The organism is Vibrio sp. 1CM8B (assembly GCF_023161685.1).
Classification (GTDB): domain Bacteria; phylum Pseudomonadota; class Gammaproteobacteria; order Enterobacterales; family Vibrionaceae; genus Vibrio; species Vibrio coralliirubri.
In genome coordinates, this window is record NZ_JALNTU010000019.1 from 1 (window position 1) to 56,154 (window position 56,154).

Below are 56,154 nucleotides of genomic sequence, written 5' to 3' on the forward strand. Positions count from 1 at the left end.
GTATCTCGTATCTCGTATCTCGTATCTCGTATCTCGTATCTCGTATCTCGTATCTCGTATCTCGTATCTCGTATCTCAAATATCTTTTCTTCCACGCACAAAAAAGAGCACCGAAGTGCTCCTATCAGGTTTTACGCTAGCTATTAATAACTAACGCTTATTGCCAAATAGCTGCAAGCGAATCCATCAGGCCGCTCGTTGCACCTTGTGACTGCAGTGCTTGAAGAATGATTGGCGCAAATGTTGTAACCATTGATGGATCCATACCTAATCCCGAAAACGCACTTTCAACGGCACCTTGTGAGCTTAATAACGATGATAGACTTGTAGACTCAAGGCTCGACATACCCGGAATCAGCGTTGCGAGTTCTTTGTTGTCAGCTGTGCCAAGTGAGTTTTGTGCAAGGGCCAACATTGAACCAATACCGCCAACTGCTTGGTCGCTGGTAACAGAAGCTTGGTCAGCTACCGTATCCACAAGTGGTGTTGTTTCGTTCTGTTGAGACCACATATTCACTGCTGCCATTAGTGCAGTTTGTGATAGTTGGGAATAGTTGGTATCTGATGATGAACTGGTTTGTTCAGAGTCGCTCGTGCTAGCGCAAGAGACAACAGCAAGGCTGCTTAAAACTGTGATGAGTACTTTCTTCATTATTCGTCCTTAAGTAATAAAGTAATTTACTCTTTCACTATAAACGAAAAACGGCGATGTAGTGACATCGCCGTTGGATTATTTCAATTTTATTTGCCTATAGTATTTTGTTTTACTAAAGGTTTTTATAAAAATTAAAGAATTGCTAGAAGTTCTACTTCAAATACTAGAGCAGCAAATGGTGGGATTGCAGCACCTGCGCCACGCTCACCGTATGCTAGATCTTGAGGGATGTATAGCTTCCACTTAGAGCCAACAGGCATCATTTGTAGAGCTTGTACCCAACCTTGAATTACGCCAGTTACTGGGAATTCAGCAGGTTGACCGCGAGATACAGAGCTGTCGAAAACAGTACCGTCAGTTAGTTCGCCGTGGTAGTGAACACGTACTTGCTTGTCTGCAGTTGGGATTTCGCCAGTACCTTCAGTTAGTACTTCGTACTGAAGACCAGACTCAAGAACTGTTACTTCTGAACGAAGAGCGTTATCAGCTAGGAAAGCTTCGCCGTCAGCAGCAGCAGCTTTAGCTAGTTCTTGACGTGCAGCTTCACCACGAGTGTGTAGCTCTTGTAGTGCGTTGTTGATTTCGTCAACTTCGATAGCTGGCATGTCGCCAACTAGAGCTGTTGCGATACCAGCAGCGATTGCGTCAACGTTTAGGCCTTCAAGACCAGAACCAGCAAGTTGTTGGCCCATTTGTAGACCGATACCGTAGCTAGCTTTTTGCTCTACAGTTTCAAATTTTACTTCAGACATGAAAAGTCACTCTTTTTGTCAGTACGAAAAGGGTAAGAATACCAGTATTAGCAGCGTGAAGAAACGGCTAGTCCCTGATCACTTGCGCTTTACCGTGCCCAAATCACAGCCATGTCAATTTTCTCGCTTTGGGCCTTGTTGTGACGGAAAGATCTATACTGTTGGTACTTTGGTTTTTATACTGTAGTTATTCAATGTATAGGACGCAGTGGTATGAATCGTCGTCAAAAGAAAAAACAGAAAGTTGACCACTTAGCAGAATTCAAGGATCGACTGAATCAGGTCAAAGAGAAATTGAGTTCGATCGATGTGAAGAAAATGAAAACCTCGACAGCGCAAACTTGGGGCTCATTGCCGAAGTTACACCAAAGACTGTTGATGGTGATTTCTCCGATCGTACTGATATTACTTTTTGTGCCGCTACCAGAACCTAAAGTAGACACAGCTCCAACAACATCGCGCGTTGAGCTTGAAATAAACACCGTCGGCTTAAGCGAACAGCAAAATGCCAAGAGCAGTTCATCAGAACCGAGTAACAAAAATTGGCAGGAGTACCTTGTTAAGCAAGGGGATACGTTAGCGCAGGTTTTTCGAAACAACGATTTGCCATTGTCTGACTTGAATGCGTTAGTGCGTATTGAAGGTGCAGATAAGCCACTCAGTCAGATTCGTAAAGGCCAACTGGTTCGTTTCAAACTTGCTGAAACTGGGCAGTTGGACATTCTTCAGCTAGAGAAAGGCGACACTTCGGTGATGTTCTTCCGCTTATCCGATGGTGGCTTTGGTCGCAGTAAGTAGATGAATAGTGAGCCTGAGTTAAAGCGCTTCGCTAGACACAGATAAACGATAGAAAAGAGCTAAGCATTAGCTCTTTTTTTTGGTCGCTTGAAAGGGGCGAGTGGCAAGATGATAAGCATGATTCCGATAAAGGTTAATGTATCTGGAATCTCATCGAACCATATCGCACCTATTAACGCCACAAACACCAATCCTGAATACTCAGCCAAGGCAATTTGGCTAGAGTGTGCTTTTTGATAGGCTGCAACCGCAAGGCCGTTGTAGCTCAATATGAGTGTTGCACTCAGGGCTATGTATCCCAAGTGCTCCACAGACACCGGCTGCCAGTATAAGAAGCACAGTACTAATGAGGCTGGAATAGATAATAAGGTTGTCCACCACAGCGTAGTGACCACCGTTTGCTCACTAGGAAGCTTTCTTACCAATACATTGAATAGTGCGAGGGTGAGTGCTGTCCCCAAAGCAAACAGTGCTGCCCAATGAAATTGTGATGGCCTCAAGACAATCAATGCACCAATAAAACCTACTGTCGTGGCGATAACCTTGCCGAGTGCCGGTTGCTCTTTCAATAGCAGCATTGAGAGCGGCAACATCAGTAAAGGCGCGACATAAAATACTGCGTTGGCGGTTGCCAAAGATAAATGAGTGATTGCCACAACCATGCATCCACTGCCGATCAGAATTAACTGACCTCGAATGAAGGTTACCTTAGCCTGCTGTAAGCGCCGTTGTTCTTTTTTCTGTTGTAGCCACAAAGGGGTGATGATGAGCAGAGATATCAACTGTCGGAAAAAAATATACTGTAAGGGCGGTACTTCGCCATTTAACAGCTTTACCGCTATGTCGGAAAGCGAGGCAAACAAGTTACCTGCAACCAACAATAGAATACCGGCAGTGATATTCGTCATTATTTTTCTAATCTCATGTCTATATGAGGAATGTCATCTTCGAGGTACATATCCGAGATGGTCTTGAAGCCATGGCTCGCATAGAAGTTTTCTAGGTGTTGCTGCGCGCCAATATCAATGGCCGTATTTGGCCAAAGAGCCTCACAGCGTGTTAGTGCTTCTTTTATTAACTGATGCCCTAGGCCATCACCTCTTGCTGATTGCTTGGTTGCGACTCGGCCGATGCTGGTGTTGTCGTAAGACGTACCTGGTGGTAATAAACGTGCACACGCTACTAACTCTTCATCAGAATAGCCAAGTAGGTGCTCAACACCCACGAGTGTATCTTTTCCGTCGAGTTCTGGATAAGGACAAGTTTGCTCCACCACAAATACATCGACTCTTAATTTAAGTAGTTGATAAAGCTGTTGTGTTGAGAGTTCAGAAAAGGGAATTGAGTGCCAAGTGATCATGTTTACATCCAGAGATTATCGATGCTCTGAATGTACTATGCGCGATGATTGTTGGCATTAACTATTGTTAATTCGACCTTTAATTCTGCTCAGGCTGATTGCGGTTATTCCTAGGTATGCTGCAATTTGATTGTCGTTCAAGCGCTGCTCAAGGTCGGGATAGTGCTCGCAGAACAGCTGATAGCGTTGCTCCGGTGTATAGAGCAGCATGAAGCGTTCTTTGTTTTCCTTATGCATCAGTTGTGTTTCTAACAGCTTTAAATACAAAGGATTATTTGATGCACGCCACTCGATAACCGCATTCATTGGCAGCTCTAACATGGTGATGGGAGTCAGCGTTTCTAATAGGTAAGGGGACGCTTGGCTTTTTATCAGACTCTCAAAGCCGATGATCCAATCTTGTTCCCAATAGAACTCTTTACTGTATTGCTTACCGTCATTGGTCAAGTAGCAGGCATGGCACAAGCCTTCAAGTACAAAGTAGATTGAACTCGCCATCTCACCTTGATTGATCAAGATGTGTCTGGTTGGCAACTCAAGTGGCTTGGCGACAGCAACTAGAGATTCAATCTGGCTTTCAGAGAAGTCGAAGCTTTGTAGTTGTTCGATAAAAGAGGTGTGCATGAAAATAACCTAACCCAAATAAGTGCCGAAATCATCGCACTTATTTGGAGAGAGGTACAGAGCAGGATAAATCAGCGTCGTGCGTGTTGCTCTAGGTAATCTTGAGCAAGTTCTCTACCCATGTATTTACCCAGAGTCTTCAGTGGTACCTTTTTAAGGTTCACCACAATCAAGCCATCCAAGGCATCATTAAATGATGGGTCGACATTAAAACACACCAGTTTACCGTTCATCCCTAGATATTGGCGCAGCAGTACCGGCAGGCCTTTACCTTGCTCCATGCGTGCTAACACTTTAGAGAGCAGAGGCACACTTGCTAATGAAGAGAGTAGGTGATTCTGCCAGAACACATGACTGCTGGTATTGAGAGGTGATGAAGGTGAAACCAAATTCGCCTTTTCCTCGTCGTAGTGATGGATTGATAAGGTGGTCGCGATCAACAGACGCGCATTGTGGCTGTAATCATTACTGATACTGACAGGGCCGAACAGATGGGTGTATTGAGGGTGACGAGACACAAAGGTCGCGATGCCTTTCCACAATAGTAACAGTGAGTTCAGGCTCTTTTGGTAAGGCTTACTTACCACTGATCGCCCAAGCTCAATGCTGTTTTCTAACGTATCAATGAATTCTTGGTTGTAGTTAAACAGGCTACGAGAGTAGAGCTGATCAAGCCCGTGCTCTGCGATGAGTTTGTCGACCATACCGAGTCGATACGCGCCAACCAGTTCTGCCTTGGTTTTATTCCACACAAACAGTTGATGGTAGTAAAGGTCATACTCATCTAAATCACAGGCAAGCCCGCTGCCTTCTCCGACTTCTCTAAAGCTTTCTTCTCTTACTCGACCAATCTCGCGCATTAAGTTAGGAATAGATTGGCTTGGCGTGCAATAGACCTCGAAGTCCCCTTGCTCAAGTAACTTCATCTCTTCCGGAAGAGAGTCGACCTCTATTGCCAACACTTCTGGTGGAATAGGCGCAATCACTTGGGTATCAAAAGAGGGGGCGTGGATTGGCGTGTTCGGGCTGTCTTGTTGACTCATTAGGTAGGTATTGAGTCGTAGGTAGTTGACGATATCCATCTCTTTTTCAAACGATTTGATCTCTGAATACGGAATCGATGAGCTAATCGAGATAGAGATAGTCGTCGCCTGTTTATTAAGAAGTTCACGGCCGAGTAGAGCGGTTCTTAATAGTGGATGAACACGACCTGCTTGGTAGAACAGCTCGCTGTTTTTACCATTGATAAAGATAGGCACCGTGGTGGCTTGGTGACGTTTGACGAATTTCGCTACCGACTTGCTCCACTCGATGTCTGTCAGTGTTTTTGCCCCTTTACGGTAGCTCGATACTTCACCCGCAGGGAATACAATCAGCAGTCCGCCATCAGCCAAATGACGATTGGCGTCTCGAATGGCTTTGGCATTGGTGCGTTTTGATTCTTTACTATTAAAGACATCGACACCGATGAAAAGATCATCCAGCTCCGGCAGGCGCTTAAGTAACTCATTCGCCAACACTTTCACATCCTTCCTTACTGATCCTACGAGATCGGCAAGGATCACGCCTTCGATTGCGCCAAGCGGATGGTTGGCCACAATCACCACTGGCCCTTCTTCTGGGATATTTTCTGTGGTGCCAGATGAAACCGAGTAGTCGATATTGAGCGCCGACAGGGTGTGATGCATGAATTCAAAGCTAGATAACTCGTTTGGTCGATCTTGATAGAGTCGGTCTAGCTTAGATAGCCCAGTTGCCCACTCGACAACAGACTCACCTAAACCAAAAGGCGTGTAACGTGGTAAACGAAAAGGACTATCAATCATAATGAAGCTACCTTATTGACTAAAATTGTTTAGGAAACTGTCTTGATTCTTGAAATCTTTTACACTTAAAAACGCACCGCATAACCACACTAGGCATGCCATGCCAAACAATAATCCGCCGTCGTAACCGACAATTTCACCCGCTGCATTGAACTCAGGCATCTGAATACCGAGCGGCGTAAACAGGTGGAAAAATATCGCGCCGCTCATAATCCCCACGCTCATGATGGCACCCAGGCCATGCCAACGCGTGAACAGCAAAATGGCCGCTATCAATTCAGCGAATCCAATCAAGTAGCCGCCAAACGAGCCGAACCAACTGAGCCCTGACCATGTCGCGAGCGTGCCAAAGATATGCTCTGTCTCGTATGAGCCAGTGAACTTAAAGAACAGCGACTGAATAAACACAAACGCGATAAATGCCGCAGGGGTATGTTTGGCTGGAGTAAATGTCATCGTTATTCCCTTACTTAATCAGTTGCGGCCAAACTTTATCGGCTTGTTGAATATGCTGTGCTTGGTCTTGTTCCCAACGCTGCTTAATCTCTTGGTCGTAGTTGAGGTAAAGCTTGTTATCAACAATCGTCCATTGATGTGGATCACCCGGTGCAAAGTCACTCTTCGCTGATACTGCCCAAGCGCAATAGCCACCATATTGAGGGGCATATTTTTCAGGATTATTAACAAATAAAGTCAGATTCTTTTCAGAAGAGAAATACCAATCCGCGCCTTTGTACTCAGTGCTGAATTTTTTACTGCCTTCAATGGGCTTACCGGAAGTGAAATACGCGACGGTATCGTAGCCATCGAGCGCCTTACTGCTAAAGAAACCAGTGTAGATTTCATCGGCGGCAAATACGTACGGGCTAACAAGTAGCAGAACCATGGTTAATAGTTTTCTCATGATGGACTCCATCTATAGATTGATTGCGGGTGATAAATCAAAGGTAAAGCGTTGCTGATTTATCTGGCATGGTTTAATGGGTTCGCATGGTGAGCCGGGCGCATAAAACATAGAGGCTTGGCCATGCAGATTACGTAAGTGTGTAAAGCTCACGGTATGTGCGTCTTCGCGATGCATACAGGTCGCTAAATGAGGTTGCTCATTGTGATGGTGAGAGTGGAACATCAGTAAGTTCTGTTGATTCTTACCTGCCGCCATGAGCTGATCATATTTTGCTTGTCGGTAGGCTTGCACTCGCTCTAAATCAACACCGGATGAGAACAGTGGAGAATCAGTGTCGACTATTTGCTGTTGAATACCATCCCACATGTAGGCGATAACCAGACCATTGTGTTGGGTTAGATTGGGCGCGAAAGCCAGCAAGGTAAATGGGGCAAAAGAGTGTAGGTCTAGCTTGTGAAATGCTTCAGAGAGCTGACTGATATTACGACTCGATGATAGATTTTTAAGTAGCAAACCGCGGCTGACTAACGGCCCAACAGGTACTGTGCCTTGATAGTTATTGAGTAGGCACAGCGAAAGCCCGAACTCATTAATGCTTATCCAGCTACCGCCGCCAGTTGGGTCGAGTGGCATGATGATATCGACACCGTTGACTCGATATTGTCTGGGTGGCATTGCCAGTGCTCGCGTCTTTTGTTCATCACGATTAAAAAAGACCTGATAACCATTCTCTTCAAGCAGCCAAGATACTGAACACATGATTATTGCTCCCTCAGATAGCTGTTGGTGGTTGGGGCATAACCAAAGGTATTGCAGGTTTCAATATCTAAGAAGGTGGTGATCACCTTGATCATCGCGTAATGATGATTGGCATGCAGTGCGGCAAAGGTGACCTCTCTTTCGAGCGTTGAAGGCAGGCTTGCGAACACTTGAGCGTCCATCGAAACCTCAGTTTGGATCATGATAGGCGCTTCGAGATCTCGACGGTCTAATCGTTCAAGCCAGTTGATCACATAGTGGATCTCTTTGACTGCAATAGAGCGGTCGTATTCGACAGGATGACCACGACGACGAGTGTTGTAATCAACGGTCTCATCCTCTTTTAAAATCAAGGCGTGAAAAAGATCCAGTGTGTGACGAGTATGTTCACCGATAGAGCTTGTAACGTGTGGCTTTGCTCGTGTTAGGTAATCGCTGTCAGAAATCGCTAACAAAAACTCTAGACCCTGATTCAATATCTCTACCGCTCCCTTGATGCTAGGAGAGAAAGAAGTAAGGGCGCTCGGTTGGGCTATGGGGTTCATTCATGATCCTCGTGCAAAGTTAGTCGGTAGTCGGATATTGTTGAACAAGACGTCGCTCTTCTTGCCACGCCGCAAATAAGCTCTTGAAAGAAGGGGATTGGTGGCCTCGTTGTTTTTGCTGAGCGCCAATATCAAAAAGAATGCGGTATTGCAGGAGTAGCGTAGAAAATATCTCTCGTAATGGGGTGTTGCGATCCCAGATATGTCCAGCCTCACTGCTTGCGCCATTGACCTCAAGAATCGTGAAATCCTCACCGTTCATTAGGCTGTGCATGTCTTTAAACTTGACGTCGAGTCGACCAAAGTGAAAGCCATCGAAGTCGTCGAATATCTCGTCTAAGCGTTCTGTTAGAGCCTGAGTGATGTATTGATTACCGTCTCGGAAGATACAGCCACGGCTATGGCTGCCTGCAAACGCGAGTTGGAACTCTTCGCCCTCTGCGAGCACTTGATCCAATTTATCTTCATGCCTTGGCAAATAGAGGTGGCTGAGTTGCCCTGCGCGCGGGCTGTTTTCAATTAACTGTTTGAGTGTCGACTTGCCATCACCCATCACCATTGGCGCATATTTGAGTGTGATCGAGATGATCTCACCTTGCTTTTTGTTTGGATAACGAACATAGAAAACACCCGCTTCCGCTTGATAAGGCGCCTTTTTCTGCAGTAGAAAGCGAGCATTATTTGGGAAAGATTCGACATATTGCTCAAGTTGATCTTGGTTGTTGATCAGCTTTACTCCAACACCTCGACAGCCAAGATCCGGCTTTGCCACGATTGGGAAATCAAGATCCGACTGGATGAGTGCGCTGCGCGCATCTTCGGCTTGTTTTTTACTGCTAAGATCCGTTTTGGTTAGGGTAATAAACGGTGAGATCCAACGCTGACTTGAAGATCCGGCAAGGCTCAATATCTCGTGTTTTGATTCGCCTACCATGCCGCTTAACTTAATGCTTGGATTGGCGATGAGCGGAAGTGCCCAGTCAAAGTGCCGTAACCCTTGCATCAGGCTTTGAATGACCACTGGCGTGTAGAAAAACCAAGTCGGAAGAAACTCATAAGGAGAGACACTGCGCACGGTATCTTTTTCAAGTAGAGGCATGCCTGCATTAATTTGATGTGCGGGAATGATGCGAATATCTTGCGGTGAACTCATGATAGCCCTCTAGAGTAGGTTTTATTCATTAATCGATTGCCGATAAACAGCAAAACGATGGCACACGGGATGATGATCCATTGATATTCAGAGGCTTGCAGCCAGGCTGATGTCCCTAAATAGTAGATGGCAGAGAAGACAATGCCAGTCCAGAGCGCAGTTGCGCTGATGACGGCAAATAAGAAAGTAGGCATTGGGATGGCGAAAAAGCCACTCAGAGTAAAACCAACGGTGCGTAGTCCAGGAATAAAGCGGATAACAAAAAGGCTGCTGAATGCGTTTTGGCGTAATTTGGTACGAAGCGAACGAAAGTACTTATTGGTGAGGGCTTTATATCGAACGCCTCGGAAGTAACGTCCTGATTTTCCTAAGTAGTAGAGACCTAAGTCACCTGTAGCAATACCGATGAAAATGGCAAGCAGCGCATATTGAGGAAGAATGAGCCCTTGCGTGGCTAAACCGGCAGCGGTAACAATCGCAAGATCTTCAAGCAGGTAAGAAAGCGCAATAATGCCAAGCATCAGCCATAGCAACGACTCCTCCCCTGAATGTAACCATGCTTGAATGCTCTCGACCGTGCTCATCAAATGTCCTTTTCTATCCTATAGATGAATGGCTTAATGACCATTCATTGAGTGTAGTAAATTAAATAGACACGAGGAGCAGAGAAAAACTTACAGACAATTAGCGCTTTTTTGTGCTGATTGAATGCAATGAGTGGTTTGAGGTATGCGGTTTCGGTGCAGAATCAGAGGATGATAAAGGGTTAGAAACCTAAGGTTTTGGAGTGAATATTGAGAAGAAAAAAAGGCTGAGTCGTTAAACTCAGCCTTTAGAAGGTTAACTATGGATTACTTAAGCAATCTATTTAGTTAGGTCAATCTGGTAAACAGCGAAACCAACATCGTCAGTCGCAACACGTTTCATCGGGTATTGACCCTTCTCTTTGATGAACTCTGCTGCTTTCTCGCTTGGCGACGTTTCAAAGCGGATATCTAGTTTGTTATCTGTTTTGATTGGTGCAAATGACCAGTTGTTGTCAGCCGTTGGGCTTACTTGACCTTGCTCTTTGCTTACGCGAGAGATGTAGTTTGCAAGAACAGTGCGGTTCTCATCTGGTGCATCAAATGCGATGAAACCTTCACCTGTGCCTGGGAATTTAGCACTGTATGCACGGTAGTTGTTGGTTGCGATCAGGAAGTCTTGCTTCATGTCGATTGGCTTACCTTGGTAAGTTAGGCCAACAATACGCTGTGAATCAGGGTTAACCACTTTACAGTTTGCATCGTATTTAGCAGGTTGAGTTACGTCGATTTGGTAATCAACACCGTCGATAACATCGAAGTTGTAAGTACGGAAGTTATCCCACTCGATCAACTGTTGTGGTGCCGTTGAGTTAACATCCACTTGGTTGAACTGACCTGCAGAACACTCAAGCCACTCTTTTACTTCGTGACCTGTTACCTTCATTGCAACTAGCGTGTTCGGGTAAAGGTACAAGTCAGCTGCGTTACGGAATGTCAGTTGGCCAGATTCAACTTCAGTGAAGTTCGCTGGGTCATTCTTACGACCGCCCGCTTTGAATGGCGCAGCAGCAGAAAGTACTGGTGTACCGTCTAGGTCTGGGTCACCTTGGATGAACTGTTCAACGTAATCTTTCTGTGCAAGGTTAACAATCTGTACTGTTGGATCGTCTTGTACTAGAGACAGGAAGCTGTACATCACGTCGTCTGCTTTACCAATGGGTTGGTTAACAAACTCACGAGTACCTGCGTGGTCTTTTTCTAGTGCTGTTACGATGCCTTCATCAGCTGCAGCAAGCGATTTCTTCTCGATCTTGTCGTAGATAGGGCGCGCTTCTGATTGGCCTTTAACGACTTCCCACTTACCGTCTTTTTGTGCAAGTGTTAGGTCCATAACACCAACGTGGCTACCCCAACGACCTGGCATTACTGCCGCAACGCCGTTCATTGTGCCCGTTTCGTTGTCGATGCCTTGGATGTCATCAAAACCTTTACCTGGGAACACTGCGTGAGAGTGGCCGAACGCGATTGCATCAATGCCGTCTACTTCAGATAGGTAGAACGTTGAGTTCTCTTCGCCATTTTTGTATGGGTCCGTTGATACGCCTGAGTGAGGGATAGCGACGATAACTTCAGCGCCTTCCGCTTTCATTTGAGGTACTAACTCGTTAGCCGTCTCAATGATATCGCGAGCGATCACTTTTCCTTCAAGGTTCTTCTTATCCCACGTCATGATTTGTGGTGGAACGAAACCGATGTAGCCGACTTTTACTTCATGCTCTACGCCTGCAGTATCTTCAAACGTGTGCGTCTTGATGATGTAAGGCGTGAAGTAGTGTTCTTTGGTTTTTGCGTCGTAAACGTTAGCACTGATGTACGGGAAATCAGCGTCGTTGATTGACTCTTCTAGGAACTCAAGACCGTAGTTGAATTCGTGGTTACCTAGGTTTGCAGCGTCGTAGCTTAGCTGGTTCATAGCTTTGTATGCAGGGTGAACTTCACCCGCTTCGATGCCTTTGTCTGCCATGTAGTCACCCATTGGGCTACCTTGCAGCAAGTCACCGTTATCAACTAATACGCTGTTGGTTACTTCGTTTTGAGCTTCTTTTACTAGAGTTGCAGTACGTGCTAAGCCGATTTTTTTCGATGGCTTGTCTTTGTAGTAATCGTAATCCATTAGGTTGGTATGGATGTCCGTTGTCTCTACGACACGTAGTTTAATCACTTCATCGGTATCTGGTGTTGTTGTACAGCCTGCTAGAGTCAAACCAAGACCCGCAAGTACAGCCAATGACAAAGGTTTCATTGCAACTTTCATTTTGTAGCTCCAAAGTGGATAGTAGAAAATTCGTTGCGTAATGTAACAAAATGCAATGAAACAATGATTACAACGAATGTTAATTCGTGACTTAGATCGATTACTTTATGGTGTTCTGCAAGACGCCTCCCAAACCTGCTCAATCAATGCACAATTGATATCGATAAGATTAGTCCATTCATTTCACCTGCTTATCGATAAATCAAATTCCTTATCAGCTTTTCGAATAAAAAATGAAATTTTAGAATTTCCAGTAATATGAGAGGCTCGTCATAATGCCTATATCAAGGACGTATCAGGCAGAGGAATAGCAAGGATAGCTCAACACGAAGCTTCTGTTTTCTTCTAGTGCCAATACTCCCATTCACTCTAGTGGATGAGTTAAATCCCATGCTTGGCAAGACCAAGTAATGAATTGCTCGTAACGCGAGCCTTAAAGGAAGCACTGAAATGGACCAAGAACGTTTAACCCACCTAAAACAGCTCGAAGCGGAAAGTATTCATATTATCCGTGAAGTGGCGGCTGAGTTTGATAACCCAGTGATGATGTACTCCATCGGTAAAGATTCTTCTGTGATGCTTCATTTAGCTCGCAAAGCGTTTTACCCAGGCAAGATTCCATTCCCACTATTACACGTTGATACGGATTGGAAATTCCGCGAGATGATTGAGTTTCGTGACCGCACAGCAGAAAAGTACGGTTTTGACCTTTTGGTACATAAGAACCCTGAAGGTATCGAGATGGGTTGTAGCCCATTCGTACATGGTTCTTCGAAACACACAGACATCATGAAAACTCAGGGCCTTAAGCAGGCGTTAAACAAGTATGGGTTCGATGCGGCTTTCGGTGGTGCGCGTCGTGATGAAGAGAAATCTCGAGCGAAAGAGCGTGTTTACTCTTTCCGCGATAAGAACCACACATGGGATCCAAAAAACCAACGTCCAGAGCTGTGGCACACCTACAACGGTCAGGTGAATAAGGGCGAAAGCATTCGTGTATTCCCATTATCAAACTGGACTGAACTGGATATTTGGCAATACATCTATCTAGAGAGCATCGATATTGTTCCGCTTTACCTTTCTGATAAACGCCCAGTTGTTGAGCGTGATGGCATGCTGATCATGGTTGATGATGACCGTATGGAGCTGCAAGAAGGTGAAGTGATTGAAGAGAAAAGCGTTCGTTTTCGTACTTTAGGCTGTTACCCACTAACCGGAGCGGTTGAATCTGAGGCGAATACGCTAACAGGCATTATTGAAGAGATGCTGGTGGCGACGTCTAGTGAGCGTCAAGGTCGAGCGATTGACCATGATCAGTCGGGCTCTATGGAGCTGAAAAAGCGCCAAGGTTATTTCTAAGAATCTAAGGAAAGAAAAATGAATAGTGCAGTAGAAGCCGAATTGGCTGAACTAGGGATTGAAGGTTATCTAAGTCAGCATCAGCATAAATCTATGCTTAGATTTTTAACTTGTGGCTCGGTAGATGACGGTAAAAGTACTCTAATCGGTCGCTTGCTCCATGATACAAAACAGATTTATGAAGATCAGCTAGCAGCGGTTCACTCGGATAGCCAACGAGTGGGTACCACAGGTGAGAAGCCTGATTTGGCACTGCTTGTTGATGGTCTGCAGGCTGAGCGTGAGCAAGGGATTACGATCGATGTGGCTTACCGCTACTTCTCGACTCAAAAACGTAAGTTCATTATTGCTGATACTCCTGGGCATGAGCAGTACACGCGCAACATGGCAACAGGCGCTTCAACGTGTGATCTGGCGGTGATCTTGATTGATGCTCGTAAGGGCGTTCTGGATCAAACACGTCGTCACTCGTTTATCTCTAACCTGCTTGGTTTGAAGCATTTCATTGTTGCTGTAAACAAGATGGATCTGGTGGATTACGCGCAAGATCGTTTTGAAGAAATTCGCGATGAATACTTAGAGTTTGCTGAAAACCTAGAAGGTGAAACTAACATTCAGATCTTGCCAGTTTCGGCGCTTGAAGGCATCAACGTTGCTGCACCAAGTAAAGAGCTTGCATGGTTCGAAGGCCCATCTCTACTCGAAGTGTTAGAGAACGTCGACATTGACCAAAAGCGTTCTGCGGGTGAATTCCGATTCCCAGTTCAGTACGTCAATCGTCCTAACTTAGACTTCCGCGGTTTTGCTGGCACCGTTGCCTCTGGCCGTGTCAGTGTCGGTGATGAAATCAAGGCGCTGCCGTCGGGTAAAACCTCGAAAGTTGCACGCATTGTAACTTTTGATGGTGATTTGGAGTCTGCACAAGCGGGCTTGGCGGTAACACTGACCCTTGAAGATGAGATTGATATCAGCCGTGGTGATTTGATTGTGCTAGAAAACGCGCAGATTGAATCCACTAATCACGTTTTGGCTGATATCGTGTGGATGACAGAGCAACCATTGCAACCGGGCAAAGCTTACGACATCAAGATCGCAGGCAAGAAAACCGTTGGTCAGGTTGAAACAGTTCGTCACCAATACGACATCAACAACCTATCGACTCACGCTGTCGATGAGTTGCCACTGAATGGCATTGGCTTGTGTGAATGGTCACTGAACGAGACTGTCGCGCTGGATAAATACCGTGAGAGTGCCGATACCGGTGGTTTCATCGTTATCGACCGACTAACCAACGTGACGGTTGGTGCGGGTTTGATTCGAGACCGTTTGGACTCTGTTGAACAGCAAGTCGGTAACGTCTCTGCATTTGAACTTGAGTTCAACGCATTGGTTCGCAAACATTTCCCTCATTGGGATGCCAAAGATCTAAGCCAACTACTGAAGTCATAAACGACCAAGTAACAGCTTATTGAATCAGGCGGAAACCGATCGTTTCCGCCATAAAGGACGGGTATATGTGGCAACAAGGATTTGTATTAGCAATTTTGCTCGGCATCATTACTTGCCTGCTCGTTACCCGTATTAAGCCAAGCTTTATCTTTGCTGGCGCGGCGTTTATTGCTTTTATGGCTGGCATGATCGATTTGTCGAGCCTAGCCAATAACTTCACTAACTCCTCGTTACTGACTTTAATTCTTCTGATCCTCGCATCAAGTGCGTTGGAGAAAACTCGCTTAATTAGCTGGGTTAGCCGCAATATCTCTGAAGGTAGGCTAGGTACCGTGGTTGCGAAGTTGGGTATTTCCACAGCGTTACTTTCTTCTTTTACTAATAACACCGCGGTGGTTGTTTCTTTGATCGGGGCGATCAAACGTAATCAACAGCACGCGCCGTCTAAGTTACTTATCCCATTGTCATACGCTGCCATCTTAGGTGGCACCCTGACATTGATCGGCACCTCTACCAATTTGATCATCAATAGTTTTGTTGAAGATGCAGGTTTACCGAGCTTAAACTTTTTCACACCTACCTTGATCGGTTTAGCGGTTTTGGTCGGTGGCGTATTGATCCTTATCCCTCTTAGCTATTTTCTACCCAGCTATGATGATGGTTCTCAAGATGATCTGCCTTACTTTTTAGAAGCCAGAGTGGAGCCCGGTTCACCGTTAGTTGGTCGTAGTGTTAGCGAGAACAACCTAAGAGCTTTGAGAAAACTGTTCTTAGCGGAAGTGATTCGCGACGGTAAAACCACCGCGTCGATAGACCCTGACTTCATACTTCAAGCTCGTGACCGATTGCTATTTTGTGGCGATGTCGAAAGTGTGGCAACACTGCAAGAAATCCAAGGTTTAACCCTGTTTGGTCAGCATCATTTGAATGGCCAGAGCTTCGTTGAAGTGGTGGTGAGTTCGTCGGCAAGCTTCTGTAACAAAACCCTGAAAACCAGCCAATTTAGAGACCGTTTCGATGCGGTTGTGGTTGCTATTCGTCGTGGCCATGAACGCCTTGAAGGTGGCCTTGGAAACATCACATTAACCGCTGGTGATACCCTAATTTTGGTTCCCGGCAAACGCTTTGAAGAACAGCGCCAACAACACAACAAAGAGTTTGTGTTGATGAATGACTTAGATTCGAGTGCCAAGCTTGATGCCGATAAATCGACGTTTGTGTTGCTTGGTTTTGCCAGTGTGATTGGCCTCGCTCTTATCGATGCAGTACCGATTATCAAAGGCTTAGCTGGTTTTCTATTGTTGTTGGTGGCATTTGGCGTGGTGCAGCTGGGTGAGCTTCGTCGCCGTTTCCCAGTCGATATTGTGGTGATCGTGGGCTCTGCACTTTCTATTGCTCAACTGATGATTTCATCGGGTTTGTCTGAGCGCATGGGGCTGATGTTCATGGAGGCGTTTAATGGTTGGGGCGTATTCGGTGCGTTAGTTGCTACCTACTTTATGACCTTGGTTTTGACAGAGCTGGTGACCAATAATGCGGCCGCAGCACTCTCATTTCCGATTGGCTACAGTATGGCAGTAGGTTATGGCGTTGACCCTATGCCGTTCATCATGGCGGTACTGTTTGGTGCCAGTGCCAGTTTTATCTCTCCATACGGCTACCAAACCAACTTACTTGTTTATAGCGTAGGTAATTACCATTTAACGGATTATCTGCGTATTGGCATTCCAATCTCGATTGTTTATTCGGGTTTGGTATTGACCCTAATTCCTTATTTTTTCCCATTTTAATGCTGTTTATTTAAAGGACTAATTATGACCGCAGTACTCAAACCCAAAGATGAGAATGTTGTGTGGCATCAACACTCGATTGATAAAACATTTCGCGCGGATCTGAAATCACAAAAGCCAGCCGTGCTCTGGTTCACCGGATTGTCTGGTTCTGGTAAATCGACAGTCGCAGGAGCATTAGAAAATCGCTTGGCACAGCTTGGTTACCATACTTACTTATTGGATGGCGACAATGTGCGTCATGGATTATGTAGTGACCTTGGCTTCTCTGAGCAAGATCGTCGAGAGAACATCCGTCGTATTGGTGAGCTTGCTAAATTGATGGCAGATGCAGGCTTGATCGTGCTGTCAGCCTTTATTTCTCCGCACCAAGCTGAAAGGCAACTCGTGAGAGATTTATTGCCGGAAGGTGAGTTTCTTGAGGTGTTCGTCAATACGCCATTAGAGGTTTGCGAACAGCGTGATCCTAAAGGTCTGTATAAGAAAGCACGTGCCGGAGAGATCCCGAACTTCACAGGTATTAGTTCAGTGTACGAAGCGCCTCAGAACCCTGAGATTGATCTACCCGCAGGTGAGAAGACACTCGATGAATTGGTCGAACTGTGTATTGATGCGTTGGAGAAGCGTAATATTTTAGCCAATTGAGATCGTTGGTATGACTAAGGCTGTCCACTTACTTATCGACTTATTCATGACTGATAAGTAGTGCAGCCTTGGTTTACCGAGACAAGAAACCTATCCTCTAGATTCTCTTTATTCCTCTCAATTCACCTCACTTTTTACACCGTCTACTCTTTACACCGTCGAGTGTCTAGACGGTGTAATTCACACTGCTTTTCACTTCTGTCTGAACCGTGAATTTCTGGCTCAATAGTGCAATCAGTTGGTCGTAATACTGCGTGTTTGGCTTGTTGCCAAGCAAGGTACAAAGCTCATTGCCTGTAGGGCTGAATCGATAGTAAACCAGCTTCACGCCTTTTGATAACGGTGCCAGTGACATGCTCTTACCTTGATAGGTTAGGTGCAGGGCTGGATCGAAATCAATCTCTCCGGATTCCAATTCTGTACCCAGAATAATCCCGAGCTCTATCAAGTGGAGCAGGCTGGAGTAGGGCAGGTTGTGCCCACCAAGGTTGATGGTGTTGGTGGTATCCCTTTTGCCAAAGCTGAATAGCCCTGCATGAGATTTAAAACCGAGTAAGAGCTTTCTGCTGCTATCGCTACCAAAGCTACAACCCAGTGATGCCGCTCTTTGTAGAGTTAACGCTTCTTTTGGTGTCATGTCTTTTAAGATCTGCAGTGCCTTCATCGATGTCGAGCCTGGATTGGTGACTTCTCGTTTCAGTACTTGAGCCCATAGCCTTTGCATCGATGTATTGTGGATCTCTTGTGCCATGTCGAAGAAACGATATAGCCAGTCCTGATCCGGGTCTCCAGCCGCTTCATCCTTACACGAAGAGTGCGCCAACTTTAGAATCTGTTCTAGGTTCTTTTGGCGAAGCTCTCTACGCTTTTTCTCTCGCAATAGTGCCCGTTCGATAAGCGTACTCTCAGCTTTATCGTTTGGCTTGGCACTATGACTAATTAAGGAATCGAGGCCGAAGCTTTGTGCGATGTGCAGCATTCTGCTGGCACTGTCGGCAATATGAGGCTTTTTCTCATGCTTATGCTGTGTGTCGCTAGCATGCTCAATGATCACTGGCTGTTTAGTTTCTGACATAAGAGTACCGTTAGGAGATGACTCAAGACCAATCGTAGTAAATAATTGCTAAACCTAGCTTGTTAAAACGCTCGATAACTGAGCTACAATTTTTGATTGTAGAATAACTACTTATCAAAAAGCGCCGCCTTGCTCTTAAGCCTTTTTCCTACGCTATTCCTGAACACTTACTTATTGTGATTGGTATAACTGCCTAAAATGTAACTCTTTATCTTATTGGTGGCTAGATTTTGCGTGCAGAGTTGAAGGTTTCAACAAAATTTTACTTTTGCTAATGATAATAAAATGTTAAATTTGTTGTAGTTCTCAAGGAGGAGTTATGAATCAAGTCAATGATAACAAGCTGAAGAAACAGCTTAGTATAGGGTTATTACTCGCGACTTATGTCGCTGTTCTAGCTTACTTATCTAATTACATCGCGTAATTCAGAAGAAAATTATCGTTATTAAACTGTTATTGAATGATCGCACTCGTTCAGTGACGGCAGCTCATCCTTGAGCCACCCTTCTAATGACTACATGTCGTCATATTCTTCAATCGCAGTACCTTCAATAAGATAACCGGTTTGCGCTAAGTCATGGCTGATTGACTCAGTTTTCAGCGTTCCGACCAAATAGATCACATCCCATAACTGCTGTATTGGTGCACCTTTCGGGAACTTCACGTAGATGATTTGGTTCGGTGGTGGCGGTGGCACGTGGATACATGCGCCAAAGTACGGTACCAGCAGAAACTCAGTGATCATATTTTCATCACCTTCCAATGGAATCACAAAGCCAGGAATCTTTACTGTGCTGCCATTCAGCTCTGGGCGAACAGCACCAAGTGTTGATTGTTGAGGTTTATCCATACTATTGTGGTCAACCATCGGCATACCAAATGAATCTAGCTGAGCGCGCTCTGATTCTGGAATCAAATCAATCCATTCAAGTGTTAATACCGATTCGTCATTCTGAGTGGTTTCAGCGTGAGCTGTACTGATAAATGGGAACAGAAGTATCCCAAGTATCAGTAGGAATTTGCGTTGCATCGTAGGTTCCTATTTTAGATTCGAATCGTCATGCCATCAGACAATGACTGGCGGTAAGCCCTGAAAGCGGGAATAAAGCCGATAATGATTCCGGCAACTTGTACCAGCATAAGCAGTTTCCACTCATGCGGTGTGATTGCGGATATCGATATGTTGATACCATAACTTTGTTGCACAATAGGAGCAACCACTGCGATCAGCGCAAACAACACCGCAACACCTAATGTAATGCCAAGGAAGGTTAGCGCACTGGCTTCACTGATCAGTAAACCAAACACATGACGAGGTCTTGCGCCCATCGCTCGCAGGATAGCCATCTCTCGACGCCTTTCTTGCAAGCTAGTGAGTAGGCTACTGAGCATGCCCAATAAACCGGCGACAACAACAAACCCTGAAACAATCAGTAGTGCTTGTTCTGCTACAGCCATCATTCCCCACAATTCGTGAAGCGCAATGCCCGGCATAATGGCGCTTAAAGGTTCTTGGCGGTAGTTATTGATTTCTCGTTGCAGTGCGAAGGTTTGAATCTTCGAATTCAGCCCGAGCATCATCGCGGTAATCTGCTTCGGTTGGAAATCAAAAGTCTTTAAGGTTTCGGCATCCGGCGTGTGTCCTAGGTTAGCACCTGACTCCCAGCCAACATGAATCGCTTCAATAGCCTCTAACGAAACATGCACGGTTTTATCTACTGGTGTTCCTGTTGGTGCCAGTATTCCGACAATTTTGAAGGGCAGATTATCGTGACGGCTAAACGCAACATCACTGATACCGTGCGCAAGAATGATTTGATCACCGATTTTGTAATCTAGCTTCTTCGCGACGTCGGCACCAATCACTACGTCAAATAGCTGATTAAACTCTTTACCTTGCTGAAAAGTAAGTGGTTGCTTACTTCCATAGCGATAATTTTCAAAGTAGCTATGGTTGGTACCCATCACACGGAAGCCTTTGTGTGAATCGCCCAATGAGATTGGTATCGCCCACTTTACTGCGTTGTGCTGGCTAAATTCTTCATAGCTTTTCCAGTCGATGTTGTTGGTCGCATTACCGATTCTGAATACAGAGTAAAGCAGCAGGTTTACCTGACCAGAACGGCCACCAACGATAAGGTCAGTACCTGAAATCGTATTGGCGAAGCTGCTTTTTGCTTCGGTTCTAACGCGTTCTACGCCGAGCAAGAGAATGACGGATACCGCCACCGTGAGAATAGTGAGAATAGCCGTGGCTTTACGGTTGAGTACGCTTTTTAAGGCTAAGTGAGTAATTACTTTCATACGACAACCTTAGCTTGGTTAACGGTTTTTAAATCTATGGTTCGAGTGAACAACTTTTCTAGTGTTGGATCATGGCTAACAAAGATAAGAGTAGAACCTGCCTGGTTGGCTTGTTCTAACAACAGTGCGATAAAAGCTTCTCGGTTGTCATGATCCAAAGCCGAGGTTGGCTCGTCGGCAATAATGATTTTGGGTTGGCCAATCAAAGCACGAGCGGCAGCAACACGTTGTTGTTGACCTATGCTCAACTCGGTAACGGGCTTATCCATTAAAGCTTGAGGTAGCTTTAATCGGAGTAATAACTCTCGAGCCGTCTCTTGTAAGCTTTTCTGGCTTTCTGCGACTTGCTGTTTACGAATCTGTGAAAACTGGCAAGGAAGCGTCACGTTATCGATAACTGATAGATAAGGAAGCAGGTTAAATTGTTGGAAAATATAACCAATATGATCGGCTCTGAATTTATCTCTTTGACGAGGTGTAAGCTGAGTGAGGTCTTGATCAAGGATTGAGACTTCTCCTTGCTCAGCTTGGTTGATTCCGGTCAGTAGCCCTAACAAAGTTGATTTTCCACAACCACTTGGCCCTTTAATAAAAAGGTGCTCTTGGGCTTGGATGTACAGAGAGGGGATCTCTAGCGTTGGTGGTAATTCAGGCTTCCAACGAAAGCTGATATTTTCGAGTTTGACCACAAATGATGAACTGTCAGAAGACATGCTAGCTCCAATAATTAAAGCGGTGTATCTACTGGACAGTAATTTGAAGCATAAATTCCCCAGAACACACCGATTTGAACAGCCAAGTAAGCGATGACTTACCTGGCTGTTTATTTTACGTTTAATCCGATCTAGGAGTGATTAGAATCGGAAACTAATACGCTCTGCGTTAAGCACTTCTTGTACTTGAGCTGTGTCTGTTAGTAAGTTCACAGTCATTTTTTCTGTATTACCGAACTTAGAGAACCATTGAGTGCTAACTGTGTCTAGCTTAGCAACGTCTGAACATTGGTAATGGTACTCAACGGTGAATTCGCCGTGGCCACCTTCAGAGTGGTCATGACCTTCGTGGTCATCATGATCGTGTTCAGCGTGGTCATGGTCTTTGTGGTCGTCATGATCTTGCTCAGCATGGTCATGGTCTTTGTGGTCGTCATGATCGTGTTCAGCGTGGTCATGGCCTTCGTGGTCGTCATGACCGTGTTCCGCATGGTCATGGCCTTCATGGTCGTCATGATCGTCTTCTAAGGTGTTTGCCACTGACTTGAACTTCAGAGTACAACTCGCATTGTTAAAACTAAACAGCTCTTCTGGCTTGTTTAATTGTGCGATAGCCTGCTCAAACACTTTCTTCTGTTCTGCAGTTTCTGGAGCATGTTCAAACCCAACCACATCCGCGCCTGGAGCTGTTACTTCAACAAGCAGTTCTTGCCCATCTTGCGCGATGTTTACTTCAACTTGACCATGTACGTGTGCATCATGAGAGCGGAATTCTTCGTTAGCTAGAACATTTGTAGAGACAGTCATGCCGATAACAACGGCTAAAATAGTAGGTTTCATGTTTTTTTCCTGAATAAAGGTTAATTAAAAAGTAGTGGTAATTAAGCGATATTTACAGGAGGTGAGCGTGCCAAATAAGCGAAATATAGCCGCTGTAGTGAAGTTACTGACTCTGTGATAGCGACAGTAAATTCCGAATGGAACTCTGGAATCTGTGGTAGTGAGTGCGCCGTGATGAACTGATTAAGCGAAAACAGCTCACAATGGTGTGAGGTGTGGTGCTCTGGTGCGATATCCACGATGTGTGTTGCGGCTAACACGCTTAACATGAGCATAAGCCCAAGCAAGAAGCCTGTTTTGCGTTTCACATTGTTGGGTGTGTTTTGCCACATCAGGATGATTAACCACAGAATTAAAAAAGGATACTGTTATAATATAACAATATCCTTTGGTTAGGTCTCGAAAAAGACGCGAATATCTTATTAAAGACTCGCTTTAATCAACTCAATGACTTGAGTGACTTCTGATTCGTTTAATGCACCTTCTTTTACAAACAAGATTTTACCTTGCTTGTCTTGAACGATAATCGCTGAGCTTTCTTCTTTTAGAGCCCATGATGACGCAACGGCGCCGTCTTCATCTAGGACCATAGAAGACCATGGAAATTCTTCTTTGCTGCTTTCGGCAGACGACTTAACAAAAGACCCAGTACCCCAAATCGCATCATCTTGGTTGATGATAGTGGTGGTTTGGTAGCTGTCTTCTGAGAACTTCGATGCGGTAATGGCTGCCATCAATGGTGCGTTGAGCTCTTTAGAGCTGCTGCGGCCAGCGATAGCTTGAACGACGCGAACTTTACCTAGAAGATCATTGGTTGCCCAAGCTTGATATCCAGTATTTCCGTCGTTTAGAACAATCTCACCATAGTTACTCACATCGACGGCAGGCAAGGTAGCGCCTACTGATAGGTTGTGAGCATTGGCGAAGAGTGGAGAGGCTGCGGCTAAAAAAGCCAGTAGAGTTTTGTTTTTCATTATATTTTTGTTCCGCTTATTGGTTTGCACTGGAAGTATAATATGAAATTTGAAAAATGCCTCTTTAACTTTTTTATCGTACGACGTAGAAAGAAGTTGCAGGCTTGTTACCAAAAGGTATAATGCATCAATATCGAGATGAACAATAGATTATCTTGCTGTTTGCTAAAGGAATTAGCGATTAAATGTGCTTTGAACAACGACGCTGTTCAGGTATGTGACTGTAGTACTCAAATGGAATTGAGGTTGTATTATGTTAAGAAAATTTTCTACTTACCGTCCACATCAGGTGGCGCGTTTCGTTAAAGTCCTGTTCAAAGGCCAATTTGCTATTGAAGGTGTTGGAGAATTTCGCTTCGACCAAGGCAAGGTGCTTCTTCCTGAAGTTTCAGACAAACAAAAGCTCATTATTTTTAAAGAAGTTAACGGCACGATTGCTGCGTTGCCGGTGTAACTGCGCTTTATCGATTTGTTTGCACCGAATAGATTAACAATGAAAAGGGCTTCCTAATGGAAGCCCTTTTTAATGCGTGTACTTTCTCGCTGGTATGTCGAACAGCACTTTATTGTGGAGGGAAACAGACACCTGTTCCACCCAACCCGCAATACCCATTCGGGTTTTTAGCTAGGTATTGCTGGTGGTAGGTTTCTGCGAAAAAATATTTTCCAGCAGGCAGAACTTCCGTCGTGATCTCGTTGCCTAAAGATTCAGTCATTGCTCGTTGATATTCACGTTTAGAGTGCTCAGCGATAGACTGTTGTTCTTCACTGAAGGTGTAGATCGCAGAACGGTACTGAGTCCCTAAATCGTTGCCTTGGCGCATTCCTTGAGTTGGGTCATGACGCTCCCAAAAGGTCTCAAGTATTCGAGCTAGAGAGGTTTGTTCACTATCAAATATGACACGAACGACTTCGGTATGGCCGGTTTGCCCAGTACATACTTGTTCATAAGTGGGATTAACCGTGTAACCGCCAGCGTAACCAACGGATGTTGAAATAACGCCATCCAATTGCCAAAACAAACGCTCAGCTCCCCAGAAGCATCCCATACCAAACAGGACTTCTTGTTGAGAGTCCGTAGGCGCATCGAGCAGGTCGGTTTGATTGACGAAATGGCGCTCAGTGATTCGAATTGGGTCAGCATTTCCCGGTAGTGCAGTTGCTGCAGAAACCAGTTGTTGTTTGTTTAGCATGTTATATTCCTTTTCGCATACGTTTACCGCGCTGGCTTTTATTTAACGTGGGTTCATATTAACTGTTGGTCAATATTGAATAAGTCTTTAAATTAGACCGTGTTATTCCAGGATTTATTACAGACTCAATGCCTATTTAGCGGTATTATTTCTTTTCACTTATTAACGTATTGATAACTTCTTCACCAATTAAACATGATAAGAAAAACTTTACCAGTTCTGATTGGCACTCTATTGTCATCGACGCTCGCTTTCGCTGACGTTTCCCTTGAAATCAAAGGGCTAGATGGAGCGCTTGAGGATAATGTTGATGCTTATCTGAGTGCGATCCCTGAAGAAGAGTATTCGGTTTCACTAAGATTCCAATCCCGCTTGGAATCTATGATTAAAGAAGCCCTGAATGCGTTAGGCTACTACCACCCTAAAATCACATTTACTCACTCCGAAGATGATACCGAAATGACCGTTACGGTTGAGCCGGGAGAGCCTGTTGTTATTTATACTTCAGATATCGTTCTGACGGGTGAAGCCAAAGATGACCCAGACTTTTTAGCCTTGATAGCGAAGAGTAGCTTGTCTAAAGGTTCGACTCTGAATCATGGTAATTATGACTCTTTGAAATCGTCGATCCGCAACCTTGGCTTAGCGAAAGGCTACTTCGATGGTGCTTATGATCTTAGTAAGCTAGAAGTCGCTCCTGAATTGAATCGCGCTTATGTTCGTCTTCATTATAACAGTGGTATCCGCTATCACTTTGGTACTACTCAGGTTACTGGTAGCCAGATAGAAGAAGATAAGGTGCAGTCACTTAAACCATTTGAGGATGGCGAACCTTACTCAATAACCAAAGTCGGTGAGTACAACCAAAACCTGTCTAATACGGATTGGTTCTCCTCGGTATTTGTTGAACCAGATTTAAGCCAGTTAGGCGAAGGTAGAGAAATTCCGATGAAGGTTAGCCTTGCTCCGCAAGCTCGTAACCAAATCGAAACGGGTATCGGTGTCTCAACCGACCTTGGTGTGAAAGGCACTCTCAAATGGAAAAAACCTTGGGTTAATGATCGAGGCCATAGCTTCAATAGTAGCTTGTCGATCTCGAAGCCTGAGCAGACGATCACGGCAGCATATAAAATCCCATTGGATGACGTACTTAATGACTACTACCAAGTTAAGTACGGTATGAAGAATTTGGATAATCGTGATACCAAGAGTTTGGAATCAAACCTTGCCTTAGAAAGATATTGGCGCCTGGATAACGGCTGGCAACGCACGGTGTTCATTCGATATTTGGTCGAAAACTATGAGCAAGGTTTGCAGGATGACTTGGCGCAATTTGTGCTGCCGGGTATTGCTTTCTCACGCACTCGAACACGAGGTGGTTCGATGCCGATGTGGGGCGACAAACAAACCATTATGTTTGAAGCTGCTGATGATACCTTGTTATCTGCAACTAAGGTTGTCCGTTTTCAAGGTCAAACCGCTTGGATTCGAAGCATTGGCGACAATCACCGAGGCTTAACTCGACTTCAATTTGGCGGCAACTTTGCTGACGAGTTTGATAAGCTATCTCCCTCCCTAAGATTCTTTGCTGGTGGTGACAACAGCATTCGTGGTTATGGTTATGAGTCGATCTCTCCTCGAGATGAAAGTGGTGCACTAACGGGTGCAAAATTCATGGCAACCAGTTCGTTTGAATACCAATACCGCTTGGTTGGAAACTGGTGGGGAGCGGCATTCTACGACATTGGTGATGCATTTAATGATAAACCTGAATGGAAACACGGCACTGGTGTCGGTGTTCGTTGGGCGTCACCTGTTGGTCCAGTGAGTTTAGATTTTGCTTGGGGTCTAGATGCGAAGAAAGGCGATGAGTTCCAACTGCACTTTAGTTTAGGGCCAGAATTATGATCAAAGTGATGGGCAAATGCATTAAGTGGACGTCGATTTCATTGACGTCTATTTTGCTGTTGTTGATAGCCCTGCTCGGTTTTGTTTTGTTCACCAATCTAGGGTTGAACACTGTGCTGTGGGGCGCTGAAAAAGCATTGCCACAATTGAAAGTGGAGAGCACCAAAGGGGCCCTGTTCCCAAGTTTTACGCTTAATAACGTTCAGTTTAAAGATGACAACCTACATATCGATACCAAGGTTCAAAAGCTGAACTTGGCTATTAATCCTCGCTGTTTACTCGACCCTAAGTTGTGTGTCGACCGCTTAGCGATTCAAGGTTTGGACTTTGCATTTACGGAATTACCTCCAGTTTCTGAAGAAGAAACTGAACCGACTCCGCCAGTGACATCAGTGAAAACGCCGCTACCAATCGTGATCAATCGCATCGCATTGTCTGATATCAAACTGAAGATTCTAGGGCATGAAATCGAGTGGGGTTTGTTTTCAACGGCTTTGAGTATGCAAGGTGAAAAGCTGACGGTATCGCCAACCTTATTTAATGATCTGAAAGTTAAGCTCGCAGAATCGACAGAAGAGCCACCAGCTGAAACGGTAGAACCAGAAGCTGCTGCTCAAACGGCGATTGAACTGCCTGAAGTCTGGATTCCGTTACAGGTTGTGTTAGAGCGCTTTGATTTAAATCACTTCACCTTAGTGCAAGAAACCCCAATTGTTGTCAATCATCTTGGACTCGAAGCTCAAGCGGGCGGGCATAAAGTGGATGTTTCAACACTTGAGCTCGACATGCCACAAGCAAGCGCGAATCTAACGACTAAGGTTGAGCTCAAAGATGGCTACCCGCTAGACCTTTCTTTAGATGCTTTGGTGAAAGAAACCGACCTTGCTGGGCAGAAGTTGTCTCTGAAAGCGCAAGGTAGCGTGGCTAAACTAAACCTAGATTCCCAATTTTCTGAGCTGATTGAGGCAAAGTTGTCTGGGGATATTCAACCCTTAGAGCCGACTCTGCCATTTGACCTTCTTTTAGAGGGCGGACAAGCGCAGTGGCCCCTTACCGGAAAAAGCGATTACCAAGCGACAATTGAGCAATTCAAAGCTGATGGCTCACTAGATGGTTTCAATGTTCTTCTTAAAGGTGAAGCCGATGGTAAGGAAATCCCTGAATTAGCCATCGATCTACAGGGTAAAGGCACGACGGAACAAATTGAGCTCGAGCGTCTAAAACTGAACACGCTAGGCGGTGAACTTAACGGTGTCGTTAAAGCGAACTGGAAGAGTCTCGTTAACTGGCAAGCTGACGTGACACTCAAAGGTATTCAACCGGGTCTGCAGTGGCCAGAAGCCGAGGGCAATATTAGCGGAAGCATCGTCACCTCAGGTGAGTTGACGGAAGCGGGCGGTTGGGCAATTGAACTGTCTAAATTGGATATTGAAGGGATCTTGCGAGAATATCCTCTGGATATCGAAGGTCAGTTGTCAGCGTCGGATCGCAGCGCGAGCGGTGAACCAAAACTGAAAACCAGTGGCTTGAGTTTGGCTCACGGTGTTAACTCGATTAAGGCTCAGGGTGAGCTTGATAAGAAATGGGACATGGGCGTTGAGATTTACTTCCCTGAGCTTGTAAAAAGCGTCCCTGATTTGAAAGGTAAAGTGATTGGTAATATCCAGCTAAGTGGTCCAACGAAAGAGCCTGAAGTCGATCTCGCTCTAAATGTGGATAAGGTAGATTGGAATAACGAAGCAACACTAGAATCCTTGTCGCTTAATGGCTCTGTGATTCCTCTGCCATTGCCTGAAGCTCAAGCCGATCTTGAATTAAAAGCTAACAACCTAACCTATCAAGATCAAAGCGTAGAAAGCATTGATCTCACGGTGAGTGGTGGTGAGAAGAAACACACAGTGACACTTGATGTTATATCCGACATCGCGTCTACAAGCTTAGCTATTTCAGGAGAGTTGATTCAAAAGCCTTCTCTTATTTGGGATGGTTCGTTAGACAGAGTCAAAATCACCACTCAGCAAGGCCCTTGGGTGTTAGACCAACCTGTCGCGATAAAGGCGGATGTCGATAAGCAGTTTGCCGATGTGCAAGCGCACTGTTGGAAACAATCGGGTTCAAGTGTGTGTTTGGATGAAGACGTTCGTGTCGGAAAATCGGGTGAGGCCAAAGTGGCCATCAATCAATTCGATTTCGAGCAGATTAAAGCCTTTGTGCCTAAAGAGACGCAATTACAGGGCTTAGTCAATGCAACCGCTCATGCTAAGTGGTCTGAACAAGGTGAGCCTGAGGTCACGGTAAGCGTTGATATGCCGAAAGGTCAGGTTGTTCAACAAGTGGGTGAGCCAATCACACTGGGTTGGGAAAGCGTTGCATTGAATGCCCAACTGAAAGACAACAAACTGGATGCCGACTTTAAGTTGGATGTTTCCGACAATGGTGACCTGTCTGGTACGGTGTCGTTACCGAATATTCTTGCCGAAGACAAAATGGTCGATGCGGCAATTAAGCTGACCACGTTCCATCTTGATTTCTTACAACCAATTCTAGGTGAATACAGCTTATTGAAAGCCGACCTTGAGAGTGATCTTCAAGTTAAAGGCTCTTTGATGCACCCTCAAGTCTTTGGTCAATTCTCTGTTGATGGTATTCAAGTAAAAGGCGACGTCACGCCTGTTGATGTGAAAGATGGCCGCATCGACCTCGACTTTGATGGTTATAGTGCAAAACTGGATGCGAATGTGGAAACGCCTGATGGTCACCTTGATATTGAGGGAACCGGAGATTGGCAAGATCTTACAGCATGGCACTCTAACGTTAGAGTTTTCGCTGATGAGTTGATGGTTGATATCCCACCTATGGTTAAGGTGAAGGTCGTGCCAGATATGACCATTGATGTCACACCAGAACTGGCGAAAATTACCGGTGATATTGCCTTACCATGGGGACGCATTGTTGTTGAAGACTTACCACCGTCAGCGGTTGGTGTCTCTTCTGATCAGGTTATTTTGAATAAAGATCTAGAGCCAGAAAACGAAGATACGATTCCATTTAATGTGATGACCAACATTAATATCTCCATTGGTGATGACTTTAAACTGTCTGCCTTCGGTCTTGAGGGTGATTTGGTCGGTAAGCTCAATGTGGCTCAAAAAGACCAAGGTCCATTTATTACAGGTGAAGTAAACATCGTCGATGGTACTTACCAATCATTCGGTCAAGACCTGTTGATCGAAGAGGGTAAGATTCTAATGAATGGACCTCCGGATCAGCCGTATGTAGCCATCAATGCGATTCGTAATCCTGATAATACTCAGGATGATGTGACCGCAGGTATTCGAGTGACAGGCCCGGCGACAGAGCCGACCATCGAGATTTATTCTGACCCTGCGATGCCACAAGCGAACGCACTGTCTTATATTTTGCGTGGCCAAGACATCGACGGTGAGTCAAGCGGTTCGATGACAACGACCTTAATCGGTTTGAGTTTAGCGAAGAGTGGTAAGGTTGTCGGCGAAATCGGTGAAGCCTTTGGTGTACAAGATTTGCAACTGGATACTGCAGGGTCTGGCGATGACTCTCAAGTGACGGTAAGTGGTTACATCCTGCCAGGCTTACAGGTGAAGTATGGTGTGGGTATCTTCAACTCTTTAGGTGAGTTTACCGTTCGTTATCGATTGATGCAGGATCTTTATGTTGAAGCTGTGTCAGGTCTCGACAGTGCTGTAGACCTTCTGTATCAATTTGAATTTGAGTAGAGCAGTTTGAGATCGAGTCGCTCTGGTTTTATCCATTGGTTGGAATGCAAGTAGAAAGGCTCATGGAGGGCGTATGCAGCATCTTGTTTTTGTTTATGGAACCTTGAGGCAAGGTCAGTCCAATCACCACTATTTGAAGGGCTGCGAATTATTAGGGCAGTTTGATACACCCAAGGAATACGCACTTTTTGACTTAGGTGCCTATCCGGCGATGATTCTTGGAAAGAAAAGTGTCGCTGGTGAGGTCTATATCATTAACGACGAAATTTTAGAGTCGCTCGATCGGCTAGAAGATGTTCCTGTTGAGTATCGTCGCGAGCAAATAGAGACTATATTTGGATTAGCATGGGTATATTTGTATCAGCTTGATCTAACAGCTAATAAAGAAATACTTTCGGGTAACTGGTGTAAGCGGAACAACGCTTAGTCGCTATATATTCTGAGTTATCAAACAAAAAGCCAGCATGTGAATGCTGGCTTTTTTAATGACGCTATTTTGAGGAATGAACGAGAGGTTTAGTCTCGGTTCAGCTCAAGAAACTCTTCTACTTTGCGAACCATGTCTGTTGAACCAACAAAGAAAGGTACACGTTGGTGCAGCTCAGTTGGTTTGATATCCATGATACGTTGAGCACCGTCTGAAGCGATGCCGCCCGCTTGTTCCATAAGGAAAGCGATTGGGTTGCACTCGTAAAGCAGGCGCAGTTTACCTTGAGGGTGACTTTGCGTGCTTGGGTACAAGTAGATGCCGCCTTTCAGCAGGTTACGGTGGAAATCTGAAACTAGAGAACCGATGTAACGTGATGTGTAAGGGCGGTTGTCGCTTGGCTCATTCTCTTGGCAGTACTTGATGTACTTCTTAACACCCGTAGGGAAGCGGATGTAGTTACCTTCGTTGATTGAGTAAATCTTACCTTCGTCTGGAATCATCATGTTTTCATGAGATAGGCAGAAGGTACCCAGTGATGGGTCGTAGGTGAAGCCATTTACGCCAGCACCTGTTGTGTATACAAGCATGGTTGAAGAACCGTAAATCACGTAACCCGCGGCTACTTGCTTGTGTCCTGGCTGTAGGAAATCTTCTTGTGTTGGTGGAGTACCGATCGGTGATACTCGACGGTAGATAGAGAAAATTGTACCAACCGATACATTCACATCGATGTTTGAAGAGCCATCAAGTGGATCCATCAGTACAACGTATTTTGCGTTTTTGTTGAGCTCTTTATTGAAGGCGACAGCTTCGTCTTCTTCTTCACTTGCAACACCACAAACTTGGTCACGAGCTTCTAGAGCCGCTTTAAATTTGTCGTTCGCGTAAAGGTCTAGCTTTTGTTGCTCTTCACCTTGCACGTTGTCTGTACCAACAGCGCCAGTGATGTCGACTAGGCCAGCCTTGTTGATCTCACGGTTAACAATTTTTGCAGCAAGTCGAATAGACGACAAAAGGGATGATAGATCACCGCTTGCATGGGGGAAGTCACTCTGTTTCTCAACAATGAACTCACCAAGGGTGCGCATCTCAGACATGTTATTTCCTTAAACTTCTCTCAATATTAGGGGGGATTTGAGCACTGTAGATTCGGCCTCTTGAGTGGGCTTTATTCATCTAGACGCTTACCCAAATTCTAAAGGTTAGATCTTTTTAATGGTAATGAACTAAGCGACACAGATCTCACTTACTATGTCGACTCAATTTGTTTTGCATTGCCGCTCGCTTTTAATCGCCATTTAATGATAATGAGTGCAAGCCGTTTTTAATTAGGCATCGTTTATTTAGCCAAGCGTTTGGAAGCAATTTATGCATATTCATATCTTAGGAATTTGTGGCACCTTCATGGGTGGTGCTGCGGTATTGGCTCGTCAATTAGGTCACAAGGTTACGGGTAGTGACGCGAATGTTTACCCACCAATGAGCACCTTGTTGGAATCGCAAGGGATTGAAATTATTGAAGGGTTCGACCCTAGCCAATTAGAACCAAGGCCAGATCTCGTGGTTATCGGTAACGCAATGAGCCGCGGTAATCCGTGTGTTGAGTATGTGTTGGATAACAACCTTAGATACACCTCTGGTCCTCAGTGGTTGCAAGAGTTCCTGCTGCATGACCGTTGGGTGTTAGCGGTATCGGGAACGCACGGTAAGACCACGACATCAAGCATGTTGGCTTGGATCTTGGAAGACTGTGGCTATGCACCGGGCTTCTTAGTTGGCGGAGTGTTGGGTAACTTTGGTATCTCTGCTCGCCTTGGTGAAAGCATGTTCTTCGTGGTAGAAGCCGACGAATACGACAGTGCTTTTTTCGATAAACGATCTAAGTTCGTTCATTATCACCCAAGAACCTTGGTGATGAATAACTTAGAGTTCGATCATGCGGACATCTTTGACGATCTTGAAGCGATTAAGCGTCAATTCCATCATTTGGTACGCACTGTGCCAAGCAATGGCCGCATTTTCTCACCTAAGCAAGACACCGCGATTCGAGATGTTCTAGCTCGCGGTTGCTGGAGTGAAACTGAATCGAGTGGCGAACAAGGCGACTGGGATGCCAAGAAACTGGTCAAAGATGGCTCTCAATTTGAGGTTTACTTCCAAAATGAATGTGTTGGAACCGTAAATTGGGATTTAGTGGGCGATCACAACGTAAATAATGCCTTGATGGCGATTGCAGCTGCACGTCATGTGGGCGTGACACCTGACCTTGCTTGTGAATCACTAGCTACCTTTATTAATACTAAGCGCCGTTTGGAGTTTAAAGGCGAGGTGGCAGGTGTGTCTGTTTATGACGATTTTGCTCATCATCCAACGGCGATTGAACTTACGCTCGGCGGATTACGTAATAAGGTCGACACTAAGAAAATCATTGCCGTTTTAGAGCCTCGCTCTGCCACCATGAAACGTGGTGTGCACAAAGAAATCCTGGCTGATTCGTTGAAGCAGGCGGATTCTACCTACTTATTCCAACCGGATAACATTGATTGGTCAGTTCAAGATGTTGCAGACGCTTGTCACCAACCTGCACACGTGAGTGATGACATGGATGCATTCGTTGCTAAAATTGTCTCAGAGGCACAAGCTGGCGACCAAGTATTGGTAATGAGTAATGGTGGCTTTGGTGGCATTCACCAAAAACTGTTGGATGGATTGGCACTCAAAGGCTAACGGCATCCACGACCTTATAATTTGAAGTAATTGAGAACATGACAAAACACGATAAAGCGATAACTCTTGCTTTCACTGGCGCATCCGGTGCGCCTTATGGCCTACGTTTACTTGAATGCCTTTTGGCAGCCGATTATCAGGTCTACTTGCTGATTTCATCGGCAGCGCGAGTGGTATTGGCGACCGAGCATGAACTTAAGTTACCTGCTGGGCCAGATGCGGCGAAACAAGCTTTGGTTAAACATCTTGGCTGCGACCCTGAAAAGCTAGTGGTGTGTGGCAAAGATGATTGGTTCTCGCCGGTTGCCTCTGGTTCAGCAGCGCCGAAGCAGATGGTAGTGTGTCCATGTTCAGCGGGAAGCTTGGCTTCGATTGCACATGGCTTGTCGGATAACCTGATTGAGCGAGCAGCAGATGTGGTCATGAAAGAGCGAGGCCAATTGTTGTTGGTGGTTCGTGAGACGCCATTTTCGACGCTTCATCTAGAGAACATGCACAAACTCTCGACCATGGGCGTAACGATTATGCCAGCGGCTCCGGGTTTTTATCATCAACCTAAGTCAATTGAAGATCTGGTCGACTTTATGGTAGCGCGTATCCTTGACCACTTAGGTATCGAACAAGGTTTAGTGCCACGTTGGGGCTACGATCAACGTAATTGATCTAAACTTGATAGCTTATTGTTAAAAATCAAATTACAATCCTGAACACTCATCGGGGAGCGAACCATTCAAATAATGAATGCGAGCTGAGATCAAGCAGATGCTTGGGACCCGTAAACCTGAACCAGATAATGCTGGCGTAGGAATTGAGTTAGGAACAACCTATACCGTTCTCCTCCCTCAAACCTGTGCCGCTCAGACCATGGAGAGCGTCCAGTGAAATTCACATTAACTACCCTTGCTGTTACTACAGCTATTTCTTTTTCTGCCTTTGCTGCAGACAACACTTTGACTGTATACACCTATGACTCTTTTGCTGCGGATTGGGGCCCTCGTCCTGCCGTTGAAAAAGCATTCGAAGAGAAGTGTGGTTGTGATGTGAATTTTGTCGCTCTAGAAGATGGCGTGTCTATTCTAAACCGTTTACGTCTTGAGGGCGGCAACAGCAAAGCCGATATCTTGCTAGGTCTCGACAACAACCTGATGGCTGAAGCGAAAGCGACGGGCTTATTGGCTGAGCATAATGTTGATACTTCATCAGTAACACTGCCTAATGGTTGGAACGACAGCACTTTTGTACCCTACGACTTTGGCTACTTTGCTTTTGTTTACAACAAAGAGAAGTTGGCAAACCCACCGAAGAGCCTTAAAGAGTTGGTTGAGCAGCGTGATGATCTCAAGGTTATCTACCAAGACCCACGTACATCAACACCAGGCCAAGGCATGATGCTTTGGATGAAATCAGTATACGGTGATGAAGCGACAGCAGCATGGAAGAAGCTTGCTCAGAAAACAGTGACTGTAACCAAAGGCTGGTCTGAAGCTTACTCAATGTTCCTAGAAGGTGAGTCGGATTTAGTGTTGTCTTACACAACGTCTCCGGCTTACCACATTATTGCTGAGAGCGATTCTAAGTACGCAGCAGCAAGCTTTGAAGAAGGGCATTACACTCAAGTGGAAGTGGCCGCTAAGGTTAAAGGCAGCAAGAACGAAAAGCTTGCTGATGAGTTTATGGCGTTTATCCTAAGTGATGAATTCCAATCGGCGATGCCAACAGGCAACTGGATGTACCCAGTGACCGATATTGAGCTTCCAAAAGGGTTCGAGCAACTTACGGTTCCTCAGAAAGCGCTAAGCTTTACGCCCGAAGAAATTGCAGCTAAGCGTAAGCCATGGATTCGTGAATGGCAGAGTGCACTTACTTTTTAACTTTCTATTTAAAAACTAGCTTTCTGTATTTAAAGGTTCATCCGTTATGTTTGGAGTGAACCGTTTACGGTAAAAAATCAATCTATGATAAAGAAAACACCTAAGGTAGGTATCTGGGTTGCGATACTCATTACCGCCTTCGTGGTTTCAGCAGTTGGGGCATTGCTTAGCAATGCCCCTTCTCTTGATATCAGCCAAGTATGGTCCGATCCCTACTATTGGCATGTAACGAAATTCAGTTTTTATCAGGCGACACTCTCAACGGCACTGAGTGTTGGCTTTGCTATACCTATTGCTCATGCGCTGTGTCGTAGGCAATTTTTTGGACGCGCTTTGTTGTTAAGGCTGTTCGCGTCGACCTTAGTCCTGCCGGTGTTAGTGGGTGTATTTGGCTTACTTGCGATCTATGGCAATAGTGGTTGGTTAGCTAAGTTTTTGGCGAACTTCGATATTGAATTGCCATTTTCCATATACGGATTGAATGGTATTTTGCTGGCGCACGTTTTCTTCAACTTGCCTTATGCCAGTCGCTTACTTCTGCAAGCGTTAGATACCGTGCCTGCCGAGCAACACAAGCTTTGTGCTCACTTGGGTATGAGTCATTGGAACAAATTCAGATGGGTTGAATGGCCTCGCTTAAGACAGCAATTACCACATGTGTGTGGCTTAGTCTTCATGTTGTGTTTTACCAGCTTTGCTACCGTGATGGCGCTAGGCGGTGGACCTAAATCAACCACTATCGAGCTCGCTATTTATCAGGCGATTAAATTCGACTTTGACCTTCAAGCTGGTGCCTTGCTCGCGATATGGCAAATGCTGCTGTGTGGTGTGCTAGCGGTGAGCATTCAACGCCTATCGAAGCCTATTTCAGTGACGGCCAGTCAGCTGTCGGAAGAGAAATATTTGGTTAAGGACAGCTGGTGGTCAAAAGCTTGGGATAGCTTTTGGATCATCATAGTCTCAATGCTGGTATTGCCGCCATTAGCTATGGTTATCGTCAGTGGAATTAACTCGCAGGCATTAACCGTACTCAGCAGCGAGCCGTTTTGGGCGGCGTTAATGACCTCGGTTAAAGTCGCGTCATTAGCAAGTGTTATCGCAGTTGGTATTGGTATCGCCATACTACTGACTAGCCGAGCATGGCGTTTACAGAACAAGAATTTTCGAGCCGATAAAATCGAGCTGATTGGCACTATTATCTTGGTGACTCCGGGGCTGGTGATCAGTACGGGTATCTTCTTATTACTGCGTTCATTCACCGATGTATTCAGTTTAGCTTTCTTTATCGTGATTGCCGTCAACAGCTTAATGGCGCTGCCTTACGTAATTAAAACCCTAGCTCAACCTATGCTGCATTTGTCTCAGCAGTACCAGTATGTGTGTGCAAGCTTGGGTATGACAGGTTTCACGCGTTTTAGGTTAGTGGAGTGGCGAGCATTGCGTAAGCCGATGGCGCAAGCCTTCTCGATTAGCTTTATGTTGGCGATGGGTGACTTAAGCGCGATTGCTTTGTTTGGTAGCCAAGATTTTAGAACTCTGCCTTTGTACCTATTCCAATTGTTAGGCAGCTATCAAATGGAAGCGGCGGCGGTAGTTTCTGTGAGCTTACTGTTACTGAGTGTCGGCAGTTTTAGCTTAATAGAATTCTTATTTACTCGAAGATCTAAGCTCGATGCTAAAGAATTAAGGAACCGATGATGTTAGTGATGAAAGATGTGGATTACCACTATCACAGAGAGTTGTTTAGCTTTGATTTTCAAGCTGAGCAGGGCGATATTGTTGCGCTTATGGGGCCGAGTGGTGCGGGTAAGTCTACACTGTTGGCGCTAGTTGCTGGTTTCATCGAGCCTACATCGGGTGAGATATCAGTGGCTGGGCAGTCGCTTATTGGTAAAGAAGCACATCAGCGCCCGTTGGCGATGCTGTTTCAAGAGCACAACCTGTTTGCTCACCTTACGGTGCGAGAAAATATTGGTTTAGGTCTGCATCCAGGTTTAAAGCTTACTGCAACCCAAAAGCAAGCTGTGGAGCAAGCCGCAGCACAAGTTGGTGTTGCTGAGTATTTGGATAGATTGCCTGAGCACTTATCCGGCGGTCAACGCCAGCGTGTCGCGTTAGCGCGTTGTTTTGTTCAGCCTCATGATATTTGGTTACTTGATGAACCTTTCTCTGCGCTTGATCCTTTGCTGCGTGAAGAGATGCTTAGCTTAGTGAAGCGATTAGCGGCAGAGCGAAATATTACGGTCTTGATGGTGACTCACCATTTAGGTGACGCACGCAGTATCGCGAATAAGTTTGTGTTTGTGGCGCTAGGTAAGGTGTTAGTTGAAGACTCGATAGAGGCACTGACGACGGATCATCCACAGGCAGAATTAAGCTCATTTGTTAAGGCGGGTGAGTAACGATTCATCACTTCGATTGAATGTTTCTTGGTATTGAGTGTGTCGAAAATAAAAAGACCTAGCATGCGCTAGGTCTTTTATTAACTCTATGAGTAAAGCGAGATGACATTTAATCTTCTAGCTTTAGCTCTTTTAAGATTTGGAAAATCTCACGAGAAGACTTCGAAGGCTTGTTCGCTGATTTCTCTTTTTTAGCTTGGCGAGCTAGCTGACGAAGACGCTGACGGTCTGCTTCAGGGTACATATCCATGACTTCTGAAATAGCCGCATCACCTTCAGCAACAACACGATCACGCAGTTGCTCAAGCTTATGTAGTTCAGCTGTAGCTTGTGAGTGTTTGTTACGTACTTTATCCAAAGCCGCTTGAATTGGCTCAGGATCGACATTACGCATCACTTTACCAATGTATTGAAGTTGACGACGCTTCGCTTCATTTTTAAAGCGTTGTGCATCTTTAATCGCTTGTGCCAAATCTTCAGACAGCGGAAATTTGTCTAATACAGAAGGCTTTAGACCAACAAGCTCTTCTCCCAGCTTTTGCAGGGCATCCATGTCCGTTTTCATTTCTGTCTTACTTACCCAGATGATTTCTTCTTCTGGTTCCCATGGGGCTTTTTGGTTTTTGCGAGCCATCTTTTCTGCCTATGTCACTATCTCAAACGAATATATTGCCTATTTTAGCAAGAATCTTGGGGAGAAAGCGAAATTCTTGTTATCCTACGTAATATTGACCTAAAAAATTAGAATAGATATGGATGTAAAACAGCAAGTCGCCCAGCAAAGAGTTGAGCTAGAAGCCGCAGTAGCTAAAGCGTTGGATATGGCATCAGTGAGTGCAGACGCAGCTGAGGTCGCTATTACTAAGTCAACGGGTTTAAGTGTTTCAACACGTATGTGTGAAGTGGAAAACGTTGAATTTAATAGTGATGGTGCGCTAGGTATTACTGTTTATCGCGGCCAGAAAAAAGGCAGCGCATCTACATCTGATCTGAGTGAAAAGGCTATTGCTCAAACAGTCGCGGCTGCGCTTGATATCGCTCAGTACACGTCTGAAGACCCATTTGCAGGTCCTGCAGCAAAAGAATACATGGTAAAAGAAATTCCAGACTTGGATCTTTTCCACCCTGATGAACCAAACCCTGATTATGCTGCTGAGATTGCGATTGCTGCTGAGAAGCAGGCGTTAGCTTATAGCGACAAGATCAAACAGAGTGATGGCGCAAGCTACGACAGCCACTATGGCGTTAAGGTTTATGGTAATAGCCATGGCCTACTAGCAAGCTACGCTTCAAGCCGCCATAGCACGAGCTGCTGTGTGATTGGACAAGGCGCTAACGGTGAGATGGAGCGTGACTACAGCTACACCGTTGCACGTCACCGTGATGAGCTATGGACGCCTGAGCGCGTAGGTCAAGAAGCAGCAGAAAAGACCATTAGCCGTTTGGATGCGAAAAAGCTACCAACAGGCCAATACCCAATTATGTTCGCTAACGATGTTGCTACTGGCTTGATTGGTCACCTTGTGATGGCAATCAGTGGCGGTAATCTTTACCGTAAATCATCGTTCCTATTGGATCATTTAGGTCAGAAAATCCTACCTGACTGGTTTAACATTTCTGAGCGACCACATATCCTGCGTGGTTTGGCTTCAAGCCCATTTGATAGCGAAGGCGTGTTCACTCAAGATCGCGAAATCATCACTGATGGTGTTCTGGCAACTTATCTACTGACGAGTTACGCAGCACGTAAAATGGACATGACACCAACAGGCCATGCGGGTGGTATTCATAACTGGTTCGTTAATTCGACCGGCCAAAACTTTGAGCAGATGTTAAAAGAGTTGGGTACGGGTTTCCTAGTGACTGAAGTGATGGGCCAAGGCGTTAATACCGTAACGGGTGATTACTCTCGTGGCGCTGCGGGCTTCTGGGTTGAGAACGGAGAGATCCAATACCCAGTATCAGAAGTCACAATCGCCGGTAACCTAAAAGACATGTTTACTCAGATTGTTGCTGTGGGTAACGACGTAGAAACACGTTCGCAAATTCAAACGGGTTCTATCTTACTTGAGTCGATGAAAGTCGCGGGTGAGTAATTTTGCCTAATTTGCTTCAGTTTAAATATGAGATTTAGACCTGAAGCTAAAATCTGATGCATTAAAAAGGGAGCCAATGGCTCCCTTTTTGTATTTACCGAGTCGGTAATCAAGCTAGATAAGTATGGTTGCTAAGCCTAAGAACACCGATAGGCCAATAACATCGGTTACTGTGGTCAGTGCCATACCGCCAGCAAGGGCTGGATCGATATTCATCTTCTTCAACATCACTGGGATAGTTACACCAGCAATACCTGCGACAATCAAGTTGGTCATCATTGCAGCTGATATGATGCCTCCCAGTATCCAGTTACCTTTCCAAGCAACCACAATACCACCAATGATAACAGCCCATAACACGCCGTTTAGGAAGCCGATGGCCGCCTCTTTGAGTAGTAATTCGCGTTTGTTACTGTCACCGATATGACCGAGTGCCAAACCACGAATCACAAGAGCAACGGTTTGGTTACCGGCAACACCACCCATCGAAGGTACAATGGTCATCAGTACTGCAATCGCTGCCATTTGGTCGAGCGTTGCTTCAAACATATTCGATACTGATGCGGCAGCCAGCGCAGCAAGAACATTAGCACCAAGCCACACACTACGACGACGAGCGGATTTTACGACTGGTGCGAAGGTATCTTCGTCATCGTCCATACCCGCCATACTCATCATTGAGTGCTCGGCATCTTCACGGATAACATCAACCACGTCATCGATGGTGATACGACCAACAAGATGTTGATTGCTATCGACTACTGGCGCTGAAACCCAGTTACGACGTTCGAACAGGCTCGCAATATCGGAAGCGCTGGTTTCAACCGCGATTGCTTCGTCGGCATCTTCCATCACTTCGGAAACTGCGACATCAGGCTGAGTCGTTACCAGTGTAGTAAGTGATAGGTTACCGATAAGACGTTCTTCTTCATCAATAACATACAGAGCGTCAGTTGCATCAGGCAGTTCGCCACGCATACGCATGTAGCGCAATACAACGTCGACATCGACATCACCACGAATCGTGATTACGTCGGTATTCATGATCGCACCCGCTGAATCTTCAGGGTACGACAGGGCCGTTTCAACTAATGCACGATCGACGGAGTCCATTTGAGAAAGGACTTCGCGAGAAACATCGTCGGGTAGGCTTCGAAGTACGTACGCGACGTCATCGGTTTCCATGCCTTCGGTTGCTTCTGCTAAGGTCTCCGGTGCCATTTTTGACACAAGAGCATCTTTGACGTCTTCGTTTAGTTCATCAAGAATTTCACCGTAGTCTTCAGGATCGGTGAGTTGCCAGAGTACGTCACGACTTTTGCGAGGGGAGGCTTCTAAAAGGTGTGCAATATCTTCAGGCTCCATGTCCTGAAGTTGTCGGCGTACGTGAACAAATCGGCCGTTTTCTAGGGCTTCGCTGACTTCTTGGAGGGTTTGGTGAGCTTGGTCGAATTCTAATTGCTCTGCCATATTTTCCTCCTATCTCATTATTCTAACAATGGTTGGAATAGTAACTTAATTCTGGGACTTATTTAAATCATAAACTTAGCTAGAACTAAGATTTAATATTGGTTGGTTCGTTGTTTGAGTCTTAGGCGTTGCGAGTGAAGCGTTTTCGCTACTCCCCCTCATCAAACTTGTCTTCAATGAGATGACAGACGGCATCCAATGCTTGCTGTGAATCGGTGCCTGCAGCTTGAATCGTAATATGTTGCCCTTGCGCTGATTCCAGCATAAGTAACCCCATTACGCTGTCTGCTGTCGCTGTTTTATCTTCTTCGCTATGGATAGTGATGGTTGCATCAAAGCTTTGTGCAAGCTCAACCAACTTTACGGCTGCTCTAGCGTGAAGACCCAAGCGATTTTGGATCAGTACAGTTCGAGTTAATTCCATGGTTAGCCCTGTTGGTGCTTCTCTAGGGAGGCGTGTCTGATTTGAACTTGATGGCCAAGTTGCTCGAAGTACTCACCAATTTTCTGAGTTAGATAAACCGAGCGGTGTTTGCCGCCAGTACAGCCAATCGCGACCGTTAGGTAACTGCGATTGTTCTTCTCTAACATTGGTAACCACTGTTCAACAAAGCCTTGGATCTGTTGCTTGAGCTCTAGAACTTCTGAGTGTTCTTCAAGAAAAGAGTGAATGGGAGCATCTAGACCGGTTAGTGGTCGTAGTGCGGGTTCCCAGTGAGGGTTCGGCAAAAAGCGAACATCAAACACGTAGTCGGCATCACTTGGCAGGCCATACTTAAAACCGAAAGATTGAAAGACAATAATCAGCTCTTGCTTCTCTTTGCCTTCAACTTTAAAACGAACCTTTTCACTCAATTCGTAGAGGTTGCAGTCACTACTGTCAATCACAATGCTGGCGTGCTCAGCGAGAGGTGTCAGGAGTGTCTTTTCTAAATCAATCGCTTGCTCAAGAGAGAGCTTTTCTTGGCCGATCGATAAAGGGTGAATTCTGCGTGTTTCGCTGTAGCGCTTGAGTAACGTCTGCTTGCTCGCATCTAGGAATAAGACGTTCACATCGATATTAGTGGCAGAGTCTAGCTGTTCTAGCATCTCTGTGACTAACTGAGGCTCTTTCGGTAGGTTACGGATATCAATGCTAACGGCGACGTTTTGATTGATCTCACGTACTGATTCGACGAAGTCGTTGAGCAGGTTTACTGGAAGGTTATCGACACAGTAATACCCCAAGTCTTCAAGGACTCGCAGCGCAACACTTTTACCGGCCCCCGATTGGCCACTAACAACGATTAATCGCATGTTATTACTCGCAAGTTGGCACTTGAATCATTATGTCGTAAAGCTCTTGATCGCTTTGAGCATTACGCAGCTGTTTAAGCGTCTGCTTGTCGTTGAGTCGCTCTGCCATACAAGAGAGGGTTTTTAGATGCTCCTTGCACTGTTCACTTGGAACAAGCAGGGCAAATAGTAGGTCGACAGGACGATTATCAATCGCATCAAATTCGATGGGATCTTGGCATTGCAGTAATACAGCAATCGCTTTATCACTGACATTCATACGAGCGTGAGGAATAGCAATGCCATTACCAATACCTGTACTGCCCATTTTTTCACGGCTCAACATGCACTCAAACAGTTCTGTTGAATCTTGACCACAGCTTTCTGCTGCGATCTGACTGATGAGCTCAAGGGCTCTTTTTTTGCTTGTGCATTGGACTGCACTTTTGGTGCAGTCCAATGAAAGTACTTCGCTTAATTGCATGTTAGTGACTACTTAGCTTTTCTTTGTGCTTGTTGAGTTGGCGGACGAGTTTATCAACCAATGAATCAATCGCGGCATACATGCTTTCATCTGTTGCTGTAGCATGGATTTCCCCCTGATTTATATGCAGGGTAGCTTCTGCGATTTGATTGATTTTCTCAACTTTTAAAACAACCTGAACGCTATTGATATGATCAAAGAAGCGCTCAAGTTTGTCGAATTTGGTGTGAACATAGTCTTGCATTGAATCGGTAAGATCAACGTGATGGCCTTGAATATTGATTTGCATAGACTTTCCTTTTCAGTTGGTTGCCTGATTATAGTTGCTAAGTAACTAGCGACTAAATGAGCTTATAGCAGGCGTTTACGCTGACTCGATGGGGCAATGCCCAGAGACTCACGGTATTTCGCTATGGTACGTCTAGCTACCTGAATTCCTTGGTCAGCCAGTAAAGCAGCAATCTTACTATCACTTAGAGGCTTCGCGGTATTTTCCGCTGCGACAAGCTTCTTAATCAGTGCGCGAATTGCTGTAGATGAACATTCACCGCCATTGTCAGTGCTGACATGGCTTGAGAAAAAGTATTTGAGTTCGAAGATGCCACGTGGCGTATGCATGAATTTTTGAGTCGTCACACGAGAGATCGTGGATTCGTGCATATCAACAGCTAACGCAACATCATTCAGTACCATTGGCTTCATCGCTTCTTCGCCATGTTCGAAGAAATCACGCTGATGTTCAACAATGCATCGTGCAACTTTGAGTAGCGTCTCATTTCGGCTCTCTAGGCTTTTAATTAGCCACTTTGCTTCTTGCAAATTTGAGCGGATGTATTGATTGTCGGCGCTGTTGCCTTTACTACCCAGATCAGCGTACTGCTGATTCACTTTCAGCTTAGGCACGCTATCAGGGTTAATGGTCACTAGCCATTTGCCAAGGTCTTTGAAGACAGATACATCCGGAACCACATACTCAGTTTCATCCGGGGTAATCTTACTGCCAGGGCGAGGGTCCAGCTGTTGAATCAGTTGCAAAACTTCACGTAGTTCTGCTTCTTTCAACTTGGTCTCTTTGATAACCAGTTTGTAATCGCGGTTGCCGAGTTGGTCGATATGGCTAGTAAGTACTAACTTAGCTTCGTTGAGCCAAGGCGTATCTTGGGGGAAGGTTGCCAGTTGCAGTAACAAGCAATCTTGCAGATTGACTGAACCAACACCTAGCGGGTCAAACTGCTGAATTCGTTTACGTACGGCTTCAATTTCATCAAGCTCGATCTCTTCATTGTCGAAGTTTTCAAGGATGTCTTCACAAGTTACAGTGAGGTAGCCATAGTCATCGATAGCATCTATTAATGCAAAAGCGATGCTTCGGTCAGTGTCAGTGAATGGTGTTAAGTCGAGTTGCCAAAGTAGGTAATCGTGCAGGCTTTGAGTCGTTTCGCCTTGATAAACCGGCATGTCGTCATCAATCGCAATACCCGTATTACCGGTGTTTGCGCTGTAGACGTCTTCCCAAGTTGTGTCGATTTCTAGTTCGTTGCCAATCTCTGATTTTTCGATTAAGTCTGAGCTGTCAGGTAAGTCTTGCTCTGTGGCTTCAACTGTTTCTTTTTCGTCACTGCTAGGTTTTTCTTCCGATGTTGGCGTATCTTCATTGCCTTCTTCGACATCGAGTAGTGGGTTAGATTCAAGTGCTTCTTGAATCTCTTGTTGCAAATCTAAAGTAGACAATTGCAACAAACGAATCGCTTGCTGCAATTGAGGAGTCATTGCTAACTGTTGGCCTAGCTTAAGTTGTAATGAGGGTTTCATTCAGTGTGACTTACCTAGTTATTATTCTTAGAACTCTCGATACTCTCTATATAATCATAGACGGAATTGTTCGCCTAGATAAACTTGTTTAACTTGTTCGTTATTGAGAACATCTTCAGGAGTACCCTCAGCGATCAGGTGTCCTTGGCTTACGATGTAAGCTTTTTCACACACGTCTAATGTTTCACGAACGTTGTGGTCGGTAATCAAAACGCCCAAGCCGCGATCGCGCAGGTGAACAATGATTTTTTTGATATCGATTACTGAGATCGGGTCAACACCGGCGAATGGTTCATCCAATAGAATGAACTGCGGGTTTGCTGCGAGTGCACGAGCAATCTCTACACGACGACGCTCACCACCTGACAGAGCCATACCATTGCTGGTGCGGATATGTTGGATGTGGAACTCTTCTAGCAGGTCTTCCAGCTTATCTTGGCGTTGTTCGTTGGTCATTTCATCACGGGTTTGTAAAACCGCCATGATGTTGTTCTCTACAGATAACTTACGGAAAATCGATGCTTCTTGAGGCAGGTAACCGATACCAAGACGAGAACGGCTGTGCATTGGCAAGATACTGATGTCTCGGTCATCAATGCTGATGGTACCTTCATCACGCGCAACCAGACCAACAATCATATAGAAAGATGTGGTTTTACCTGCACCGTTAGGCCCAAGCAGACCGACGATCTGGCCTGACTCTACCTGTAAGCTTACATCGGTAACAACCTTACGTTTACTGTAGGTTTTCGCTAGGTTTTTTGCTTTAAGAACAGCCATCGTTACTTATTCACTTCCGTTGGTTGTAAAACCGTTGACACTCGTTTGTTTTCACCACTGTCAGCGACTAATTTCTGAGAACCGATCTGGTAAGTGATCTTAGAGCCGCGAATGATGCTGCCATCTTGAGATAACATCGCATTTTTGGTCATGATCAGTCTGTCGGCAATAAGCTGGTAATGTAGGTCATCAGCTTCACCGTAGAGTGTTTTACCGTCGTCAGTAAGCTGAGAGAAGGTTGCTGGCTTACCGAAGCCTTGAATTTCTTCAATCTCACCATTTACGGCGTTACGAGTAACAATAACCTTATCGGCATTGATATTGATGCTGCCTTGTTTAAGGTTCACATCACCAAGGAAAGTCACTTGGTTACTTTTCATATCCAATTGCTGGCTGTCTGAGTCAATGTAGACAGGTTGCTCACTATCCGAAGACAGAGCATAGACATTAGGTGCCGCAAGGGTCAAAGCGAATAAACTAAGGTGTAAGAGTTTCATATCTACCTTGAACAGAATTAAAGAGGGTAGCATTGTTGGTACCGAAGTTACCTTTCATTGCTTGTCCCTCAGTTTCAAAAAATGTACCGATCATATGGACCGGAGTATCTGAATAAAAATCTCGGCTAGGCAGCTCAACAACCATTTTATCAGTGGTCATTGTATCGAAGCTGGCTTCTGGCAACAGGTTCTTTGCCACAACGTTGTCATAAAAAGTGACAACTTGATTCTTATCCATAATCGCGCGATCAGCGGTGACTTGCCATTCAATCGTGTGCCCTTCACGGAATACCGAAAGAACTGGGTTTTGAAAGTGCGTATCGCCAACCACTGAGTAGTGTTCTAAATACGTCGATTCAACCTGATAGCTGCGAATACCGCTTTCGTCGTAGCTAATGTTGTTCAGGCTTTTGCCACTAAACGCGGGCAGCTCCAAATTTGGAGCTACTTGTATCGTTGATGTTTGCTCTTTGTCGTACAGGTAATAGGTCGACCAAGAGGCAATAAAAATGAGTATTAAATAGATAATACGAGTAAAACTCATATGCTTAAACCTTTATGCACGTCGAGTTCATTTCTTGCTTGTAAAATCAGGTCGCAGACTTCGCGTACTGCGCCATGACCACCGTTAATGGTTGTCACGTAGTTTGCACGCTTCGCAAGTAGCGGGTGACCATCTGCCACACAGACCTTCAAGCCAACTTTTTCCATTACAGGCCAGTCAATCAGATCGTCTCCGATGTAAGCTGTATTTTCAGGGTTTACAGAAAGCTTATCGCAAATATCTTGGTATGCCTTAACTTTATCGTCTTGACCTTGATAAATTAGCTTAATGCCTAGAGCGGTCATACGATTCTCAACAATTTGAGATTTGCGACCCGTAATGATCGCGATTTCAATGCCAGCGTTCATCAGTGATTTTATGCCGTAACCGTCACGAGTGTGGAAGGTTTTCAGCTCTTCACCGTTGTTGCCCATGTAGATGCGACCATCAGAGAAGACACCATCGACATCGCAAATTAGCAGTTTGATATCTTTTGCGATGGCAAATACATCTGAGTTTACAGTGCCGTATAGAGTTTCGACTGTCTGTGTCATTACATTACTCCTGCTTTCAGTAAGTCATGCATGTTTAACGCTCCGACTAATTTACCTTCTTGGCACAACATCAGGCCATTGATGCTCTTCGCTTGCATCAAGTTTAAGCCTTCAACCGCGAGCATGTTTGGCTCAGCTACTGTCGGGTTTAGTGTCATCACATCACCGATTTGCGTGTTATGGATATCAACGCGTTTGTCTAAGATACGGCGTAAATCACCATCGGTAAAAATACCGGCCATTTGGCCATCTTCACCAACGATTGCTGTCATGCCTAAGCCTTTCTGAGAGATCTCTAACAGAGCATCTCGAACGAGCGCATCCGGTGCCACAACAGGCAGTGCGTCACCTGTGTGCATGATGTCGTCCAGTTTTAACAGCAGTTGGCGACCTAAAGCGCCACCTGGATGAGACAGTGCAAAGTCTTGAGCGGTAAAGCCTCGAGCCTGCAAAAGTGCAACGGCTAATGCATCACCCATGACCAAAGTTGCCGTGGTGCTGGTTGTTGGTGCTAAGCCCAGTGGACAAGCTTCTTCTGGTACTGAAATTTGTAAATGGATATCAGACAAGGTAGCCATGTTTGATGCTGGCTTGCCTGTCATGCTGATGATCTTGATGTTCAGACGCTTTAATACTGGGAATAGGCTGAGGATTTCTCCAGATTCGCCTGAGTTGGATATTGCAATCACAATATCGCCAGGTTCGATCATGCCTAGATCGCCATGCGCTGCTTCACCTGGGTGTACAAAGAAAGCCGATGTGCCGGTACTTGCCAATGTGGCTGCGATTTTGTTGCCAATGTGGCCTGATTTACCCATGCCCATCACAACGACTTTGCCTTTGTTGTTCAGGATAAGGTCGCAAGCTTTACAAAAATCATCATTAAAATATTGGTCTAATTGAGTGAGACCTGCAACTTCGGTTTCCAAAACTTGTTTTGCAACGCTGCGGTAATCAAATGGCTGAGACATCAAATACTCCAAGTACGGGAAGTTAAATCAACAATTAAGCCGACATGTTCATTAGTAGGTAAGCTTGGTAGGCCACGAACGTCACAATTAACACGCCGCCTTCAATGCGATTCACACTACGAGATTTTCCTAGTGCCATCACAACAAGCAGTAGCGATACGCCTAGCATTACCCAGAAGTCACGACCCATAGCGAATTCGCTCAAGATAGAAGGGTTGAGAATGCCCGGGATACCCATAACAGCAAGGATGTTGAATACGTTTGAACCAATGATATTACCTACAGCCATATCATCTTCACCCTTCATAACGCCGGCTAGTGATGCTGCAAGCTCAGGCAAGCTAGTGCCTACAGCTATGATAGTTAGACCAATGACAAGGTCGCTCATGCCGAAGTATTTCGCGATGATTACGGCATTATCAACCAACATATCAGCAGCCAAAGGCAGGATGATCAGACCAATCACGACCCACATTGCGGCTTTAGGGTTGCTAACACCCTCTGGGATTTCTGACTCTTGTTCGTCAAGGAAGGCATCACCGTTCTTCTTCTCACTGCGGCTGATTTGCAGCATGGCAAATAAGAAAGCGGCGAAAAGAACAAACAACAACACGCCTTCATAAAAACCTAAATGGTTATCCCAAAGCAGTGCGCCAGCTAATAAAGTGACACCAATCATTAATGGTAGTTCACGGCGAATCACACCAGAGCTAATCGATAGCGGCTTGATTAGGGCGGTAATACCTAAAATCAACGCAATGTTAGCGATGTTTGAGCCTAATACGTTGCCTACAGCGGTATCTGTTTTGCCATCAAGGGCTGCTGTAGCTGAAACCATCATTTCAGGAGCCGAAGACCCCATTGCTAAGATCGTCATACCGATAACTAGTGGTGAGATACCGAAGTTTCGAGCAAGAGCAGCGGCGCCGTAAACCAGCTTATCTGCACTCCACACCAAAAAACCTAGACCGATAATAAGAAACGCAATCGCTTCAAGCATGATGATTCCTAAAAAATTAATAAAAAACGGAGAATTAACCGCTAATTTTGACCTGTTGCTAGATAAAAGGGAAGTCACTCGGCAAATTAATTACCAGTTAGCAGGCAAGAAAGAGAGCTCAATAGATAATTTTCTAATGCTTTCAAATCCCTGCATAGATTCCTGTTTAATATGAATTAATTGAACAGTGCTTTTAATTCTAAAGTAGACTCATTATTATTGCAGCCATAATTGGCGTTTTTTAAAGCAAGGAAACAACAAAAATATGTTGAACACTGAGCTTGTGAAAGTTAAGAACCTCAGCTTCTCACGCGGTGAGCGCGTTATCTTTGATGACATCAGTTTAGAGGTGCCTCAAGGCAAGATAACCGCAATCATGGGGCCGTCTGGGATTGGCAAAACGACTTTACTGCGTTTGATTGGTGGGCAATTGCCGCCAGATGAAGGTGAAGTTTGGTTTGATGGCGACAATATCCCAGCATTATCACGTCGAAAGCTGTATCAAGCACGCAAGAAAATGAGCATGCTATTCCAATCGGGTGCGCTTTTTACGGATCTCAATGTCTTTGATAATGTGGCGTTTCCGCTGCGAGAGCACACGGAACTTAATGAAAAATTCATTCGTACCATCGTATTACTTAAGCTTGAAGCGGTAGGATTACGAGGGGCAGCGCAATTAATGCCGAGTGAGTTGTCTGGCGGTATGGCGAGACGAGCAGCGTTGGCTCGTGCGATCGCGCTGGATCCAGAACTTATCATGTACGATGAGCCGTTTGTTGGCCAAGACCCAATCACTATGGGCGTATTGGTTGAATTGATACGAAATCTCAATCAAGCCTTGGGCTTAACCTCGATTGTTGTTTCTCACGATGTGCCAGAGGTGATGAGTATTGCTGATTGGGTTTACCTCATGGCGGATAGCAAGATCATTGCAGCTGGAACTCCTGATGAGTTGTACAACAATAGCGATCCGAGAGTGCAGCAATTTTTGCAAGGCGAAGCCGATGGCCCAGTACCATTTAGATTCCCTGCGAAGAGCTTAGAAAAGGATTTGTTTTAATATGATTGCTAAAACTATTGCGGGTGTCGGTAAGCGCACACTTGCGATCTGTGAGTCATTTGGTCGAGCAAGCCTGATGTTATTTGGGGCTTTGTTTGGCATCCCGCGACTAAAAAACTTCCCTTTATTAGTAAAACAACTTTATAGCGTTGGCGTTCAGTCATTGGCTATTATTTTAGTTTCGGGTCTGTTCATTGGCATGGTGCTCAGCCTGCAGGGCTATGTCGTGTTAATAGACTACGGCGCTGAGGGAAACCTTGGCCAAATGGTCGCGCTTTCACTGTTGCGTGAGTTGGGGCCTGTGGTGACTGCGTTATTATTTGCAGGTCGAGCCGGTTCAGCACTTACGGCAGAGATTGGTTTAATGAAGGCAACAGAGCAGATCTCAAGCCTTGAGATGATGGCCGTTGACCCTCTTAAACGCATTATTGCACCACGTCTTTGGGCCGGGCTTATCTCAATGCCATTGCTTGCTATGATCTTTATGGCGGTAGGTATTTGGGGCGGCCAACTGGTTGGTGTTGATTGGAAAGGTATTGATCACGGCAGTTTCTGGTCTGCGATGCAGTCTTCAGTTGAGCTTGGCCGAGATATTGGTAACAGCATGATCAAATGTATGGTCTTCGCTATCACCGTAACTTGGATCGCACTTTTCAATGGTTATGACGCGGTACCGACTTCTGAAGGTATCAGTCAGGCAACCACACGCACTGTAGTGCACTCTTCTCTAGCGGTACTAGGGCTAGATTTTGTTCTTACCGCATTGATGTTTGGGAATTAATCATGCAACAAACTCGAAAATTAGAATTATGGGTCGGCACCTTTGTTATTGCCGGAATTTGCGCAATCTTAATCATGATCTTTCAAGTCGCTGACGTAAAAGGCATAGGTTCGAACCATACTTACAATCTAAAAGCGACCTTTGACAACATTGGCAGCCTAAAAGTTCGTTCTCCAGTGAAAGTGGGTGGCGTCGTTGTTGGTCGAGTTAAAAGTATTGAGCTTGATACCGAGAGCTACCTTCCTGTCGTTGAACTGTCTATTGACGGGAAGTACTCACAATTTCCAGATACCTCTAGCGCTCAAATTTTAACATCTGGCTTAATTGGTGAGCAGTACATTAGTCTGGTTCCAGGCTTCATTTTTGATGATGAAGAGATGCTGGTCGATGGTGATGCAATTGAAGACACTAAGTCAGCATTAGTACTAGAAGATTTGATTGGCCAAGTGCTGTATAGCGTTGGTGGTTCTAATGACAGCGAAGCTAAGGAATAAGATGATGTTGAAAACTATTAGTCATTTAAAAACTATTGGTTACTTGAAATCAATGTTTATGGCGGCAATGGCGTTGCTTATTTCTACCCAAGCATTTGCTGCAGAATCGATTGACCGTACTCAGCCTTACCAGATGATGACTCAAGTTGCCGAAGTGGCATTTGAGCGTTTGAAGAGTGAACAAGACAACATCCACCAAGATCCAGAGTTATTGAAGGTCATCGTGGAAGAAGAGTTGATGCCTTATGTGAATGCACAATATGCAGCTCTTAAGTTACTTGGACCAAACTTGAAAGGCGCAGATAGAAAAGACGTCGGCGTGTTTATCGATTCATTCCGTAAATACCTGGTTTCTTCTTATGCCCAAGTGCTGACTCAATACACGGATCAGACGATTGAATTTGGTCCAGAACCAAAAATCAAAGCGGATAGCCGTATTACGAGCATCAAGGTTGATATCATCGATACGCCGCGACCAAACATCAAGCTTGAATTTAAGCTTCGCAAAGACAAGAAGTCAGGCGAGTGGAAAGCATTTGATATGGTTGCCGAAGGTATTAGCCTGTTGTCGAGCAAACAATCGGAGTGGAATACTAAGATTCGTCAAGAAGGCATCTTACAAGTTGCTGACGAACTAGAGAAATTAGCCGCACAACCGATTCGTTTTGAGAGTAACAAATAATGAGCCATTCTCAATGGCAAGCACTAAGCTCTAAAGAGTATCAGCTGCTTGGTGATATCGACCGAGACAGCGTACCTGCAATCTGGCGTATATTGGAAAAGTGGCAAACGACGGAATCGAGCGTTGAAATTGACCTTAGCCATATAAATCGAGTCGATTCAGCAGGAATGGTGATGCTAATTCACTTATTAGAGCATGCAAAAAATCAAAACTGTCATATAATGCTCAGTTTCGTGCCAGAACAATTACGAACGTTGTTCCAATTGAGCAATATCCAGCCAATGATGGCAGAACACATAAAAAATTAGGCAGGAGCTATTTGTGGACAGCACAAAAGTACAAGAATTATTAGCAGAAGCACTGAACCTTCAGGAAATTTTCGTGAAAGGGGAAGGCAGTCATTACGAAGTTGTTGCGGTTGATCCATGTTTTGACGGCATGAATCGAGTTAAGAAGCAGCAACTAATCTACGGCCCACTAATGGAATACATTCAACGCAATGACATCCATGCTCTTTCTATTAAGGCTTTCACGCCGGAAGAGTGGGAACGTGATAAGAAACTGATGTCACTTTAAGGTTTATGATGGAAAAGTTTCGAGTTATTGGATCGGATAAGCCGCTAAGCGGCGATGTGACGATCTCAGGCGCAAAAAATGCAGCGCTACCAATTTTATTTGCTTCAATTCTTGCTGAAGAGCCAGTGGAAGTAAGTAACGTTCCTCACCTACGTGACATCGATACTACGATGGAACTGCTTAAGCGTTTAGGCGCAAAAGTATCACGTAACGGTAGTGTTCATGTTGATGGTAGCGAAATTAATGAATTTTGTGCGCCTTACGATTTAGTAAAAACAATGCGAGCTTCTATCTGGGCTTTAGGCCCTTTAGTGGCTCGTTTTGGTGAAGGTCAAGTGTCACTTCCAGGCGGTTGTGCAATTGGCGCTCGTCCTGTTGATTTACATATTCATGGCCTAGAGCAACTAGGTGCGACCATTAAGTTGGAAGATGGTTATGTGAAAGCAAGTGTTGATGGCCGTTTGAAAGGCGCGCACATCGTGATGGACAAAGTAAGTGTGGGTGCCACCATTACTATCATGTGTGCAGCAACGCTAGCGGAAGGTACAACAGTACTCGATAACTCAGCGCGCGAGCCTGAGATTGTTGATACGGCTGACTTCCTAAACAAACTAGGTGCTAAGATCTCTGGCGCAGGTACAGATACGATTACTATCGAAGGCGTTGAACGTCTTGGTGGTGGCCAACACTCTGTGGTTGCTGACCGTATTGAAACAGGTACTTTCCTGGTTGCTGCTGCTGTTTCTGGCGGTAAAGTGGTTTGTCGCAACACCAACGCTCATCTTCTTGAAGCTGCCTTAGCGAAGCTTGAAGAAGCGGGTGCGAAGGTTGAAACGGGCGAAGACTGGATCAGCCTTGATATGACGGGTCGTGAACTGAAAGCGGTGAAAATCGTAACGGCACCTCACCCTGGTTTCCCAACCGACATGCAAGCACAGTTTACTCTGCTTAACATGATGGCGAAGGGCAGTGGTGTTATCACTGAGACTATCTTTGAAAACCGCTTTATGCACATTCCTGAGTTACAGAGAATGGGTGCAAAAGCGGAAATCGAAGGCAACACGGCTATCTGTGGTGAAACGGAAAAACTGAGCGGCGCTCAAGTAATGGCAACGGACCTTCGCGCATCTGCGAGCCTTGTTATTGCTGGCTGTATTGCTCAAGGCGAAACTATCGTTGACCGTATTTATCACATCGATCGTGGCTACGATAAGATTGAAGATAAACTGTCAGCCTTAGGCGCAAACATTACACGATTTAGTGAGTCGAACTAACCTAGGTTAGTGGATTAATGAATCAGTAAGATGAAAACATAAAAGTCGGAACCTTGGTTTCGGCTTTTTTATAGTTGTATTTACCGCAAGTAAATCTATTGCTCATTTTTGCGTGAATAGATGAATCAACTTGGCGGTCGGTGAGGAACAAAATGATAGCAATATTACGTATTTTCGCAGTGGCGATATTTGCGATTCTTATGTTTGTATTTGGTTGTGGTTACTGTCTATTAAGTCCACGTAACCCGAAACACGTATTTACCTTTGGCCGTTATTTCGGTCGCATGTCGAAAATCTTCGGTATGAAACTAGAGCTTCGCATTCCAGAAGATGCCTACTCTCGCGGCCAGCACGTTTATGTGGCGAACCACCAAAATAGTTGGGATCTATTCACGATTTCATCAGCGGTAACGCCAAAAGTGGTGACGGTTGGTAAGAAAAGCCTAGTGTGGATGCCTCTATTTGGTCAGCTTTACTGGTTGACGGGCAACATCCTAATTGACCGAGCTAACCGTAGTAAGGCTGTGGGTACGATTGATCAGGTCGTGACTAGTCTAAAAGAGAGTGATGTTTCGGTTTGGATGTTCCCTGAGGGCACTCGTTCTCGTGGCCGTGGTCTGCTGCCATTCAAAACAGGTGCATTCCATGCTGCGATTGGTGCTGGCTTACCTATCATCCCTATCGTGTGCAGCTCAACAGGTGGCGTGAAGCTAAACCGTTGGAACAATGGTCACGTGATTGTTGAAATGTTGCCACCAATCAGCACTGAAGGCTACGACAAGTCTAATGTTCGTGAACTGGCTAACCTAGCTCGTGAGCAGATGGCCGCTAAGCTTGAAGAGTTAGACAAAGAAGTGGTTGAGCTTAATAAAAAGTAATTATCTAAGCCAAACAACAGACAATAAAAAAGGTTGCCAATTGGGCAACCTTTTTTGTATCTAATAAACATTCAGCATTACGCTAAGTCGTTTATTAGAGGGTGTTTAATCTAGAGATTAAAACCTATTTGCGAACCGCAATAGCTTCGATCTCGATACCTACATCTTTTGGTAGACGGGCTACTTCAACACATGAACGTGCAGGGTAGTTTGCAACGCCGTGCTCATCGAAGAACTTACCGTAAACTTCGTTTACTGTGCCGAAGTCGTTTAGGTCTTTAACGAATACTGTTAGCTTTACGATGTCTTTTACAGTTAGGCCTGAAGCTTCTACAACCGCTTTAACGTTGTCTAGAGATTGGCGAGCTTGCTCTGCGATATCAGCAGATACTTCACCAGTTGCTGGGTTTACTGGGATTTGACCAGAAGTCAGTACCATGTTGCCAAGGTCAACGCCTTGTACGTATGGGCCGATTGCAGCTGGAGCAGATTCTGTGTGAAGTACTTTAGTCATTGGTTTATTCCATCAGTTATTAGATAAAAATCAATTTTCAGTGTGCCTTCAAACTTTGGATAGGTAAAGAGCAAAATACCCCGCATAGGCGAGGTATTTGATAGTTTTTACATTCGGTCAGCGTTGCCGTATGGCGTTATCTTTCTGTCACGATCTCGCGAGAGAATACTTTTTCGCAATACTTACACTTTAATCGAATATCTTCTTTCTTTTCAAAGATCTTAAAGCTGCTTTCAACCGGTTCATTGTGAGTAATACAGTTGGTGTTTGGACACTCGAAAACATCGTTGATTTGCTCAGGAAGCTCTAGGGGGAGCTTCTTAACCACTTCGTAATCTTCGATTTGATTCACTGTTGCGTGAGGCGCGTAAAGAGCCAGCTTGCTCGCCTGTTCTTCTGTGATAAACACATTCTCAATCTTGAGCAGGTCTTTTCCGCCTAGTGCAGAAGACGGTAGATTCAGGCCAATCGTCACGCGCTGATGAGAATTGTGCATGTCGAACAGTTTTAGCACCTTGATCCCGATATTGGCTGGGATATGGTCGATAACAGTACCGTTTCTGATTGCTTCAACTTTTAATTGAGTCTCTTTAGACATGATATCTCTCCTCTACAGCGTTTCGTTAAGAACAAGGGCTAGCAATGCTTCACGAGCGTAAACACCATTCTCTGCTTGCTGGAAGTAGTAAGCGTAAGGTGTTTTATCGACATCGACAGTAATTTCATCAACGCGAGGAAGAGGGTGCAGAACCTTCAA

61 protein-coding genes and 1 riboswitch (1 of these 62 only partly in view) are annotated in these 56,154 nt (G+C 45.1%); of the genes, 23 read left to right on the forward strand and 38 right to left on the reverse strand.

The genetic code is table 11. The features are described 5' to 3' along the window. Positions 1–157: 157 nt before the first annotated feature. Together MSG36_RS22185 and MSG36_RS22190 are read right to left on the reverse strand one after the other, a co-directional pair. Positions 158–652 carry a DUF2780 domain-containing protein gene (locus MSG36_RS22185; RefSeq protein ID WP_248369724.1) on the reverse strand — a complete coding sequence of 165 codons (495 nt, stop codon included), beginning with the start codon at positions 650–652 and terminating at the stop codon, positions 158–160. A gap of 134 nt (positions 653–786) precedes the next feature. Then, positions 787–1,407 (reverse strand): FKBP-type peptidyl-prolyl cis-trans isomerase, encoded by a 621-nt coding sequence (locus tag MSG36_RS22190; RefSeq protein ID WP_008220519.1) that lies wholly within the window; start codon positions 1,405–1,407, stop codon positions 787–789. Between the two features lie 213 nt (positions 1,408–1,620). Here MSG36_RS22190 and MSG36_RS22195 point away from each other — a divergent pair, with 213 nt between their 5' ends. Further along, positions 1,621–2,205, forward strand: a complete 585-nt coding sequence (locus tag MSG36_RS22195) for a LysM-like peptidoglycan-binding domain-containing protein (RefSeq protein WP_048605967.1) — start codon at positions 1,621–1,623, stop codon at positions 2,203–2,205. 59 nt (positions 2,206–2,264) lie between these two features. Here the strand turns inward: MSG36_RS22195 and MSG36_RS22200 are convergent, their stop codons facing one another. The 11 genes from MSG36_RS22200 to MSG36_RS22250 all read right to left on the reverse strand — a co-directional run bounded on the left by MSG36_RS22200 (position 2,265) and on the right by MSG36_RS22250 (position 12,220). After that, positions 2,265–3,113, reverse strand: a complete 849-nt coding sequence (locus MSG36_RS22200) for a DMT family transporter (protein WP_248369726.1) — start codon at positions 3,111–3,113, stop codon at positions 2,265–2,267. Continuing rightward, complete coding sequence (locus MSG36_RS22205) at positions 3,113–3,565, reverse strand: GNAT family N-acetyltransferase (RefSeq protein WP_248369728.1); 453 nt, start codon at positions 3,563–3,565, stop codon at positions 3,113–3,115. Before MSG36_RS22205 ends, MSG36_RS22200 begins: the two co-directional genes overlap by 1 nt. A gap of 57 nt (positions 3,566–3,622) precedes the next feature. Beyond that, a complete protein-coding gene (locus MSG36_RS22210; RefSeq protein WP_048605962.1) occupies positions 3,623–4,189 on the reverse strand; it encodes a Crp/Fnr family transcriptional regulator in 567 nt (188 codons plus the stop codon). A gap of 71 nt (positions 4,190–4,260) precedes the next feature. Then, positions 4,261–6,015, reverse strand: coding sequence for a lysophospholipid acyltransferase family protein (locus tag MSG36_RS22215; protein WP_248369730.1), 1,755 nt, complete (start codon positions 6,013–6,015; stop codon positions 4,261–4,263). Positions 6,016–6,027: 12 nt separating this feature from the next. Continuing rightward, positions 6,028–6,471 carry a hypothetical protein gene (locus tag MSG36_RS22220; protein ID WP_248369732.1) on the reverse strand — a complete coding sequence of 148 codons (444 nt, stop codon included), beginning with the start codon at positions 6,469–6,471 and terminating at the stop codon, positions 6,028–6,030. Positions 6,472–6,481: 10 nt separating this feature from the next. Next, positions 6,482–6,919 carry a YHS domain-containing (seleno)protein gene (locus MSG36_RS22225; protein WP_050622148.1) on the reverse strand — a complete coding sequence of 146 codons (438 nt, stop codon included), beginning with the start codon at positions 6,917–6,919 and terminating at the stop codon, positions 6,482–6,484. 12 nt (positions 6,920–6,931) lie between these two features. Further along, positions 6,932–7,681, reverse strand: a complete 750-nt coding sequence (locus MSG36_RS22230) for an NRDE family protein (protein ID WP_248369734.1) — start codon at positions 7,679–7,681, stop codon at positions 6,932–6,934. A 2-nt stretch (positions 7,682–7,683) separates the two neighbouring features. Continuing rightward, positions 7,684–8,226: a DinB family protein gene (locus MSG36_RS22235; RefSeq protein ID WP_248369736.1), complete on the reverse strand. Its 543-nt coding sequence runs from the start codon at positions 8,224–8,226 to the stop codon at positions 7,684–7,686. Positions 8,227–8,245: 19 nt separating this feature from the next. Then, positions 8,246–9,379, reverse strand: coding sequence for an ATP-grasp domain-containing protein (locus tag MSG36_RS22240; protein ID WP_050647058.1), 1,134 nt, complete (start codon positions 9,377–9,379; stop codon positions 8,246–8,248). Then, complete coding sequence (locus MSG36_RS22245) at positions 9,376–9,963, reverse strand: DedA family protein (RefSeq protein ID WP_248369737.1); 588 nt, start codon at positions 9,961–9,963, stop codon at positions 9,376–9,378. The genes MSG36_RS22240 and MSG36_RS22245 overlap by 4 nt, the downstream gene beginning before the upstream one ends. 280 nt (positions 9,964–10,243) lie before the next feature. Further along, entirely contained in the window at positions 10,244–12,220 is a 1,977-nt protein-coding gene (locus tag MSG36_RS22250) for a bifunctional 2',3'-cyclic-nucleotide 2'-phosphodiesterase/3'-nucleotidase (protein WP_248369739.1), read from the reverse strand. Positions 12,221–12,634: 414 nt separating this feature from the next. Between MSG36_RS22250 and cysD the strand changes: the two genes are divergently transcribed. From cysD to cysC, 4 genes are all read left to right on the forward strand, one after another. Then, positions 12,635–13,579, forward strand: a complete 945-nt coding sequence (gene cysD / locus MSG36_RS22255; RefSeq protein WP_258954156.1) for a sulfate adenylyltransferase subunit CysD — start codon at positions 12,635–12,637, stop codon at positions 13,577–13,579. Positions 13,580–13,597: 18 nt separating this feature from the next. Continuing rightward, positions 13,598–15,028, forward strand: coding sequence for a sulfate adenylyltransferase subunit CysN (gene cysN / locus MSG36_RS22260; RefSeq protein WP_248369741.1), 1,431 nt, complete (start codon positions 13,598–13,600; stop codon positions 15,026–15,028). A gap of 65 nt (positions 15,029–15,093) precedes the next feature. After that, positions 15,094–16,818, forward strand: a complete 1,725-nt coding sequence (locus MSG36_RS22265) for an SLC13 family permease (RefSeq protein WP_017067554.1) — start codon at positions 15,094–15,096, stop codon at positions 16,816–16,818. Between the two features lie 24 nt (positions 16,819–16,842). Then, complete coding sequence (gene cysC, locus MSG36_RS22270; protein WP_017067555.1) at positions 16,843–17,463, forward strand: adenylyl-sulfate kinase; 621 nt, start codon at positions 16,843–16,845, stop codon at positions 17,461–17,463. 166 nt (positions 17,464–17,629) lie between these two features. Here the strand turns inward: cysC and MSG36_RS22275 are convergent, their stop codons facing one another. From MSG36_RS22275 to MSG36_RS22305, 7 genes are all read right to left on the reverse strand, one after another. Then, complete coding sequence (locus MSG36_RS22275; protein WP_086775413.1) at positions 17,630–18,538, reverse strand: TIGR03899 family protein; 909 nt, start codon at positions 18,536–18,538, stop codon at positions 17,630–17,632. Between the two features lie 514 nt (positions 18,539–19,052). Then, complete coding sequence (locus MSG36_RS22280) at positions 19,053–19,568, reverse strand: DUF3299 domain-containing protein (RefSeq protein ID WP_248369743.1); 516 nt, start codon at positions 19,566–19,568, stop codon at positions 19,053–19,055. A 14-nt stretch (positions 19,569–19,582) separates the two neighbouring features. Further along, positions 19,583–20,842, reverse strand: a complete 1,260-nt coding sequence (locus MSG36_RS22285; protein ID WP_048605937.1) for an ABC transporter permease — start codon at positions 20,840–20,842, stop codon at positions 19,583–19,585. After that, positions 20,839–21,555 (reverse strand): ABC transporter ATP-binding protein, encoded by a 717-nt coding sequence (locus tag MSG36_RS22290; RefSeq protein WP_248369745.1) that lies wholly within the window; start codon positions 21,553–21,555, stop codon positions 20,839–20,841. Before MSG36_RS22290 ends, MSG36_RS22285 begins: the two co-directional genes overlap by 4 nt. Before the next feature lie 141 nt (positions 21,556–21,696). Then, positions 21,697–22,395 (reverse strand): DUF2796 domain-containing protein, encoded by a 699-nt coding sequence (locus MSG36_RS22295; protein ID WP_248369747.1) that lies wholly within the window; start codon positions 22,393–22,395, stop codon positions 21,697–21,699. Positions 22,396–22,436: 41 nt separating this feature from the next. Then, on the reverse strand, positions 22,437–22,727 hold the full coding sequence (locus MSG36_RS22300) for a DUF2607 family protein (RefSeq protein ID WP_017063722.1): 291 nt from the start codon (positions 22,725–22,727) through the stop codon (positions 22,437–22,439). Between the two features lie 90 nt (positions 22,728–22,817). Further along, entirely contained in the window at positions 22,818–23,369 is a 552-nt protein-coding gene (locus MSG36_RS22305; protein WP_048605931.1) for a YtfJ family protein, read from the reverse strand. A gap of 253 nt (positions 23,370–23,622) precedes the next feature. Here MSG36_RS22305 and MSG36_RS22310 point away from each other — a divergent pair, with 253 nt between their 5' ends. Further along, positions 23,623–23,823 carry a DUF1107 family protein gene (locus MSG36_RS22310; protein WP_048612597.1) on the forward strand — a complete coding sequence of 67 codons (201 nt, stop codon included), beginning with the start codon at positions 23,623–23,625 and terminating at the stop codon, positions 23,821–23,823. A gap of 109 nt (positions 23,824–23,932) precedes the next feature. Here MSG36_RS22310 and msrA read toward each other — a convergent pair whose 3' ends face one another. Further along, positions 23,933–24,562 (reverse strand): peptide-methionine (S)-S-oxide reductase MsrA, encoded by a 630-nt coding sequence (gene msrA / locus MSG36_RS22315; RefSeq protein WP_019821425.1) that lies wholly within the window; start codon positions 24,560–24,562, stop codon positions 23,933–23,935. 195 nt (positions 24,563–24,757) lie between these two features. On the opposite strand from msrA, the gene MSG36_RS22320 reads away from it, so the two are divergent. The 3 genes from MSG36_RS22320 (at position 24,758) to MSG36_RS22330 (ending at position 30,652) form a co-directional block, all read left to right on the forward strand. Further along, positions 24,758–26,470, forward strand: coding sequence for an autotransporter assembly complex family protein (locus tag MSG36_RS22320; RefSeq protein ID WP_248369749.1), 1,713 nt, complete (start codon positions 24,758–24,760; stop codon positions 26,468–26,470). After that, positions 26,467–30,225 carry a translocation/assembly module TamB domain-containing protein gene (locus MSG36_RS22325; protein ID WP_248369751.1) on the forward strand — a complete coding sequence of 1,253 codons (3,759 nt, stop codon included), beginning with the start codon at positions 26,467–26,469 and terminating at the stop codon, positions 30,223–30,225. The genes MSG36_RS22320 and MSG36_RS22325 overlap by 4 nt, the downstream gene beginning before the upstream one ends. A gap of 73 nt (positions 30,226–30,298) precedes the next feature. Continuing rightward, the gene (locus MSG36_RS22330) at positions 30,299–30,652 is read left to right on the forward strand and encodes a gamma-glutamylcyclotransferase (protein WP_061039622.1); all 354 of its coding nucleotides are present in this window, start codon (positions 30,299–30,301) and stop codon (positions 30,650–30,652) included. 89 nt (positions 30,653–30,741) lie between these two features. Here MSG36_RS22330 and fbp read toward each other — a convergent pair whose 3' ends face one another. Continuing rightward, the gene (gene fbp / locus MSG36_RS22335; protein WP_017097551.1) at positions 30,742–31,752 is read right to left on the reverse strand and encodes a class 1 fructose-bisphosphatase; all 1,011 of its coding nucleotides are present in this window, start codon (positions 31,750–31,752) and stop codon (positions 30,742–30,744) included. A gap of 271 nt (positions 31,753–32,023) precedes the next feature. Between fbp and mpl the strand changes: the two genes are divergently transcribed. The 5 genes from mpl (at position 32,024) to thiQ (ending at position 37,655) form a co-directional block, all read left to right on the forward strand. Further along, positions 32,024–33,382 carry a UDP-N-acetylmuramate:L-alanyl-gamma-D-glutamyl-meso-diaminopimelate ligase gene (gene mpl / locus MSG36_RS22340; protein WP_248369753.1) on the forward strand — a complete coding sequence of 453 codons (1,359 nt, stop codon included), beginning with the start codon at positions 32,024–32,026 and terminating at the stop codon, positions 33,380–33,382. Positions 33,383–33,420: 38 nt separating this feature from the next. Beyond that, positions 33,421–34,044 carry a flavin prenyltransferase UbiX gene (locus MSG36_RS22345; RefSeq protein WP_016787846.1) on the forward strand — a complete coding sequence of 208 codons (624 nt, stop codon included), beginning with the start codon at positions 33,421–33,423 and terminating at the stop codon, positions 34,042–34,044. A 43-nt stretch (positions 34,045–34,087) separates the two neighbouring features. Continuing rightward, a riboswitch (TPP riboswitch) is annotated at positions 34,088–34,207 on the forward strand. 53 nt (positions 34,208–34,260) lie between these two features. Beyond that, positions 34,261–35,253 carry a thiamine ABC transporter substrate binding subunit gene (thiB, locus tag MSG36_RS22350; RefSeq protein ID WP_050622160.1) on the forward strand — a complete coding sequence of 331 codons (993 nt, stop codon included), beginning with the start codon at positions 34,261–34,263 and terminating at the stop codon, positions 35,251–35,253. 84 nt (positions 35,254–35,337) lie between these two features. Next, entirely contained in the window at positions 35,338–36,951 is a 1,614-nt protein-coding gene (gene thiP, locus MSG36_RS22355) for a thiamine/thiamine pyrophosphate ABC transporter permease ThiP (protein WP_017063731.1), read from the forward strand. Further along, on the forward strand, positions 36,951–37,655 hold the full coding sequence (thiQ, locus tag MSG36_RS22360; RefSeq protein WP_248369755.1) for a thiamine ABC transporter ATP-binding protein: 705 nt from the start codon (positions 36,951–36,953) through the stop codon (positions 37,653–37,655). Before thiP ends, thiQ begins: the two co-directional genes overlap by 1 nt. A 109-nt stretch (positions 37,656–37,764) precedes the next feature. Here the strand turns inward: thiQ and yjgA are convergent, their stop codons facing one another. Continuing rightward, complete coding sequence (gene yjgA / locus MSG36_RS22365; protein ID WP_248369757.1) at positions 37,765–38,289, reverse strand: ribosome biogenesis factor YjgA; 525 nt, start codon at positions 38,287–38,289, stop codon at positions 37,765–37,767. Positions 38,290–38,407: 118 nt separating this feature from the next. Here yjgA and pmbA point away from each other — a divergent pair, with 118 nt between their 5' ends. Beyond that, positions 38,408–39,751 carry a metalloprotease PmbA gene (gene pmbA / locus MSG36_RS22370; protein WP_248369759.1) on the forward strand — a complete coding sequence of 448 codons (1,344 nt, stop codon included), beginning with the start codon at positions 38,408–38,410 and terminating at the stop codon, positions 39,749–39,751. A 114-nt stretch (positions 39,752–39,865) separates the two neighbouring features. On the opposite strand, the gene mgtE is transcribed toward pmbA, so the two are convergent. The 12 genes from mgtE to MSG36_RS22430 form a co-directional block, all read right to left on the reverse strand. Next, positions 39,866–41,221 (reverse strand): magnesium transporter, encoded by a 1,356-nt coding sequence (gene mgtE, locus MSG36_RS22375; protein ID WP_048605905.1) that lies wholly within the window; start codon positions 41,219–41,221, stop codon positions 39,866–39,868. Positions 41,222–41,369: 148 nt separating this feature from the next. Beyond that, positions 41,370–41,645, reverse strand: a complete 276-nt coding sequence (locus tag MSG36_RS22380) for an HPr family phosphocarrier protein (RefSeq protein ID WP_017066670.1) — start codon at positions 41,643–41,645, stop codon at positions 41,370–41,372. 2 nt (positions 41,646–41,647) lie between these two features. Continuing rightward, positions 41,648–42,517 carry an RNase adapter RapZ gene (gene rapZ / locus MSG36_RS22385; protein WP_048612605.1) on the reverse strand — a complete coding sequence of 290 codons (870 nt, stop codon included), beginning with the start codon at positions 42,515–42,517 and terminating at the stop codon, positions 41,648–41,650. Between the two features lie 4 nt (positions 42,518–42,521). Further along, positions 42,522–42,980, reverse strand: a complete 459-nt coding sequence (ptsN, locus tag MSG36_RS22390) for a PTS IIA-like nitrogen regulatory protein PtsN (RefSeq protein WP_048605899.1) — start codon at positions 42,978–42,980, stop codon at positions 42,522–42,524. 1 nt (position 42,981) lies between these two features. Next, the gene (hpf, locus tag MSG36_RS22395; RefSeq protein WP_009847742.1) at positions 42,982–43,269 is read right to left on the reverse strand and encodes a ribosome hibernation promoting factor; all 288 of its coding nucleotides are present in this window, start codon (positions 43,267–43,269) and stop codon (positions 42,982–42,984) included. Between the two features lie 62 nt (positions 43,270–43,331). Beyond that, a complete protein-coding gene (locus MSG36_RS22400) occupies positions 43,332–44,792 on the reverse strand; it encodes an RNA polymerase factor sigma-54 (RefSeq protein WP_017058913.1) in 1,461 nt (486 codons plus the stop codon). A gap of 54 nt (positions 44,793–44,846) precedes the next feature. Continuing rightward, entirely contained in the window at positions 44,847–45,572 is a 726-nt protein-coding gene (lptB, locus tag MSG36_RS22405) for an LPS export ABC transporter ATP-binding protein (RefSeq protein WP_004735304.1), read from the reverse strand. Between the two features lie 2 nt (positions 45,573–45,574). Beyond that, positions 45,575–46,069 carry a lipopolysaccharide transport periplasmic protein LptA gene (lptA, locus tag MSG36_RS22410; protein WP_048605896.1) on the reverse strand — a complete coding sequence of 165 codons (495 nt, stop codon included), beginning with the start codon at positions 46,067–46,069 and terminating at the stop codon, positions 45,575–45,577. After that, the gene (gene lptC, locus MSG36_RS22415) at positions 46,050–46,613 is read right to left on the reverse strand and encodes an LPS export ABC transporter periplasmic protein LptC (protein WP_019821456.1); all 564 of its coding nucleotides are present in this window, start codon (positions 46,611–46,613) and stop codon (positions 46,050–46,052) included. The genes lptA and lptC overlap by 20 nt, the downstream gene beginning before the upstream one ends. Beyond that, positions 46,610–47,167, reverse strand: a complete 558-nt coding sequence (gene kdsC, locus MSG36_RS22420) for a 3-deoxy-manno-octulosonate-8-phosphatase KdsC (protein ID WP_248369761.1) — start codon at positions 47,165–47,167, stop codon at positions 46,610–46,612. The genes lptC and kdsC overlap by 4 nt, the downstream gene beginning before the upstream one ends. Next, positions 47,167–48,138, reverse strand: coding sequence for an arabinose-5-phosphate isomerase KdsD (gene kdsD / locus MSG36_RS22425; protein WP_017632284.1), 972 nt, complete (start codon positions 48,136–48,138; stop codon positions 47,167–47,169). The genes kdsC and kdsD overlap by 1 nt, the downstream gene beginning before the upstream one ends. 34 nt (positions 48,139–48,172) lie before the next feature. Continuing rightward, complete coding sequence (locus MSG36_RS22430) at positions 48,173–49,138, reverse strand: calcium/sodium antiporter (protein ID WP_050622165.1); 966 nt, start codon at positions 49,136–49,138, stop codon at positions 48,173–48,175. Between the two features lie 265 nt (positions 49,139–49,403). Between MSG36_RS22430 and mlaF the strand changes: the two genes are divergently transcribed. The 8 genes from mlaF to MSG36_RS22470 all read left to right on the forward strand — a co-directional run bounded on the left by mlaF (position 49,404) and on the right by MSG36_RS22470 (position 54,883). Continuing rightward, positions 49,404–50,198 carry a phospholipid ABC transporter ATP-binding protein MlaF gene (gene mlaF, locus MSG36_RS22435; protein WP_019821464.1) on the forward strand — a complete coding sequence of 265 codons (795 nt, stop codon included), beginning with the start codon at positions 49,404–49,406 and terminating at the stop codon, positions 50,196–50,198. Position 50,199: 1 nt separating this feature from the next. After that, positions 50,200–50,979, forward strand: coding sequence for a lipid asymmetry maintenance ABC transporter permease subunit MlaE (gene mlaE, locus MSG36_RS22440; RefSeq protein WP_008220420.1), 780 nt, complete (start codon positions 50,200–50,202; stop codon positions 50,977–50,979). 2 nt (positions 50,980–50,981) lie between these two features. Beyond that, the gene (gene mlaD / locus MSG36_RS22445; protein WP_046224439.1) at positions 50,982–51,473 is read left to right on the forward strand and encodes an outer membrane lipid asymmetry maintenance protein MlaD; all 492 of its coding nucleotides are present in this window, start codon (positions 50,982–50,984) and stop codon (positions 51,471–51,473) included. A gap of 52 nt (positions 51,474–51,525) precedes the next feature. Beyond that, complete coding sequence (locus MSG36_RS22450; protein ID WP_120459707.1) at positions 51,526–52,155, forward strand: phospholipid-binding protein MlaC; 630 nt, start codon at positions 51,526–51,528, stop codon at positions 52,153–52,155. Further along, positions 52,155–52,463: a lipid asymmetry maintenance protein MlaB gene (locus tag MSG36_RS22455; RefSeq protein ID WP_004735315.1), complete on the forward strand. Its 309-nt coding sequence runs from the start codon at positions 52,155–52,157 to the stop codon at positions 52,461–52,463. Before MSG36_RS22450 ends, MSG36_RS22455 begins: the two co-directional genes overlap by 1 nt. A gap of 13 nt (positions 52,464–52,476) precedes the next feature. Then, positions 52,477–52,731: a BolA family iron metabolism protein IbaG gene (gene ibaG, locus MSG36_RS22460; protein WP_017058924.1), complete on the forward strand. Its 255-nt coding sequence runs from the start codon at positions 52,477–52,479 to the stop codon at positions 52,729–52,731. An 8-nt stretch (positions 52,732–52,739) separates the two neighbouring features. Beyond that, on the forward strand, positions 52,740–54,005 hold the full coding sequence (murA, locus tag MSG36_RS22465) for a UDP-N-acetylglucosamine 1-carboxyvinyltransferase (RefSeq protein WP_060983508.1): 1,266 nt from the start codon (positions 52,740–52,742) through the stop codon (positions 54,003–54,005). Positions 54,006–54,157: 152 nt separating this feature from the next. Continuing rightward, positions 54,158–54,883 carry a 1-acylglycerol-3-phosphate O-acyltransferase gene (locus MSG36_RS22470; RefSeq protein WP_017058926.1) on the forward strand — a complete coding sequence of 242 codons (726 nt, stop codon included), beginning with the start codon at positions 54,158–54,160 and terminating at the stop codon, positions 54,881–54,883. A gap of 124 nt (positions 54,884–55,007) precedes the next feature. Here the strand turns inward: MSG36_RS22470 and MSG36_RS22475 are convergent, their stop codons facing one another. The 3 genes from MSG36_RS22475 to pyrB all read right to left on the reverse strand — a co-directional run. Continuing rightward, positions 55,008–55,397, reverse strand: coding sequence for a RidA family protein (locus MSG36_RS22475; RefSeq protein ID WP_004738682.1), 390 nt, complete (start codon positions 55,395–55,397; stop codon positions 55,008–55,010). A gap of 136 nt (positions 55,398–55,533) precedes the next feature. Then, positions 55,534–55,995, reverse strand: a complete 462-nt coding sequence (gene pyrI, locus MSG36_RS22480; protein WP_017058927.1) for an aspartate carbamoyltransferase regulatory subunit — start codon at positions 55,993–55,995, stop codon at positions 55,534–55,536. Between the two features lie 12 nt (positions 55,996–56,007). After that, on the reverse strand, positions 56,008–56,154 hold the end of the coding sequence (gene pyrB / locus MSG36_RS22485; RefSeq protein ID WP_012604860.1) for an aspartate carbamoyltransferase. Its footprint extends 783 nt past the window's final position; the window shows 147 of its 930 coding nt (coding positions 784–930); the start codon falls outside the window, past its right edge — the gene reads right to left on this strand; its stop codon occupies positions 56,008–56,010.

Bases quoted from the DNA above. Each gene is read 5' to 3' on its own strand.
- pmbA (WP_248369759.1), top strand. From the start codon at position 38,408: ATGGATGTAAAACAGCAAGTCGCCCAGCAAAGAGTTGAGCTAGAAGCC.
- MSG36_RS22430 (WP_050622165.1), bottom strand. From the start codon at position 49,138: ATGCTTGAAGCGATTGCGTTTCTTATTATCGGTCTAGGTTTTTTGGTG.
- MSG36_RS22205 (WP_248369728.1), bottom strand. From the start codon at position 3,565: ATGATCACTTGGCACTCAATTCCCTTTTCTGAACTCTCAACACAACAG.
- MSG36_RS22450 (WP_120459707.1), top strand. From the start codon at position 51,526: ATGTTTATGGCGGCAATGGCGTTGCTTATTTCTACCCAAGCATTTGCT.
- MSG36_RS22235 (WP_248369736.1), bottom strand. From the start codon at position 8,226: ATGAACCCCATAGCCCAACCGAGCGCCCTTACTTCTTTCTCTCCTAGC.
- mpl (WP_248369753.1), top strand. From the start codon at position 32,024: ATGCATATTCATATCTTAGGAATTTGTGGCACCTTCATGGGTGGTGCT.
- kdsD (WP_017632284.1), bottom strand. From the start codon at position 48,138: ATGTCTCAGCCATTTGATTACCGCAGCGTTGCAAAACAAGTTTTGGAA.
- mlaF (WP_019821464.1), top strand. From the start codon at position 49,404: ATGTTGAACACTGAGCTTGTGAAAGTTAAGAACCTCAGCTTCTCACGC.
- MSG36_RS22265 (WP_017067554.1), top strand. From the start codon at position 15,094: ATGTGGCAACAAGGATTTGTATTAGCAATTTTGCTCGGCATCATTACT.
- MSG36_RS22280 (WP_248369743.1), bottom strand. From the start codon at position 19,568: ATGCAACGCAAATTCCTACTGATACTTGGGATACTTCTGTTCCCATTT.
- MSG36_RS22320 (WP_248369749.1), top strand. From the start codon at position 24,758: ATGATAAGAAAAACTTTACCAGTTCTGATTGGCACTCTATTGTCATCG.
- yjgA (WP_248369757.1), bottom strand. From the start codon at position 38,289: ATGGCTCGCAAAAACCAAAAAGCCCCATGGGAACCAGAAGAAGAAATC.
- MSG36_RS22310 (WP_048612597.1), top strand. From the start codon at position 23,623: ATGTTAAGAAAATTTTCTACTTACCGTCCACATCAGGTGGCGCGTTTC.
- MSG36_RS22380 (WP_017066670.1), bottom strand. From the start codon at position 41,645: ATGGAATTAACTCGAACTGTACTGATCCAAAATCGCTTGGGTCTTCAC.
- hpf (WP_009847742.1), bottom strand. From the start codon at position 43,269: ATGCAAATCAATATTCAAGGCCATCACGTTGATCTTACCGATTCAATG.
- ptsN (WP_048605899.1), bottom strand. From the start codon at position 42,980: ATGCAATTAAGCGAAGTACTTTCATTGGACTGCACCAAAAGTGCAGTC.
- MSG36_RS22455 (WP_004735315.1), top strand. From the start codon at position 52,155: ATGAGCCATTCTCAATGGCAAGCACTAAGCTCTAAAGAGTATCAGCTG.
- MSG36_RS22300 (WP_017063722.1), bottom strand. From the start codon at position 22,727: ATGTGGCAAAACACACCCAACAATGTGAAACGCAAAACAGGCTTCTTG.
- MSG36_RS22190 (WP_008220519.1), bottom strand. From the start codon at position 1,407: ATGTCTGAAGTAAAATTTGAAACTGTAGAGCAAAAAGCTAGCTACGGT.
- cysC (WP_017067555.1), top strand. From the start codon at position 16,843: ATGACCGCAGTACTCAAACCCAAAGATGAGAATGTTGTGTGGCATCAA.
- MSG36_RS22195 (WP_048605967.1), top strand. From the start codon at position 1,621: ATGAATCGTCGTCAAAAGAAAAAACAGAAAGTTGACCACTTAGCAGAA.
- murA (WP_060983508.1), top strand. From the start codon at position 52,740: ATGGAAAAGTTTCGAGTTATTGGATCGGATAAGCCGCTAAGCGGCGAT.
- MSG36_RS22200 (WP_248369726.1), bottom strand. From the start codon at position 3,113: ATGACGAATATCACTGCCGGTATTCTATTGTTGGTTGCAGGTAACTTG.
- MSG36_RS22230 (WP_248369734.1), bottom strand. From the start codon at position 7,681: ATGTGTTCAGTATCTTGGCTGCTTGAAGAGAATGGTTATCAGGTCTTT.
- mlaD (WP_046224439.1), top strand. From the start codon at position 50,982: ATGCAACAAACTCGAAAATTAGAATTATGGGTCGGCACCTTTGTTATT.
- MSG36_RS22475 (WP_004738682.1), bottom strand. From the start codon at position 55,397: ATGACTAAAGTACTTCACACAGAATCTGCTCCAGCTGCAATCGGCCCA.
- MSG36_RS22245 (WP_248369737.1), bottom strand. From the start codon at position 9,963: ATGAGCACGGTCGAGAGCATTCAAGCATGGTTACATTCAGGGGAGGAG.
- kdsC (WP_248369761.1), bottom strand. From the start codon at position 47,167: ATGACACAGACAGTCGAAACTCTATACGGCACTGTAAACTCAGATGTA.
- lptC (WP_019821456.1), bottom strand. From the start codon at position 46,613: ATGAGTTTTACTCGTATTATCTATTTAATACTCATTTTTATTGCCTCT.
- fbp (WP_017097551.1), bottom strand. From the start codon at position 31,752: ATGTCTGAGATGCGCACCCTTGGTGAGTTCATTGTTGAGAAACAGAGT.
- MSG36_RS22250 (WP_248369739.1), bottom strand. From the start codon at position 12,220: ATGAAAGTTGCAATGAAACCTTTGTCATTGGCTGTACTTGCGGGTCTT.
- MSG36_RS22400 (WP_017058913.1), bottom strand. From the start codon at position 44,792: ATGAAACCCTCATTACAACTTAAGCTAGGCCAACAGTTAGCAATGACT.
- MSG36_RS22295 (WP_248369747.1), bottom strand. From the start codon at position 22,395: ATGAAACCTACTATTTTAGCCGTTGTTATCGGCATGACTGTCTCTACA.
- MSG36_RS22345 (WP_016787846.1), top strand. From the start codon at position 33,421: ATGACAAAACACGATAAAGCGATAACTCTTGCTTTCACTGGCGCATCC.
- MSG36_RS22305 (WP_048605931.1), bottom strand. From the start codon at position 23,369: ATGAAAAACAAAACTCTACTGGCTTTTTTAGCCGCAGCCTCTCCACTC.
- mgtE (WP_048605905.1), bottom strand. From the start codon at position 41,221: ATGGCAGAGCAATTAGAATTCGACCAAGCTCACCAAACCCTCCAAGAA.
- MSG36_RS22325 (WP_248369751.1), top strand. From the start codon at position 26,467: ATGATCAAAGTGATGGGCAAATGCATTAAGTGGACGTCGATTTCATTG.
- MSG36_RS22185 (WP_248369724.1), bottom strand. From the start codon at position 652: ATGAAGAAAGTACTCATCACAGTTTTAAGCAGCCTTGCTGTTGTCTCT.
- thiQ (WP_248369755.1), top strand. From the start codon at position 36,951: ATGTTAGTGATGAAAGATGTGGATTACCACTATCACAGAGAGTTGTTT.
- MSG36_RS22275 (WP_086775413.1), bottom strand. From the start codon at position 18,538: ATGTCAGAAACTAAACAGCCAGTGATCATTGAGCATGCTAGCGACACA.
- rapZ (WP_048612605.1), bottom strand. From the start codon at position 42,517: ATGCGATTAATCGTTGTTAGTGGCCAATCGGGGGCCGGTAAAAGTGTT.
- MSG36_RS22225 (WP_050622148.1), bottom strand. From the start codon at position 6,919: ATGAGAAAACTATTAACCATGGTTCTGCTACTTGTTAGCCCGTACGTA.
- MSG36_RS22215 (WP_248369730.1), bottom strand. From the start codon at position 6,015: ATGATTGATAGTCCTTTTCGTTTACCACGTTACACGCCTTTTGGTTTA.
- lptB (WP_004735304.1), bottom strand. From the start codon at position 45,572: ATGGCTGTTCTTAAAGCAAAAAACCTAGCGAAAACCTACAGTAAACGT.
- MSG36_RS22220 (WP_248369732.1), bottom strand. From the start codon at position 6,471: ATGACATTTACTCCAGCCAAACATACCCCTGCGGCATTTATCGCGTTT.
- MSG36_RS22290 (WP_248369745.1), bottom strand. From the start codon at position 21,555: ATGTCTTCTGACAGTTCATCATTTGTGGTCAAACTCGAAAATATCAGC.
- MSG36_RS22330 (WP_061039622.1), top strand. From the start codon at position 30,299: ATGCAGCATCTTGTTTTTGTTTATGGAACCTTGAGGCAAGGTCAGTCC.
- msrA (WP_019821425.1), bottom strand. From the start codon at position 24,562: ATGCTAAACAAACAACAACTGGTTTCTGCAGCAACTGCACTACCGGGA.
- MSG36_RS22470 (WP_017058926.1), top strand. From the start codon at position 54,158: ATGATAGCAATATTACGTATTTTCGCAGTGGCGATATTTGCGATTCTT.
- lptA (WP_048605896.1), bottom strand. From the start codon at position 46,069: ATGAAACTCTTACACCTTAGTTTATTCGCTTTGACCCTTGCGGCACCT.
- pyrI (WP_017058927.1), bottom strand. From the start codon at position 55,995: ATGTCTAAAGAGACTCAATTAAAAGTTGAAGCAATCAGAAACGGTACT.
- MSG36_RS22210 (WP_048605962.1), bottom strand. From the start codon at position 4,189: ATGCACACCTCTTTTATCGAACAACTACAAAGCTTCGACTTCTCTGAA.
- thiP (WP_017063731.1), top strand. From the start codon at position 35,338: ATGATAAAGAAAACACCTAAGGTAGGTATCTGGGTTGCGATACTCATT.
- MSG36_RS22285 (WP_048605937.1), bottom strand. From the start codon at position 20,842: ATGAAAGTAATTACTCACTTAGCCTTAAAAAGCGTACTCAACCGTAAA.
- cysN (WP_248369741.1), top strand. From the start codon at position 13,598: ATGAATAGTGCAGTAGAAGCCGAATTGGCTGAACTAGGGATTGAAGGT.
- mlaE (WP_008220420.1), top strand. From the start codon at position 50,200: ATGATTGCTAAAACTATTGCGGGTGTCGGTAAGCGCACACTTGCGATC.
- MSG36_RS22240 (WP_050647058.1), bottom strand. From the start codon at position 9,379: ATGAGTTCACCGCAAGATATTCGCATCATTCCCGCACATCAAATTAAT.